The sequence below is a fragment of the Anaerocolumna jejuensis DSM 15929 genome (assembly GCF_900142215.1).
Taxonomy (GTDB): Bacteria; Bacillota; Clostridia; order Lachnospirales; family Lachnospiraceae; genus Anaerocolumna; species Anaerocolumna jejuensis.
Genome location: NZ_FRAC01000043.1, coordinates 1 through 40,975 on the forward strand (window position 1 = coordinate 1; position 40,975 = coordinate 40,975).

33 protein-coding genes are annotated in these 40,975 nt (G+C 37.0%); 28 read left to right on the plus strand and 5 right to left on the minus strand.

All coding sequences use genetic code 11. The features are described 5' to 3' along the window. Positions 1-237 precede the first annotated feature (237 nt). The 20 genes from BUB77_RS27095 to BUB77_RS27190 all read left to right on the plus strand — a co-directional run bounded on the left by BUB77_RS27095 (position 238) and on the right by BUB77_RS27190 (position 24,616). Positions 238-1,266: a LacI family DNA-binding transcriptional regulator gene (locus tag BUB77_RS27095; RefSeq protein ID WP_073280309.1), complete on the plus strand. Its 1,029-nt coding sequence runs from the start codon at positions 238-240 to the stop codon at positions 1,264-1,266. 138 nt (positions 1,267-1,404) lie between these two features. Then, complete coding sequence (locus BUB77_RS27100) at positions 1,405-3,735, plus strand: glycoside hydrolase family 65 protein (protein WP_073280310.1); 2,331 nt, start codon at positions 1,405-1,407, stop codon at positions 3,733-3,735. An 81-nt stretch (positions 3,736-3,816) separates the two neighbouring features. Next, positions 3,817-4,458, plus strand: a complete 642-nt coding sequence (gene pgmB, locus BUB77_RS27105) for a beta-phosphoglucomutase (protein WP_073280311.1) — start codon at positions 3,817-3,819, stop codon at positions 4,456-4,458. A 236-nt stretch (positions 4,459-4,694) separates the two neighbouring features. Beyond that, positions 4,695-7,154, plus strand: a complete 2,460-nt coding sequence (locus BUB77_RS27110) for an RICIN domain-containing protein (protein WP_073280312.1) — start codon at positions 4,695-4,697, stop codon at positions 7,152-7,154. A 169-nt stretch (positions 7,155-7,323) separates the two neighbouring features. Beyond that, positions 7,324-8,442: a hypothetical protein gene (locus BUB77_RS27115; protein ID WP_139241340.1), complete on the plus strand. Its 1,119-nt coding sequence runs from the start codon at positions 7,324-7,326 to the stop codon at positions 8,440-8,442. A 452-nt stretch (positions 8,443-8,894) separates the two neighbouring features. Beyond that, the gene (locus BUB77_RS27120) at positions 8,895-10,007 is read left to right on the plus strand and encodes an Ldh family oxidoreductase (RefSeq protein ID WP_073280314.1); all 1,113 of its coding nucleotides are present in this window, start codon (positions 8,895-8,897) and stop codon (positions 10,005-10,007) included. A gap of 321 nt (positions 10,008-10,328) precedes the next feature. After that, on the plus strand, positions 10,329-13,292 hold the full coding sequence (locus tag BUB77_RS27125; protein WP_073280336.1) for a DEAD/DEAH box helicase: 2,964 nt from the start codon (positions 10,329-10,331) through the stop codon (positions 13,290-13,292). A gap of 11 nt (positions 13,293-13,303) precedes the next feature. Next, positions 13,304-13,690 (plus strand): (deoxy)nucleoside triphosphate pyrophosphohydrolase, encoded by a 387-nt coding sequence (locus BUB77_RS27130; protein ID WP_073280315.1) that lies wholly within the window; start codon positions 13,304-13,306, stop codon positions 13,688-13,690. A gap of 651 nt (positions 13,691-14,341) precedes the next feature. After that, positions 14,342-16,672 carry a response regulator gene (locus tag BUB77_RS27140; protein ID WP_170866768.1) on the plus strand — a complete coding sequence of 777 codons (2,331 nt, stop codon included), beginning with the start codon at positions 14,342-14,344 and terminating at the stop codon, positions 16,670-16,672. Continuing rightward, complete coding sequence (locus BUB77_RS27145; RefSeq protein ID WP_073280318.1) at positions 16,665-17,036, plus strand: response regulator; 372 nt, start codon at positions 16,665-16,667, stop codon at positions 17,034-17,036. The genes BUB77_RS27140 and BUB77_RS27145 overlap by 8 nt, the downstream gene beginning before the upstream one ends. Continuing rightward, complete coding sequence (locus BUB77_RS27150; RefSeq protein ID WP_073280319.1) at positions 17,037-17,945, plus strand: diguanylate cyclase; 909 nt, start codon at positions 17,037-17,039, stop codon at positions 17,943-17,945. Positions 17,946-18,238: 293 nt separating this feature from the next. After that, positions 18,239-18,721, plus strand: coding sequence for a MarR family winged helix-turn-helix transcriptional regulator (locus BUB77_RS27155; protein WP_073280320.1), 483 nt, complete (start codon positions 18,239-18,241; stop codon positions 18,719-18,721). 184 nt (positions 18,722-18,905) lie between these two features. Further along, positions 18,906-19,196, plus strand: coding sequence for a hypothetical protein (locus BUB77_RS27160; protein ID WP_073280321.1), 291 nt, complete (start codon positions 18,906-18,908; stop codon positions 19,194-19,196). A 44-nt stretch (positions 19,197-19,240) separates the two neighbouring features. After that, positions 19,241-20,440 carry a hypothetical protein gene (locus BUB77_RS27165; protein WP_242962597.1) on the plus strand — a complete coding sequence of 400 codons (1,200 nt, stop codon included), beginning with the start codon at positions 19,241-19,243 and terminating at the stop codon, positions 20,438-20,440. Between the two features lie 464 nt (positions 20,441-20,904). Further along, complete coding sequence (locus BUB77_RS27170) at positions 20,905-21,369, plus strand: phage tail protein (RefSeq protein WP_073280322.1); 465 nt, start codon at positions 20,905-20,907, stop codon at positions 21,367-21,369. A 198-nt stretch (positions 21,370-21,567) separates the two neighbouring features. After that, positions 21,568-22,167, plus strand: coding sequence for a hypothetical protein (locus BUB77_RS27175; RefSeq protein ID WP_073280323.1), 600 nt, complete (start codon positions 21,568-21,570; stop codon positions 22,165-22,167). 208 nt (positions 22,168-22,375) lie between these two features. Further along, positions 22,376-22,936, plus strand: coding sequence for a TetR/AcrR family transcriptional regulator (locus BUB77_RS27180; RefSeq protein ID WP_084124800.1), 561 nt, complete (start codon positions 22,376-22,378; stop codon positions 22,934-22,936). A gap of 19 nt (positions 22,937-22,955) precedes the next feature. Next, positions 22,956-23,132 carry a hypothetical protein gene (locus BUB77_RS30190; protein WP_170866769.1) on the plus strand — a complete coding sequence of 59 codons (177 nt, stop codon included), beginning with the start codon at positions 22,956-22,958 and terminating at the stop codon, positions 23,130-23,132. 116 nt (positions 23,133-23,248) lie between these two features. Next, on the plus strand, positions 23,249-24,124 hold the full coding sequence (locus tag BUB77_RS27185; RefSeq protein ID WP_073280325.1) for an EFR1 family ferrodoxin: 876 nt from the start codon (positions 23,249-23,251) through the stop codon (positions 24,122-24,124). 162 nt (positions 24,125-24,286) lie between these two features. Then, positions 24,287-24,616, plus strand: a complete 330-nt coding sequence (locus tag BUB77_RS27190; protein ID WP_278277759.1) for a sensor histidine kinase — start codon at positions 24,287-24,289, stop codon at positions 24,614-24,616. A gap of 116 nt (positions 24,617-24,732) precedes the next feature. Here the strand turns inward: BUB77_RS27190 and BUB77_RS27195 are convergent, their stop codons facing one another. Further along, positions 24,733-25,983, minus strand: coding sequence for a diaminopimelate decarboxylase family protein (locus BUB77_RS27195; protein ID WP_073280327.1), 1,251 nt, complete (start codon positions 25,981-25,983; stop codon positions 24,733-24,735). A 205-nt stretch (positions 25,984-26,188) separates the two neighbouring features. On the opposite strand from BUB77_RS27195, the gene BUB77_RS27200 reads away from it, so the two are divergent. Beyond that, entirely contained in the window at positions 26,189-27,508 is a 1,320-nt protein-coding gene (locus BUB77_RS27200) for an aminotransferase-like domain-containing protein (protein WP_073280328.1), read from the plus strand. 287 nt (positions 27,509-27,795) lie between these two features. Here the strand turns inward: BUB77_RS27200 and BUB77_RS27205 are convergent, their stop codons facing one another. Beyond that, complete coding sequence (locus BUB77_RS27205; protein ID WP_073280329.1) at positions 27,796-28,329, minus strand: PadR family transcriptional regulator; 534 nt, start codon at positions 28,327-28,329, stop codon at positions 27,796-27,798. Between the two features lie 117 nt (positions 28,330-28,446). Here BUB77_RS27205 and BUB77_RS27210 point away from each other — a divergent pair, with 117 nt between their 5' ends. From BUB77_RS27210 to BUB77_RS27230, 5 genes are all read left to right on the plus strand, one after another. Continuing rightward, positions 28,447-28,992: a phenolic acid decarboxylase gene (locus BUB77_RS27210; protein ID WP_073280330.1), complete on the plus strand. Its 546-nt coding sequence runs from the start codon at positions 28,447-28,449 to the stop codon at positions 28,990-28,992. 243 nt (positions 28,993-29,235) lie between these two features. Next, positions 29,236-30,510, plus strand: coding sequence for a cytidylate kinase family protein (locus BUB77_RS27215; protein ID WP_073280331.1), 1,275 nt, complete (start codon positions 29,236-29,238; stop codon positions 30,508-30,510). A gap of 505 nt (positions 30,511-31,015) precedes the next feature. After that, the gene (locus BUB77_RS27220; protein WP_073280332.1) at positions 31,016-31,969 is read left to right on the plus strand and encodes an ABC transporter permease subunit; all 954 of its coding nucleotides are present in this window, start codon (positions 31,016-31,018) and stop codon (positions 31,967-31,969) included. 19 nt (positions 31,970-31,988) lie between these two features. Beyond that, positions 31,989-32,897 carry a carbohydrate ABC transporter permease gene (locus BUB77_RS27225; RefSeq protein ID WP_073280333.1) on the plus strand — a complete coding sequence of 303 codons (909 nt, stop codon included), beginning with the start codon at positions 31,989-31,991 and terminating at the stop codon, positions 32,895-32,897. 78 nt (positions 32,898-32,975) lie between these two features. Further along, positions 32,976-34,769: a type 2 periplasmic-binding domain-containing protein gene (locus tag BUB77_RS27230; RefSeq protein ID WP_084124804.1), complete on the plus strand. Its 1,794-nt coding sequence runs from the start codon at positions 32,976-32,978 to the stop codon at positions 34,767-34,769. Between the two features lie 71 nt (positions 34,770-34,840). On the opposite strand, the gene BUB77_RS27235 is transcribed toward BUB77_RS27230, so the two are convergent. From BUB77_RS27235 to BUB77_RS27245, 3 genes are all read right to left on the minus strand, one after another. Then, entirely contained in the window at positions 34,841-36,397 is a 1,557-nt protein-coding gene (locus tag BUB77_RS27235; protein WP_242962598.1) for a response regulator transcription factor, read from the minus strand. Further along, positions 36,398-37,960, minus strand: a complete 1,563-nt coding sequence (locus BUB77_RS27240; RefSeq protein WP_170866770.1) for a sensor histidine kinase — start codon at positions 37,958-37,960, stop codon at positions 36,398-36,400. It abuts the gene before it with no gap. A gap of 295 nt (positions 37,961-38,255) precedes the next feature. Then, positions 38,256-39,023 (minus strand): helix-turn-helix transcriptional regulator, encoded by a 768-nt coding sequence (locus BUB77_RS27245; protein WP_170866771.1) that lies wholly within the window; start codon positions 39,021-39,023, stop codon positions 38,256-38,258. A 306-nt stretch (positions 39,024-39,329) separates the two neighbouring features. Here BUB77_RS27245 and BUB77_RS27250 point away from each other — a divergent pair, with 306 nt between their 5' ends. Beyond that, the gene (locus tag BUB77_RS27250; RefSeq protein ID WP_084124806.1) at positions 39,330-40,658 is read left to right on the plus strand and encodes a glycoside hydrolase family 43 protein; all 1,329 of its coding nucleotides are present in this window, start codon (positions 39,330-39,332) and stop codon (positions 40,656-40,658) included. Between the two features lie 54 nt (positions 40,659-40,712). After that, positions 40,713-40,975, plus strand: a 263-nt coding sequence (locus tag BUB77_RS27255; protein WP_139241341.1) for a helix-turn-helix domain-containing protein, incomplete at its 3' end; no start/stop codon positions are given.

The following is a 40,975-nucleotide window of genomic DNA, read 5'->3' on the forward strand; positions in this document are numbered from 1 at the left end:
TGTGAATTATTGAAAAGCATAATTCACACAAGATTGTGCCTGCGAAATCCTCGGCGCAATCTTGCGGCGCGTTGGGAAGGCATGGCGGATAATGTAAATTATTGAAAAACATAATTCACACAAGATCGTACCTGCGAAATCCTCGGCCCCGGGCCCTTCCAAAACGGTTTAGAAACCTCTTGAACTTGAATTATAATAATGATAATATTATAAAAAATAGGAATATCAGGTGATTGTATGAAGAGGACGAATATCAAAGACGTTGCTAAGGCGGCGGGGGTATCAATAACAACTGTTTCAAGAGCGCTGAACGGATACTCTGATGTGAATAAAAAAACAAGAGATAGAATCATAAAAGTAGCGGAAGAATTAAATTATGCACCTGATGTAAATGCCAGATCATTAGGCGGCATGTCTGACATAACAATAGGTCTTTTGATGTCAAGTATGGAAGCAAATGACATGAGCGGCTTTGCATTTGGAATTATAAGTGGAATTTATAACGCTTGTATGAACAATGGATGTGAATTCGTAATCTTGGTAACAAATACAATGAGACAGGAAGAGATTAGCTATCTGCAATTCTGCAGAAAGAAAAATGTAGATGGAGTCGTTGTATTGGGACTTAAAACAGATGACCGCTATTACCATGAAGTACTGAAAAGCGAAATACCATGTGCAGTGATAGATATTAACGTTGAAGAGGAAAGTGAAATGGTCTGTTCTTTATCAGTTGATAATGTTGCAGCTTCCCAGCAAGCGGTAACCTATCTGATCGAACAAGGGCATACCAATATTGCCATGCTGAATGGAAGGAATGTGGCCAGCGTTTCAAGAGAAAGATTTTCCGGTTATGCGATGGCCTTGTTGAAGGCAGGAATTGTTCTTAATTTAGAGTATTTAAGATATTGCGATTTTGATGAAAAAATAGCTTATGAAGAAACGAAGAAATTATTGTCACAGTATAAAGGTATTACTGCAATTTTCTGTGCTAGTGACCTGGTGGCGGTAGGAGCGATACGAGGGGCAATAGATCTGGGTCTTAGAGTTCCGGAAGATATTTCAGTTATTGGTTTTGATGATATACCCATAGCTGAATATTATCACGGAGGTATTACAACCATCAGACAGCATCCCTACGATATGGGATTCATGGCCTGTGAGGCTGTGTATAATATGATGTCTGATAAAAAATCTTCATCAAAAATTATAGCTCCCTATGAATTTGTAATCCGAAATACTGTATCAAAGATGGATAAGCTTTAATATTGAGTATGCTTCATCAATGATTGTTATACTTGATAGTATAATTTTAAAATAATTGCTGCCTTACTGTGAGAGTAGGGAAGCATATTATTTTAACAGTGATACAAAACGTTTTGGTGGGGAAAACTGGAGGAAAAGATGGAATCTACTTTGAATTACAATAAAGCAAAAGACTGGATTATAGAAGAGAATGAGTTCGATCATTCTAATTTAGGAAAATGTGAAGCCATCATGTGCCTTGGAAACGGTTATTTAGGAATTCGGTCTTCGGCTGAAGAATCGTATACAGGGGAAACAAGAGGCTATTATATAGCTGGTACTTTTAATAAGCTTGATCAATATGAGGTTTCTGAACTGCCGAATATAGCTGATATCATTAATATAGAGCTGGAATTAAACGAGAATTCCTTTTCGCTGGAAAAGGGCAAGATTAAAGAATATTCAAAAAGTCTGAATCTAAAGACCGGTGAATTACATCGGCATGTATTATGGGAATCCATGCAGGGAGAACTATTTTTACTGGATTTTTATCGTACGGTTTCTTTAAAGGATATGCATCTGGTAGCCCAAAAGCTTGTGATAGTACCGGTTAATTGCGATGCAAAGATTAAAATAACCTCCGGAATTAATGGACGTATGACAAACAGCGGGTCCCAGCATATGACGGATGGTGAAAAGCGCTTTTATGATAGGAAGTACATGCAATTAGTACAAGCGACCTCAGAATCCGGAATTGATATCATACATAATACAACATTGTCCTTTAAGCTGAATCAGAAAAAAACGGAGCTTAATTCGAATATTGCTATTGACAGAAGAAGGATTTTCTGTGCATATGATGCAGTGCTTCCAAAGAATAATTCATTAACAATTGAAAAAATATCGAATGTATATACTTCACGGGATATACAGAATCAAGGAGTTCCTCTTAAAACTATCCAGGAAAGGTCGTTAGAGGCTTTAAAAGCAAGTGCTATGGCAGGCTATGACCAGATTGCCTCAGTATCTGCAAAGGAATGGGAAGATAAAGTTTGGGATACAAATCCAATTATAATAGATTCGGAAGATGAGTATGAGCAATTGGCAGTTCGATTTGCACAATATCATTTGACAGTCATGACTCCAATTCACGATAAGAGGATGGGAATAGGTGCAAAAGGTCTAAGCGGTGAAGGGTATAAAGGACATACCTTTTGGGATACTGAAATATTTATTCTTCCATACTTTATATTTACAGAGCCTGAAATTGCAAAAAATCTTCTGATATACCGATATCTCACATTGGAGGGCGCACATAAAAAAGCGAACTCAAATAATTATAAGGGAGCCCAGTTTCCCTGGGAGTCCGCATGGCTGGATGACGGGGAAGTAACACCGGTCTGGGGACCCGTTGATATCGTAACAGGTCTTCCAACGAAAATATGGTCAGGCTTTATTGAACAGCATGTTACAGCTGATATTGCTTACGCCGTATGGCAGTATTATATGATAACGGACGATCAGGAGTTTATGGACTGTTATGGCTATGAATTGATTTTTGATACCGCGAAATTCTGGTCTTCCAGATTAGAATATAGTCAGGAGGATAAGCTTTACCATATCAATGATGTGGTCGGACCGGATGAATATAAGGAGCATGTGGACGACAATGCTTTTACGAACTATCTGGCGTATTGGAATATAAAAAAGGCGATTGAATATTACGGGCAGCTCCAGGAAGAAAGAACGCGATTTAAAGACTTATTTACTAGATTAGACTTAAACAATACATATACGGAATGGATTGACAGGATAGATAAAGTCTATCTTCCCACCCCTGGAAAACAGGATTTCATCATAGCACAGGATAAGAGCTATTTAACCTTAAAGGATATTGATTTGACGAAGTATAAGAGGCAAAAGCAGGTTGGTACCATATTCAATGATTATAATTTGGAACAGGTAAATAATATCCAGGTATCAAAGCAGGCAGATGTTATGATTTTGTTTTTTCTTATGGAAGATTTATTTTCTCATGATGTTAAAAAAGCCAACTGGAATTATTATGAACCAAGAACCCTGCATGATTCCTCTTTATCCCTGTCGACCCATTGTGTTTTAGCAAATGATATGTGTGATTATGAATTAGCCTATGAGCTGTTTAAAAGAGCCTGTTCTATTGACCTGGGGCCCAATATGAAAAGCTCCAATGAGGGCATTCACTCGGCTTCCATGGGAGGCATATGGCAATCTGTTGTTTATGGCTTCGGAGGGGTACGTATGATGAACGGGCAGCTGCGGATAGAACCAAAACTGCCTGAAAGCTGGAATTCCCTGCAATTTTCAATCAAATGGAAAGGCCAGAGCTTACAGGTATTCGTTGATAAACGGAAGCTGCTGATTAAAAATTGTACCGCAACAAAAAAGGTTGAGGTATATGTAAACAATAAAGCATACAGTATTGATACTGAATTGAAAATGAAGCTATAGTTTAAGCAATACCCAAAACGTTTTATTAATTTTTGATCAGGAATTGTAACTAAATATATAATTGAGGGAAAGGAGAGGTAAATGAAAAAGTATGAAGCAGTAATTTTTGATCTGGACGGAGTTATTTGCCATACTGATAAGTATCATTTTGCTGCCTGGAAGTGTCTGGCGGATAAGTTAGGTGTTTATTTTGACGAGCAGATTAACAACAGACTCCGTGGCGTGAGCAGAATGGAAAGCCTGGAAATTGTTCTGGAGAATTTTTCTGGAAAATTGACAGAACAGCAGAAGCTGCAATATTCAAATCAAAAAAATGAAATCTATTGTGACTTATTGAAAAATATGGATAGCAGTGATTTGAGCATAGAGGTAAAGCAGACACTGGACCAGCTGCGCCGGAGAGGCTATTTATTAGCAATAGGCTCATCAAGTAAAAATGCCGGATTTATATTAAAACAGATAGGGTTGGAAAATTATTTTGATGCAATTTCTGATGGAAATAATATTACAAAGTCAAAGCCAGATCCGGAGGTCTTTCTAATGGCTGCCAAGTTTGTCAATAAAGCTGCCGAAATGTGTTTAGTCGTTGAAGATGCAAAAGCAGGTATTGAAGCAGCCCGTAAAGGAGGGATGGATTGTGCCGCTATAGGTGACGCAGTGAATTGTAATATGGCAGATTATAACTTATCCAAATTTTCAGATATTCTTGGGATATGTGAATAACCGGAGTAAAAAAGGCAGAGAAAAAAGCAGAGGAAGGGGGTGCCAGCGATGAAACATACTTAGCAAAATAACCGATGCGGCTGCAAATGAATTTAAATGATGTGAGGGAAAAGATAAGAATTTACACATATGAATATACAGATTATAGCAAAACCTTCCTTTCCGGCAAGGATAAGTCTGATGTTGTAAGTTATTAGAAACAAAAAAATATAAATTAATTTTAGGGGGTAATAGGTATGAGGAAAGCAAGTCGTTTTTTTGGTATGGTACTGATGATCGCACTGCTGTTGACAGCAGTGGCGGCAATTTATTTTCCGGAGGATGCATCTGCTTACACGATAAGCAAGATGGAGGGAGTTATTGGATGGGATGGTGATAAGGATTCCCCGATACCACGTATGAACGGGAGTATGTACATTCGTGACGGGAGAAACCTTGACCTGTGGTTCTCCATATACAATAATCCGACAACACAGAAATGGTACAATGAAGAAGGATACCTGCCATGTTTGGTAACCGAGTTTGAACGCGACAACTGTACTGTGAAAATAAAGCACTTTGGAGACAAGGTTACTTTAGGCGGGAATAACTTCGTAATAGCTTATTCCAGGGTTTCGGTCTATAATCACGGTACTTCTGCTGTAACACTGGCTCCCGGCCAAAACAGCAACTACACTGCCCTTACCAACAACAGCACCACTGTACAGCCAGGGCAGACTGTGAACCATGACTTTGCAATAGCGGCCGACAGATTCGGAGGCACCTATGCATGGCCTTCAAGCTCCAGTATTGCTGCCGCAGGCAGCTGGGATACACACTACACAAACATGAAGAATTTTTGGAACGGCAAGCTGGGGAATATCGTGAATATCACGCAGCTTCCGGATACAAGCCTCATAAATGCCTATAAAGCAGGATACTGCTATACGCGTATCATCAACGACGGATATGATATACATGTTGGGGAAAATGGATATGATATAGTTTTTGACCATGATTCCATAGGTATTATAACCAATCTCATCAACCTGGGGGACCTGGGAGACGCAAAGAATTTCATAGACAGGATACAGTCTGCACTTCAGTACAGCGATGCAAAATGGAAATTCAGCTGGCCATATGCATTGTATTTGTTGAAATCCGGAGATACGGCATATGTCAATGAAAATTTTGATGTAATCAAGTCAAATACACATACGATTGAATCAGAACGTACAGGTCCTGACGGAATAATGAAAATGACGAACGATTTGGATTCTGACGGATATTGGACAATGGATAACTGTTCAGCGCTGTTTGGATTAAGCACATACAAATATATCTGTGACAGATTAGGCAAAACCTCAGAATCAGCCTGGGCTTCCAATCTTTACGACAGCTTGCTCACAAGCGTAAACAACAAGCTTGACCAGACCAGGTCAGCCTATGGCCTGAACTACATACCGGCTTCCATTGTACAGCCAAATACAGCTAACAGATGTTCTGAACCGAGGGATGCAAACTGGGCATCGCAAATGCTGTTCGGACGTTGGAACTGGGATGGATATTTATTCGGTGCAGATCAGAGCGGCACACTTCTTGATGCGGTTGATGCTACTTATGACTATGGGTTCGGTAGATTGATCGGAAATTTACCGGCACATGATTTCGGAGGATATCCCCACGGCTTCTACAGCTCTGCATACAATGCAGGATACGGAAGCGGAGGCTTGAGGGGTAATGCATACCGTACAGAAGGTATATATGCATACAAATTTATGATAAACGATGCAATGACATCACCCTACGGATGGTGGGAAGGAATATGGTATCCCGACACTACAGTACCTTGGCAGGGTACTCATCCGGGAGACGGCGGCGGTTCATGCCCTCATATGTGGGGTCAGGCAACAGCTACAAAGGTACTCATTGATTCACTGATAGCTGAAAAGTCCGATGGTACTGTTTTAGTAGGTAACGGAATACCTAATGAATGGCTGATAAGCGGTAAGGTAACAGAACTTTCGAATTATCCTATTAAGGACAACGGAAGAATGGGTGTTAAGATTGAAGGACTTGCCAATAATCAGGTAAGGGTAATTTTAAGCGGAACACAGGCACGCAACAACGTAGTAGTAAGAATACCGGCATTTATAAACAATATTATAGCTACTACGGCAGGAACAATAGACAATGAAGAAGGAACAGTTACAATTCCGGCAGCAACCACTTCAGTAACGGTTACTTATGGCAGCAACCCGCAGTATGGAAAAGATATGGGCGGAACTCAAAATCCGCCGCCTGCGCAATTGCAATACAGGATTAAAAATGTATGGACAGGCAGCTACATGCATCTTGAAAATAAAAACGGCACGGTACAGTATGGAGATTTAAATACCGGCTGGGAAAGCATGAAGTGGATTGTTGAGGATGTAGGTGACGGTTCCGGAACAAAGAGAATAAAAAATGTATGGACAGGCGACTATCTTACCATTGAAAACGTAACAGGATATGTTCAATATGCTAAGCTGAATACTAACTGGTGGAGTATGATGTGGATTCTTGAGGATATCGGAGAAGGCAAAACCAGAATAAAGAGCCGCTGGCCTGAACATTCTGAATACATGCACACAGAGAATAAGACTGGTTATGTACAAAGCGGGTCAATACTGTCCGGCTGGTTAAGTGCACAATGGGTTTTAGAACCTATTAATTAAAAATTATTAGAATTGTATAGTCAATAATCCCTAAAATAGGTATGGCATATGCTATACCTATTTTTATTACAAGCATTATGATTGACAAAATTGACCAGGCTTCCTATACTTATAGTTATTAATACATAAATAGGAGAGACAAATGACATACATATGCGAATATTGTGGATTGGAATATGAAGGTAAGGAATGCCCTCATTGCGGTGCTTCACATCCGATTACATCCACTGCGAATAACGAAGCAACAGATAGGGATACCTCTGGCAGCAATAATAGTGAAAGTCAAACAACTAATAACTACACAACTAATATCTATACCACGAATAATTACACCTCTGATAATTATTCGGCTGCTTCTTATAATACTCCTGCACCTAAGTATAAAAAAAGAGTGACTGAGAGAAGATGGTTTATTATTTTCCTGCTTATCATTTTCTTTCCTGCGGGATTAGTTTTAATGTGGAAAAACAAAGTATTCAAATTCTTAACCAGGACAATAATAACTTTATTTTACGCTTTTGCAATATATAGTATGGCTAAATCAAGTAATTCGTATAAAACAACGGATACCACTGCATTAGGTAATGATAATACAGTTGAAGTGGCAGCAACCAATAATCCTGCTACAACCCCTGTTTCCACCCCTACCGCTACCTCCGCCCCAACTTCAACGTCAACACCTTCACCAACTCCGACTAAGAAACCATTGTCGAAGAAGGAAAAATTCATTAAAAAGGTAACGGCTAAAGCAGGAGTAAGTAAAAAAACGGCTGGTAATTTATATGATTTATTCTATAAAAAGATGGGATTTAAGAAGGTAGATATTATCCAGAAAAGTGATACCGGAAAATCAACTTTCGACTTTAGTGCGGACGATTATAGTTTAAAGGTAGCATTTAAGAATGATAGTATATCTTCTATAAAGTGGCAATTCTATATTTTGTATGATGGTAAAGAAATTAAGATTGATAAGAAAGGTGTACTTGATAGGGTATTAGTGGACAGGGTAAAGTATTATATGTATGCCGAGGATATTATTGAGGATAATATTAAGACACCAAGCACTGTTAAATATCCTGGATTAGATTCTACTGGTGTTGGGATGCAAAGAAAGGGTAAGATTGTGGGAGTCCAAGGCTATTTTGACGCTCAGAATACTTATGGGGCTTTCGTTCGCAGTAAGTATACAATAGAATTTTCTGTTACTAATCTTGATGCAAATATCTATAAAGCAGTCTATATTAAAATAGATGATGAAATAAAAGGAAAGTGGATTGAATTAGATTAATAGTACTACGGAGATATTGTTAGTATTCATGATTACCATACAAAGGGCGGTACAGAGCATTAAAAGAAATAAGGAGTCGACTATGATCGGCTCCTTATTTCGTCTATGATGATTAAAGCATTAGCAGCACTAAGACTATTCGGAGGTGCTTTTTATATCCCTTGAGTAAGTTCATATATCCCTTTATATAAATTTCAGCGAAGTTTCTTTAAAATTTACATATTATTTGTTCAAAGAAAGTTATTTTTACTTTCAGCAAAATACATTTAATGGTATAATTATTCCATATAGAATTATAATTGAGATTAAACATAATGAAAAGTGGATTGAGAGACTAAAATATTTGTTATTAAGTTTCCTTATGGGAGTATTACATAACAATAGGTTGCAGCAAGTGTTTTAAGAGTTAAGAATATCCATGAAAGTAGCTTATAAAAGAAGGAGGAGTAATTATGTCAATGAAATCGAATGTAGTTGACTGGAAAACAATCACAAGCTTTGTAACAGATGCATTCATAGGGTATGGTATCCCGGAAGAGGACGCAAAGGTCTGCGCGGATGTGCTGCTGGAATCGGATAAACGGGGAATAGAATCCCATGGAGTTAACCGTTTTAAACCAATCTATCTGGACCGCATCAAAGCAGGTATTCAAAATCCGGTTACAAATTTTGAGATCTTAAAGGAAACTCCGACAACAGCGGTTGTAGATGGACACGATGGTATGGGGCAGGTCATTGGTGTAAAATCTATGAATATGGCAATTGAAAAAGCTAAAAAATACGGAATGGGCATGGTTGTCGCTCGTAATTCGACTCATTATGGCATTGCAGGCTATTATGCAATCATGGCAACCAAAGCCGGATGCATTGGGATTACCGGGACAAATGCGAGACCTTCTATTGCCCCCACCTTTGGGGTGGAGAATAAGCTTGGCACCAACCCTCTTACTTTTGGCATGCCCACAGATGAAGATTTTCCCTTTGTGCTTGATTGTGCAACTTCAATAACACAGCGGGGGCGTATTGAATATTATTCACGTGTTGGTAAACCGACGCCTGCCGGTATGGTAATTGGGCGGGATGGTGAAACCAAGACCGATTCCGACCAGATATTATCTGATTTAAATACCGGACATGCGGCACTTGCACCGCTGGGAGGAATAGGAGAGGAACTTGCAGGTTATAAAGGCTATGGGTATGCAACGGTGGTGGAGATTCTTTCCGCAGCTTTACAGCAGGGCAACTTTCTTCAAAGGTTAACAGGTATCGATGAAAATGGCAAAAAAGGACCTTATCATCTGGGACATTTCTTTGTTGCAATTGATACGGAGGCGTTCTTAGGATTGGAAGCATTTAAAAAGACATGCGGGGATATCCTGCGTGAACTCCGAAGTTCCGCCAAAGCACCAGGGTGTGAACATATTTTTACGGCAGGCGAAAAAGAGTATCTTGTATGGCAGGAACGTAAGGACAGTGGTGTTCCGGTTAATGAAGCGGTGCAGCAGGAAATAATTAAGGTACGTGATGAACTCGGACTGGTACAATATAAATTCCCATTTGAATAAGTTTGAAAAACAGGAAGGCGGCGCTGCTAATGAAATATATGGCGGCGCCTTTGAAGGATATAGGATTAATATACTGCATGGAAAAACTTAAGGAATTGATGCTTTTAACAGAAATTATTGTAATTTTACATTTGTAATAAATGGTGTTTTTCTTTTGAAAATTATCTTTATATGGTTTATAATGGAATTATAACTGAATCAGAGTATGCAACTGCTTGGAGCTACACATATGACAGGTGGTTGAAACCCATTTTATGAAAAGATAGGTTATAAACCGATGATAACATGGAAATTTCAGAAAAAAGCTTTAAGGTGAATACGATGCAAAAGAAAATAGACAAAATGAAACAAGGCTTCGAAACTGCTTTTATTAATCAAAATAAAATATCAAATTTGGCATATAAACCTCAGTTTGTTTCGAATAATTATGATGAACGTAGAAAAGTATTATCTTCAATAGAAGATGAACTCCGCAATTGTGATAACTTTTTTATTTGCGTTGCTTTTATTACAATGAGTGGTTTAACACCTTTACTTCAAACTCTCAAAGACCTTGAAATAAAAGGCATCTCCGGCCAGATTCTTACAACAGATTATTTGAGCTTTAGTGAACCGAAAGCAATACGCAAATTAGCGGAACTTAAAAATATTAAACTTAAGATGTACTGTACAAAAGAGGCAGGTGAAGGCTTTCATACTAAAGGTTATATTTTTAAACAGGATGAGATATATCGGATTATTGTTGGTAGTTCTAATATTACCCTAGGAGCATTAACAAAAAATAAGGAATGGAATACAAGAATTATATCAACAGAGCAGGGTGAATATGCCAATGAGATTGTTCGTGAATTTAATGAATTATGGAATTCACGATTTTCAAAGGATTATAATGACTTTATTGAGCAATATTCAGTAAGTTATGATTTAATAAAAAAGCAGAAAGAGCTTGCGAAGAAGGCGGAAGTTTCTTCTATAGATCAATATAAATTACAGCCAAATGAAATGCAGGTAGCATTTGTATCAAGCGTAAGGAAGATACAAGAGGAAGGAAAGAATAAAGCACTTTTGATATCCTCTACAGGTACTGGTAAAACATATGCTTCTGCATTTGCAGTTAGTGATCGTAATCCAAAAAGAATCTTATTTTTAGTACATAGAGAACAAATATTAAAACAAGCAATGAAAAGCTATCAGAGAGTATTTGGTAACATGAAGAAGATGGAAATCTTAACAGGTAATGAAAAGGATTATGAGCAGATTACACAGGCAGATTTTGTCTTTGCCATGATGACAATGATGGCAAAAGATGATGTAAGGAATAGATTTTTGCGGGATGAATTTGAAATCATTATCATAGATGAAGTTCATCGCGCGGCATCAGATAGTTATCAAAAAATCATGGAATTTTTTACACCGAAGTTCTGGTTAGGTATGACAGCAAGCCCGGATCGACCGGATGGTTATGATATATACAAGTTATTTGATAATAATATCGCTTATGAGATACGCCTGCAACAGGCATTAGAATTTAATTTATTATGTTCCTTTCACTATTTTGGTATAACGGATTTGGAAATAGACGGAAAAACCGCTAATGACGATACAAGTAAATTAAAACAGTTCAGTTTACTTGCTTCGGACAAAAGAGTAGATTATATTATAGAGAAAATAGAGTATTTTGGTTATTCAGGAGATAGGGTTAAAGGGTTAATATTTTGCAGTTCCATAGAGGAAGGCAGATTACTATCAGAAAAATTCAATGAACGAGGTTATAAAACATGTGCATTATCAGGTGATGATAAACCTGATTTGAGAGATGAAGCTATCCAGAAGTTGACTACAAAAGATGCAGATAATAAATTAGATTATATTTTTACAGTAAATATATTTAACGAAGGCATTGATATTCCGGAAGTTAATCAGGTTGTTATGCTTAGACCAACGGAATCCTCCATTGTATTTATACAGCAGCTTGGGCGAGGCCTTCGTAAATTTGACGGAAAGGAATATGTTGTAATACTGGATTTTATCGGAAATTATACAAACAATTATTTGATCCCTATTGCACTTTCTGGTGATAGAAGAAGAAATAAAGATACTCTTCGAAGATATATTGCAGAAGGAACCAGAATGATACCGGGCAGTTCTAGTATTCATTTTGATGAGATTACTAGAGATAAAATATATAAGTCAATAGATTCATCCATTGTTAATAAAGTAAATGACATTGTATGTGAATATCGTTGTCTTCGTAACAAATTAGGACGCATTCCTACATATGAAGATTTTGAAAAATATAATACAATTGATATTACCTGTATTTTTGATAATAAGAGTCTTGGATCTTATCATTATTTTTTGAAAAAGTATGAGGAGGGATACCCTTATAAAACGGCATTAACAGATGCACAGGAGGAAATGTTAGCATTTATTTCTCAGAAAATAGCCAATGGAAAAAGAGCAGATGAGTTATTATTACTAAAGAGGTTAATAGCATATAAAACAGGGATAAGTAAACTATATCAATATGATTTACAACAGGAATGTGGAATTTATGCTGATACGAAGCGAATTTCAAACGTGATAAATGTATTATCAAATAACTTTGTTCCGGCAGAAACTCAGAAAAAGAAATTTTCGAAAAGTATATTTGTAGAAGAAGAAAATGGGGAAATTAAAAGTTCGAAGCAACTGCTTCGAGAAAAGGACAGTGAAATATTTGTAAAGCTTTTTATGGAATTGTTGGATTACGGCATTCTAAGATACAAGAAGTATTATAGTAACAGGTATAAGAATACTGATTTTGTTCTATATCAGAAATATACGAAAAGTGATATATGTCGCTTATTAAATTGGTCTAAAAATCAAAATCCGCAGAATGTGGGTGGATACTTTTATGATAAAGAGACAAAGACTCTTCCGGTCTTTATAACATATAGAAAAGATGAGGATGTTATAGACAGCCAAAATTATGAAGACTGTTTTATGTCTCCATCAGAATTAGTTTCGATTTCGAAATCGGGTAGAAATTATAAATCTCCTGAAATGGAATATTTTTTTAGTAATGATACAAGTATTTTTCTATTTATGCAAAAAAGCAGTAACGATAAAGGTGCCAGTGAATATTATTTCTTGGGACAACTTTATAATACCGGAGAAAAAGAAATGATATCGAGGCCGGACGTTGGGGATACCGTTTTGAAGTTTCATTATGTATTAGATGTGCCAGTAAGAGAAGATTTATATCAGTATTTTACTTATGACAATATCCCAACAAATGAATAAAGGAGTCGACAATGAAAACAATAGAGGTAGTAGCAGCAATAATTATAAAGGATGAAAAGGTATTTGCAACTCAGCGCGGTTATGGGGAGTTTGTAGATGGATGGGAGTTTCCTGGAGGAAAGGTGGAAGCAGGCGAAGCATTAGAAGCTGCGTTATTACGTGAAATTAGAGAGGAACTTGCAGCAGAAATTATTGTCAAAGATTTTTTGACTACAGTTGAATATGATTATCCCAACTTTCATTTGACCATGCATTGTTTTATTTGTGAAATGCAGAATAGTAACATGACGCTCCTTGAACATAAGGCAGCAAAATGGCTTAATAAGGGTGAGTTAGATACAGTTGACTGGCTTCCGGCAGATTTGTGGGTAGTAGAGAAATTGAAAGAGGCTGTTTAAAGAAAGCAAAAAATATGTTATACAAGGGCTTAGAGATTGTGGTTGAACTGCGAAAAATTGTTTGTGCAGCATTCAGAAATTAGGTAAGAAATCTCTCAAGCACTATGATATAAGCCATTTGGTAAGTTTCTCAAAAAGTACTAAGTGAAAATATCGTTTGGCAGGCAGTTATTACATGTTTTATTTCATCTGAAACAAATCCATGAATGGGTAAAATACTTCTGATGAGAATATGAAGTAGCAAGTACGGTACTGATTTAGCTAAATGACTAGCACGGAAAGTGCCTATAAAGAGAATAGTACAAAACCAGCGCCTTTTGGTTTTAATCAAACTGAAGGGTGCTTCTTTTATTTCAGAAAAGAGCTGCTTCAATATCCGAAAAAAATAGTGGTGACGCTTATTGGACCGGATTATAGGATACGCAGGGGGATACCGGGTACAAAAATACACCAGCAGTTATTGACCATCAATAAAGTATTTACTAAATATAATTTATATGATATATTTAGAGGTTATCCTGGAGAAGGAAGAGCCATTTTACCTTTGTTTACTGGGATAAATGTTATTTCAGTTAAGTTGAAGTCCTATTAAAGTAAAGGAAAAGGAGTGTATGATTCTTATCGTACAAAAGACAAATGGTTCTCAATAAAATGAATCTGGGTCATAAATTATTTATTGGCTTTGGAATAGTCATAGCCTTAATGGTGTTAATACTTGTTTATACTTATATTAATTACGATAACCAGACCAAGGCTGTGGATGATAATCTATCTTCAACAGAGATTATACAGGAGTCGAATTCCATATTAATAAGTCTTTTAAATATGGAAACAGGAGCCAGGGGCTATGCAATTTCCGGTACCTCAGAATTTTTAGAGCCTTTTTATGAGGGAAGGGAAGAGTATTTAGAACATTTTAGCCGCCTGCAGGAGCTGGCAAAGAATAAAGAATACATAGAGGGCAATTTAAAGACCTTAAATAAACGGTATGAAAAATGGTATGAGTGGGAAACTGCCCAGATAATTGCTAACAGGGAAAAGGTCAATGCAGGTCTCTTTTCCATGGAGGATATTGTAGCTATAGTTAACAGCCAGGTGGGCAAAAAAGAAATGGATGCCATCAGGAATATCATTAACAATGTAATTGATGCGGAACAAAATACCCTGAACAGCAGATATGATAATTTAAAGAAAGCAGAACGAAAAACGGGGTATGTCATGACCTTTGGCGGATTTCTTACGGCTTTGCTTTCCATTGGAATATCCTTATTTACAGCTTTGACAGTATCAAGGCCGGTTAAATTATTAATACAGGCAACAGAGAATATAAAAGACCAGAAGTATGAGGAACAAGTCAGGCTTGTAGGAGATAAGGAGCTGAATCTTTTAATAAATCGTTTTAATGAAATGCAGGCAATGATTAAGTACAGGGAAGAACAACTGAATATAAAAAATGAAGCCCTGAAGGCACAAATGGCGGAAGTAAATGAAGCCACGAAGCTGAAGAGCCAATTTTTAGCCAATATGTCCCATGAACTTAGGACACCCCTTAATTCCATAATCGGGTTTACCAACCGTGTAATCAAAAAAAGCGGGGAAAGCCTGCCACCGACCCAGCAGGAGAACTTGTTAATTGTAAGGGAAGAGGCAAACCATTTGCTGGAACTTATTAATAATCTGCTGGATTACTCTAAAATAGAGGCGGGCAAAATGGAAGTACATCCGGAATCCTTTAATTTACTAAAGGTTATTGATGAAGTTTATCAAATGACAAAAACGCTGGCAGAAGGTCAGAACCTAAATTATCGGCAGGATTCCTATACCAAAGAGGATATTCCAATTAAAAGTGACCGGATGAAAATTAAACAGATTTTAATTAATCTGCTCAGTAATGCCTTTAAATATTCGGAAAAGGGAACAGTTGCTTTATCTGTTGAAAAGAAGGAGAGTTTGTATTATATCCGGGTAAAAGATGAGGGAGTGGGAATATCAGAGGAGGACATTGGTCATATCTTTGATGAATTCCGCCAGGTGGACGGCTCCTATACCAGAAAAGTAGGCGGGACCGGACTTGGCTTATCCATCACGAAAAAGTTCGTAGAAATGCTAGGCGGAAAAATTGAGGTATGCAGTACCTTGGGAGAAGGGAGCTGCTTTACGGTAATTTTGCCGGATGATATAGAAAATAATGAAATTCAATCAGAGATGCAAAAAGATGAGAATTCTTCGTTGACTTACAAAAAGAAAATTGTATGTGTGGATGATGACCCTAACATACAGCGGTTATATAAGCAGTATTTAAGTGAATATGAATTTGAGACCATAGCCCTTACAGGCAGGGAAGATGTAATGGAAAGAATAAATGAGATATGCCCGGATGCCATATTATTAGATATTATGCTGCCCTATAAAGATGGCTGGGAGATTTTATCGGAATTAAAAAATAACAATCATACGAAAAATATACCTGTTATAATGGCGAGTGTTTTAAGTGAAAAGAATCTGGCATACCGTATGAAGGCGGATGAATATCTGATAAAGCCCGTTACCCAGGAAGAGCTGGTGGAAACGATTATGCGTACCATTCGTAAAAAGCAGGGAATAGATGTATTAGTAGGAGATGATGATGAAAATTTCCTCAATTTAATGGGACAGTTTTTAAAAGAAGAATCCATGCCCTATCGGTTGGCAAAAGATGGGGAAGCTGTTATACAGGAAATGCTGTTTAAAAAGCCGGATGTACTGATACTGGATATCATGATGCCAAAAAAAGATGGATTTACCGTTATTGAAGAAATAAGAAACAGGGAAAGTATCAAAGACACGCCGATTATTGTTGTGACTGCAAAGGATTTAACAAATAAGGAAAAAGAAGAATTACACGAGAGGACAAGTATAATTATACAAAAATCTGCCGTAATGATGGATACGGTAATGGAAACCCTGGTGAAGAGAATTAAGGAGAAATTTGAAAATGCATAATATTTTACTAGTTGAGGATAATCTCCACAATATAAGGCTAATGGAGCAGCTGCTGGAAGAAATTGATGATAGTATTCATCTGGTGGAGGCCAGAACAGGAACAGAAGCCTTGCAAAAAGCAACACAAGCACCTTATAAACTGGTTTTAATGGATATTTCCCTTCCGGATATGGATGGTGTCACTGCCATGAGGGAATTAAGAAAAATGCCGGAATTTGAACAGGTCCCAATAATTGCTGCGACTGCTCATGCTATGGCTGATGATAAGGAATTTTTCAGGAAAATATTTGATGATTACATTGTAAAGCCTATTGATGAAGATATTTTTACAGAAACAGTTAAGAAATGGCTGGGTGAAGAATAGATGTATGATAAAGTGCTTGTTGTAGATGATAATAATAATAATCTCAGGCTGCTTACGGATATTTTAGAGGATGAAGACTTTGAGGTCTTTACTTCAAACAGTGGAATGCCTGTTGTTGATATGGCCAGAAATCTTAAGCCGGATGTTGTTCTTTTAGATATTATGATGCCTGAGATGGATGGCTTTGAAGTATGTAAAGCCTTAAAAGAAGACAATGATTTAAGAGATATTCCAGTTATAATGGTAACTGCCAAGGCCGATAGTAAGGACTTAAAAAATGCCTTGGAAATAGGAGCGGTAGATTATATCAAAAAACCAATTGATGAAGTAGAAGTGATTGCCAGGGTACAGTCTGTCCTGAGGCAGAAACATGCAAAGGAAGACTTAAAGAACAAGGCATCCCGAGATGGGTTAACCGGGCTGTTTAACCATGCTTTACTTCTGGAATTATTTGAAAAAGAAATAAAAAACCAGGAAAGGAACCAATGGGGAATTTCCTTTGTGATGCTTGATATTGACTTTTTTAAGAAAATTAACGATACATATGGGCATACATCCGGGGATGCTGTTTTAAAAGAACTGTCAGAAATAATAGCCGCAAGTACCAGAAGCGGTGATTTCCCGGGAAGATACGGCGGAGAAGAATTTGGTATAATATTGCCTCACATCAGCAAGGAAGATACGTTTTTATTTTGTGAAAGATTAAGGAAAATAATTGAAAAACATGATTTTTTGATAGACTTCGCTGCCATAAAGGTTTCGGTCAGCATAGGATTTTACCACAAGACGCCTGAGGACTATATTAACAGTGAAGATATGGTTAAATGCGCCGATGAAGCTCTTTACAGAGCAAAACAGAGTGGCAGGAACCGGGTGGAAGGAAATCCGGTAAAGGAGCTTGAACAATAATGTATGTATACCTTTTGTTGCTTCGGTATGTAAATCCTTTGTAATCAGAACCTTGCGTTATTATGAACAGGTAGGGCTGCTCCAAAGTGTGCGCCCTCCCTTAGTAAAGTATCGTTTCTATGATGTAGCCAAAGTATTGACAATTTAAATTGATAAGAATTATAATAAATTATGTAAAATCCAATATTTGTTGTTTAATGCGTTAGGTGCTAATGTATTTATTGGTCATAGAAATTAAATACATACAGCATACAGTATTTACAAAACCCTAAAAATAAAAGGTAATGAGGATTATGGATAGAGAAAAACTGGTGCATCAATATTTTAATGAAAGAGAAAAAACAACAGTAGAATATTATCGTTATCTGACAAAACCTCGTGAATATATCCCGGGATTGACCCTGTATATGAGTGAGTTGGAGCTTTTAAATGCTATCCGGGATTCGGAAGTACCCGCTATATCGGATTTGGCACAAAAACTCAGCATTACTCATGGGGCGGTAAGTCAGACTGTGACACGGCTTATGAAGAAGGGGCTTGTAATTCGGGAGCAAAATGGCAATGATCGTAGATTTAATAATGTTTCACTGACAGAGTTAGGTGTGCAGGTTAGTGATATTGATAAACATATCAGGAACTTATTGAAACAAGAAGTTAGTAAGATCTCCGCGCATTTAACAGAGCAAGATATTTTGATGATTATGGATTCGGATAGGGCAATGAGAAAAGTGCTTTCTGTCTATGATGATATAATAAAAGATATACATAAAAAATAAATGAAAACGATTCCATATATTGAGCAATCAAATAAATAATACGCAATCTAAATTTTGAGGTTTAAATGGATAAAAAATTAGTCAATATAGTAGTATTAAGAACAGAATTTTGACATTGATTGTTTCTATATTTAAGTCTATAATGGGGCAATATGGAAAAAATATTAATGGGAGGTAAGCAAATTTGAAGCGATTTGTATTAGGTGCATTAATGTTTTCGTGGGGCATTATAGGAGTTATTATTTTTACAGTTTTAGTGGCACTGCATCCTTGTAATTACAATGGTATTGATGGTATGAAAGGGGCGCTGCTTGGCATGGGAATAAGAGGTCCCTATATAGTTTTTTGGTTACTAAGCATATTAGGTTTATTGATTTGTATATTTGATATTTGCTCGGATAAGTTAAAACATTTAATAGTGTCACAGTTTAGCCAAAATGATGATACCTCAGTTAATATATCTTCGGACAAGTAATGAAAATGTAGTAACCGGTTCTGCTGATATCTGCTGGGAAAGATGTGCTTGAAAATGATGCTGTTGATATACGAAAAAACAGGAAATACATAGAAAGCGAGGTTATGATGGCAACCACTTATGAAAAATACCTAAATCTGAATGTTGACAGCTCCTGCATTGGTTTGGGACGTGGCAAGAGTGAAAGCAGTTGCTTCTGTACTCCCAAAGGTGCGAAAGTGATTGGTTGGACAGATACGGACGGTATTCACTATTGCTTCGTGGACGGGTTTGATGAAATGGTGTTTGCTGTCAGCCCGATGAACACACCGGGATACTATGTGCATCCGGTGGCAAGGGATTTTCTGGACTTCCTGCGGCTCCTGCTGGCTTGCGGCAATGGGGCAGCACTGGAGCAAGTATACTGTTGGGATAAGGTGCAGTTTGAAGCCTTCCTGCAGGTCAATCCAGTTACTGCTGAACAGCGGGCAGTTTTGGATACCATTGGGGAGGGACTGCTGCTTTTGCCTATGGAGCAGCCCTTTGCTTATATCAAAGAGCTGCAGGCCGGATTTGATTACAGCCGCATCAAATATACGGAAGTTTACGATAAGGGGACTCCTGCCCAGCTGGAATTACCCCCATGGCAAGTTTATTTTGATGGAAACTTTTGGGGGCATCATGGACAGGAAGAAGCCGGTAAGGAAATTTCTCTTCATAAGCAGCTTGCCTGGGATGATGAGGCCTGGTATATTCCCGCATGTAACAGCTGCAGGAAAGGCTTGGTGATGGACTTTTGCCTGCAGGTTCCAACTGAAAACATCCGTTCTTTTATGGAACGGTGGAATCTTTCTATTGAAAATGACGGAACTGGTTTTACGGATGAACAGCAGATGCAGATTGACATAGAAAATCCGCTGGGTACCAATATAAATCCGAAGGTTGTATTGAATGGAACTCTTCTTTCAGAATCTCATAGCTGCTGTATAACATGGAATCCCTGTTTTCCGGAAGTTAATAGCTTTGAGGCCAGGAATGTGCTTCAACATTATGGCCTTGATCCTGCCTATGGCTGGGCAATCTGGCGTTCTGCTTTTATTTGGACGAAGGAACATGAGTCGCAAATTAAGACACTCAGCATAACACTGATGGAGAAGCCTGCCGCTGAGCCGGGACCGCACTTCCATGTATCGGCTCACGGTGAGAATATTGAGTTTACACACCCAATTACCAGCACAGCATACACTGACCGTGAAGGAATATGAGCAGCAGGAAATGTCCCATGAGTATTTTAGCAGCCAAAATCAAGATTTTCCGACCTACTATACTGTGATGGGCTATACACTCATGCCGGACCTGCCCGATGGTGCAATTACTATCACTGATTGCTTACGTTCCGACTTACCTCGGCAGAAGAGCACGGACCTCAATGAACTACAAGCCTTCAACTGCATTTTTACCACTGTCATTGGCAGTGCAGATTGCCCGGCTGGCATCATTTCCAGCGGCAGCGGCCAGGGGAAAATCCATACAGCCTGCTCTGCACGGCACTTTAGTCCTGTGGACGATGTGGAGTGGCGCATAGTTTTTTATCTGAAAAGACGCGAGGATGTTACAGTGAGGCTGATATAAATCTGCTGTTAATAGATTATGTGAATAATGGGAAAGCTCTAAATAGAAATGTGGATTCCTGCAGCCAGGATAGAAAGAGATAAAAGGAGGTATGGAAATGTCTTATACCGTTGATTTTAAAAATGTGTCCACGGTTGGTTTAGAGTCTTCCACTGTGGCAGAAGCACTTGCAGGCTTGCGTGCAAATGAAGCTCGTTACTTTATGAACAAGTACAAGCATGAATTTACCGTTGTGCCAGTAAGTGAAAGCCAGGAAACTCTTGATTATGTGAAACGGATTTTGAAAGAAGAACGTGATATTGAGTTTAGGGCCAAACCTTTAGAAACTTCCCGTTTTCAAGTGGAAAATATCAAAATGGCCTATGTTTTTTATGAGGATGGCCTTGAGGTCAATGTCATGTATACGGTGGATGACCCTAAGAAGCGGGCAGTAGGTTTAAAGCTTTCAGAGGGAATGGAGGTCCCAAAGGAGTTAGAAGAGAAGTTCAAATTTGCCAGGCAGAAGTCTAAACTGGCCGGAACAATACGGGGTTCGTTTTTTGTAATAAAGGGTGAATATTAAATAAATCTGAGTGAATAGATTACCATTTTACGGAACACAAAGTGGCATGGATTTTTTATAAAAATGCCAGTCTTTTTTGAAGTTAGTAAACTAGAATTATGTCAGGATATAATAATAATTCTCTTTGTAATTGGCTTTTTATTGCGCAAACCTGCATCAAATGTTATAATTTTAACAATCAACAGAGAGGAGAAAGCAATGTTTACGAAAGCGAAAGGTATGGATTCCAGTACTGTAAAAGAGGCAAAGCAGAGTTATAAAAGCAATGGAGGTATTATATCTGGAGGTAGAATGAAACGAATATTAACCTTATTGGTTTGTTTCATAGTTATGACTTTTGTGTCATGCGGGAAAAAGACAGCGACAGAACCGGGTACGATAATAGTTAATGGTCATGCGATAAAATACTCGGATACAAAGAGTGATATTGAAGATAAATTAGGGGAAGGAACATCTGCTAAAGTGGCGGTTTGGGAAGGTTATGATTACGATAATTTAGTCGATATCCTGTTTAATGAAGAAGAAAATTCGAGATGCATTAAAGTGATTAGCGATAAAGTTAAAACCTTTAACGATATGGCGGTAGGCGATAGTGCAGATAAAATAGAAAAAAATTTCAAGTATGAAACAGAATACTCCAGAACATATGTGGTAGCATTTGATGGTAAAAAAGAAGTCGATTCAAAAGAGGGAGATGCGGCAGGTAATCGGATGTGGCTCAGCTATTACTTAGATGATAATGATTGCATTGAATACATATTGATTTACGATCAGATATTCGCACAGAAATCTAAATAAGAATAAATAAAAGGGTGATTGGGGCATTGGACTAATCACCCTTTTTGTAACCCTTTTTAAGTAAATAGATTAGTTAATGCGTTTTAATTATAAATCTCATCAAAATATTATCAAAAAGATAAACAATAATTGACATGTAAGCTTTAATATAGTATATTATACATGTATTAAACGCGTTTAATAAAGAATAACAGGAGGTTCTTATATAATGCAAATCGAAAATGTCAAAGAGCTGCTGATTCAAGCTACTATGAAACTTTTGAAGGAAAGTGAAAATCCAGTAAAAATTACTGCCCGGCAAATTGCCAGAGAAGCGGACGCCAATCTGGCTATGATAAATTACTACTTTAGTTCAAAGGATGCACTGGTAAACACTGCTGTCAGTAAATTAATGGCGGACAGAGCCGATGAGCTGAAAGAAATTATAAATAGCGACATACCCCCCAAGCAAAGGTTAAAAGAATTTTTAGTCACGATGTCTGATATTACAAGTGACTATTCTGATATTACAAAACCCACTATTCCTTACCTGCTGTTAGAGGGTGAAATAGAATTACCATACTATATTCTCCCCATGATAAAAGAGTGCTGCATAGATAAAAGGTCTGAAGCCGAATGCAGAATTATTGCCTATCAGCTTATATCTTTCACACAATTAATCTTTTATCGTACCGATGACTTTTTGAAGTATACGGGGATTGATATTAACGATAAAAAACAAAGAGATACAATGTTTCAGGGTATTTTAGATATTTTTATAAATGATTAATTTTAAGGAGGAAAATCAAATGAAAATTTTAGGAATCATTTCTATTGTAGCGATTGCTTTTACTTTGCTTTGTGGGTTGTGGATGAAATTCGGGCCGGGGGAAAAGGACGTCAATTTTCATGCGGCACTTTCCATTGGAACAATGCTGCTATGCCTCGTTACGATTATCCTATATATGCTTAAGGTAAAAGGATAATATCGTATATCAGGCATTTTGAAAGCAGGCATTTCGAATAGCTAAGGAGACAGGAAGTTCAAAGTGCGAAGTGTTTTTTTATGCAAAAATCATTGCTGGGTGGAAGGAGCAAAAAAATGGCGACTATTATAAGAGAGGTTACATTAGCATATTTCTCCGGAACAGGTGGAACGAAAGCAGCTGTTGACTGTTTTGAAGAACAGTTTGACAAATTGGGAATAAAGGTGAAGGTCGTACCGGTGTCCTCGTATCATGCATATCAAGGTGAAAAATCAGACCTGCTGATAATTTGTTCTCCTGTATATGCTTTTCGATTGGCATCTATTGTAGAAGATTGGGTAAAAGGATTACCGGAAGTCCAAGACACTCCGGCCGCCATTATCTCAGTATCCGGCGGAGGGGAGGTTTCACCCAATACCGCTTGCCGTGTTCATTGCGGACGTCTGCTCAAAAGAAAAGGCTATCATGTGGTATACGAAAAAATGCTTGTTATGCCCTCCAATTTTGCCTCCAAAGCCGAAGAGCTGTTGAATTACAGCTTAATTAATATATTGCCCCGCAAAGTGGAACAGATAGTTTCGGACCTGTTGGCTGGAAAAAGAAATATTACATACCCCAAGTTTCAGGATAGAATTTTTGCTGGCATCGGAAAAGCAGAACACTTTGGCGCACGGGTTTTTGGGACATCGATTAAAATATCGAAGGAATGCAATCAATGCGGCTTGTGTATAAAGAATTGCCCCAAGCAAAATATTACAATGAAGCATGGCTCTCCGGCATTTGGCTTTCAATGCATATGGTGCCTGAAATGTATTTATGCGTGTCCCAGAAAAGCTCTTTCGCCTGGAATATTAAAGTTTTCTGTTTTGGATAATGGCTATGACTTGAGGGAAATGAGCGAAAAAACCCAGTTGCAGCGCCAGATCGAATACAGTGGTTCGCCCAATAGGCTTTGGCAAGGGGTAGTTGATTACTTGAATGAGGAGACTTAAGGATTGATTTTGCAAATTTAAATAAATAAGAAGGTACAGTGACAGCTTGATACTCTATTTTCCGCTATCTTTACGGAGCTTACACCTTTACTGGCAGACAAGCATATCGATACGGAAGTTAATTGCCAACTGCTTCCTGCGATAAAAGGAAACCGAAGCCTGCTGTATCAGGCATTTTTTAACCTGTTGGAAAATGCAGTAAAATATAATCGTGACAGTGGCAGGATTACGGTTATATCACTTTCGGAGAGTAATAATAACATTGGGGAAATTTTGATTTCTGATACTGGCAGCGGAATACCGTCTAATGAGCTTAATAAGATTTTTGAGCCATTTTATCGGGTAAATAAATCACGTTCCCGTAAAACAGGCGGTGCAGGACTGGGCTTGTCAGTGGTAAAGACTATTATTGAACGGCATGGCTGGAATATTTCAGTTGAAAGCATAGAAGGAAAGGGAACGACATTTATCATTCGTCTGTATTTAGCCTGATGGAAGCAGCCATCGCAAGCTTATACCAGCCTGCGGAAAGCTAATTCAGGAATAGCAGACAGGTACCAGTCTGCTATTCCTGAATCAGCCTCTCCGGGGATGGAATTATTCGTATTTTAGTACTTTATAGGAAAATCCAGCGTAGAAAAATAGTCTGCCGGCGTTTCTGCCTGCCGTATCTGCCGCAGGGAACCGTCCTGGCAGAGGAGCAGCTCAGCAGGCCGCAGCCTCCCGTTAAAATTACTGGCCTGAGAATAGGTATAGGCTCCAGCATCATGAAAAATCAGGATATCGCCCGGTTCTATAGAAGGCAGGCTCCTGCCTTCTGCAAAACGGTCTCTGTTTTCACATAAAGCCCCGGTAATGTCATAAGTGCAATTACATGCTTCGTTCTCTTTACCGGCAACGGTTATATAATGATAATCCGTATATCTGGAGGGACTCATAAAGCTGTTGGTGGAAGCATCCAGGCCAAGGAAGGTCTTATAATTTTCTTTGACGTGGAGGACGGAGGATACAAAATAACCATAAGGTCCGGTCATGAAAATACCAAATTCAATGTATAAAGGCATCGGAGTCAGACCAGCGGGCTCCAGGATATCCTCATAGGCCCTTTTGATAGCCTGGCTCACTGCTTCAATATCAGCCTGGCTGTCGCCGTCCTTATAGGGGATTCCCAAGCCTCCTGCCAGATTAATAAATTCAAATTTTAAACCGGTGCTATGATAAATATCAACCACTTTTTCAAACAGCAGCCGGGCATTTTCTTCGAAATAATCCGTTTCAGTCCTGTGGCATCCAAACTGGCTGTGTAAGCCAAAGCGTCTGACACCTTTCTTCTTTAAGCAATTTACACCTTCTATGAATTGCTCCTTAGTAAACCCGAACTTATAATCATTATAATTTAATATTGCTTTATCCCCGTATTCAATTGAGCCGCCGGGATTTAAGCGAAAGCAGATAAGCTCCGGAAGACCTGCGTGTTTTTCCAGATAATCTATATGGGAAATGTCGTCCAGATTAATAATGGCATTCAGGCTTTCAGCCTTTTTAAATTCACTGGCAGAAGTTACATTGGAGGTGAACATGATTTCTTCACCATGAAAGAGGCAGGAATCGGCTAAAATTAATTCTGTTACCGAAGCACATTCCACACCGCAATGTTCCTCCTTAAATAGCTGCATTATAAAAGGATTAGGCGTGGATTTCACAGCAAAATATTCCCGGAAGCCCGGATTCCAGGAAAAAGCTTTGTATAAACGGTGTATATTTTCCCGGATAGCTTTTTCGTCATAGAGATAGAAGGGGGTAGGATACTCGGCTATAAGTTCCTTTAAATCATGAAAGTCCAAGGGAAAAGTTTTCATAAGGGGATACACTCCTTTTCTAATTTGTGATATGGTAGTAATAAATATAAATTATACGTGAAATGGTAAATGCTGATGTTCAATCAGTATTTACCGTATTTCCAGAAGTATTGCAGTAATCTTACCGAAACCGCAGGGAAAATACAAGTATCAGAAAAGGCATCTGTACCGGTATAGAAAGAGCTGAAAACAGGAGGACAGATTCGTGTACAAATATAACAAGGTTGCCGATTCCATCAGGGAGGGAATAAACAGAGGTGAATTTAAGCCGGGTGAAAAGCTGCCTTCCATCCAGTCCTATGCTAAGGCATCGGGATATAATTCGGATACTGTTGTAAAAGCTTATAAGCTTTTGGAAGAGGAGCACCTTATTTATGCAGCTCCTAAAAGCGGATTTTATGTGGTGAAGTCTATAGACAGGGGGGGAAATGCCGGTGATGGAATTGACTTAGTTTCCGTCAGGCCTCCGGATTCAATTAACCCATATAAGGATTTTTATCACTGTATGGAGAAATCCATTTCCATCTATCGAAATAAGCTTATGGAATATGCACCATCTCAGGGAATGGTGGAATTAAGGACAGCTCTGGCCAAGCATTTAATGAATTTTCACATCTTTACAAGGCAGCAGGATATTTTCATTACCAACGGTGCCCAGCAGGCATTATATATTCTTGCCGCCATGCCCTTTCCCGGAGAACGTACGAAAGTAGTTGTGGAACAGCCGACTTATTCTGTCATGCTTCAGGTACTGAGTTGTAATAGGGTACCGGTCGTAGGGGTAAGAAGGACGAAGGAGGGTATTGATTTAAAGGAGCTGGAAGCACTTTTTAAAACAGGGGATATTAAATTCTTCTATACCATGCCAAGATTTCAGAATCCCACAGGCTTCAGCTATAACGAAAAACAAAAACGGGAAATACTACGGCTGGCCAGCCGGTATGATGTTTATATTGTAGAGGATGATTACCTGGCAGATTTAGAGCTGGAGGATAAGGCGGATTCCCTGTATGCAATGGGAGAGAAGGAGAGGGTTATATATATCCGCAGCTTTTCCAAAACATTATTACCGGGACTGCGCCTTGGAATGGCAATCATTCCGGAACCGCTGAAAAAGGAATTTCTGCTTTATAAGCAAAGCATGGATTTAAATACTCCGGTATTGACCCAGGGTGCCCTGGAAATATATCTGAAAAGCCGTATGTACAAAACCCATGTGGCAAGGACTAGAAAATTCTATAAAAATAAGATGGAAGTCTTGAAAGAGGCTTGTGAACTTGCCTTTCAAAAGGATATTGAATATCATATACCTCCCACGGGCATTTATGCCTATATTGAAACAAAGAAAGGCTTGGCAGAGAAAATAGTAAGCAGCCTGGAAAAATATAATGTGCTGGTAAACAGTATAAAAGGCTGCTGTCTGGAGGGATTTTCCGTACCGGAGGGAATACGTCTGTGTGTATGCAACTGTAGTGATGAAGAACTGGTAAAAGCAGTGAACTTAATAAAGGCAGAAATTGAGTAATCTCGCACAGGATATCATTATCCTGATAAGTTATTACAATATAAAAATGAATCTATAAATCGAAGTATAATATTTAAACCAAAGTAGGATATCAGGCTGCAAAAATCAGTGATATCTTATTTGTAGAACGCAGCAATCGAAGAAATAGGATGGTAACAGTTGATGGCAGTGAGATTATACTGGCCGTTTCTTTGAAACAGAGCTCATTTAGGCAACATTACCCTCTAAACTGAGTAAGCTTCTACATCAGATTAGAGGGGGACACAAACTTTGAGATACACCCGGTATCAGTATAAATATTGCTTTATCCATCCAATATATTCTTGCTCCCTCCGAATGGCAAGGTCGAGTATTAAAAAATGACCGTAGTTCTTAGTACGTGATATTTCATCCTTGAATAGCAGTTTCATTCGCTCCTGTAAATGGAATAATTTTGAAGCATGTAACCTATATTGCTCGGATAACATTTCTTTAATTCGTTTGTCATTTTTATTATGAATAAAATATAATTTAAGAATAAATTCATCCTTGTTTATTGGAAGTTCTCCGGTAGGCGTTTCCTCCCATTCATTTAGTACTCTTCTTCCTTTTTCTGTAACGGTATAATAAGTCTTTTCAATCTTATTTCCGAATAAACCGGTTTCGGATGCAATATATCCCTGCTCTTCCAAGCGCTTTAGTTCTAAATATATTTGACTATGTTTTGCGGACCAAAATTCACCGATTTCTGTTTCGAATAATTTTTTCAAATCATAACCCGTTTTTTTTTCGTTTTCTAGCAAGCCTATAAGAATATATTTTAATAAATTTTTTTGTGCCATATCACTCCTCCAAAAATCTGGTTGACATTTTATTTAATATAGTATAGCATAAATGTTGACAATATAATATGTAATTAATTACATGTATGTAATTTCATGATAATGGAGGAAAAGATAATGTCAGAAAAAATTTTTAAAGATTTATCAGATTTTATTGGAACACATTTTATTTACACTTATGATAATGGTTGGGAGTATGAATGGTATGCAAAGAACGATCATACTGTAGATTACAGAATCCATGGAGGAATGGTTGCCGGGCGTTGGGTTACCGATCAGGAAGCAAATATTGTGAAACTGACAGAAGGGGTATTTAAGATTACGTGGACAGAGCCTACTGGAACAGATGTAGCACTGGATTTTATGCCAAACGAAAGAAAACTGCATGGTGTGATTTTTTTCCCTAAATGGGTGCACGAACATCCGGAAATTACAGTTACATATCAGAATGAACATATAGACACTATGCTGGATGCAAGAGAGAAATACGCTACTTATCCGAAATATATTGTTCCAGAATTTGCTACAATTACGTATATTGGAGAAGCTGGTATTGATAATGCAGATGTTATTAATGAAGCACCTTATAAAGGAATGACTGATAGTATCAGAAATGGAAATTTTTATGATGAGAATTATAAACATATAAGATCTAATATATAATCGGCGTGCTGGTTCATTATATTGTGAAGTAATGCAGGTATAATAAATATACTTTAAGGCAGCTTTCAGATGCAGCGATCACTCCCATTTTAGTAAACAATTAAAATTAAGTTTACTGAAAGGGAGTATTTTCTTTGTTAAATAAGCTCTGATAGGGGATTAATAGAATTAAGAAAATTATGGAGGAATCTCTTACATAACAAAAGGTGTTATTAATTGAATGTGAAAGGATAATTACTGAAGATGGAAAAAATTAAACGTTATGTCATATTTATTATAGGAATTTTCATTAATTCGCTAGGGGTCAGCCTGATTACAAAAGCGAATTTGGGGACATCGCCGATTTCCTCCATACCTTATGTGCTAAGCTTGAATTTCCCTTTTTCACTTGGGAATTTTACTATATTCTTCAGTTTGCTATTGATTTTACTGCAGTTGCTGATATTAAGGATTAATTTTAAGCTGGAGTATATACTGCAGATTCCGGTATCAATTGTATTTGGATATTTTATTGACGTATGTATGGCTTTATTTAAATCTGTTCAACCGGAATGGTACGTAGCTAAAATTTTATGCCTCCTGGCAGGATGTATAATTCTTGGAATCGGCGTGTATATGGAAGTTCTTGCGGATGTTGTTATGCTGCCGGGAGAAGCCTTTGTAAGGGCTGTTGTATTTCAATGGAAAACAGAATTTGGTATTACAAAGGTTGCCTTTGACATTACAATGACAGTAGTAGCAGGGATATTATCATTTTGCTTTGTAAAACGCCTTTACGGTGTACGGGAAGGTACAATTGTGGCAGCAGTTCTGGTAGGGTTTATAGCAAGGTTTATAGGCAGACATTTATCATTTTTGAATCAAGTTTTATTTTCTTCTGCTGATGTTAAGCCAGAAAAGCAACAGCAAAATGCAATTTCTATTGTAATTGGCAGACAGTATGGCAGTGGTGGACATGAGATTGGAAGAGTACTAGCAGAAAGACTGTCCTTTGATTTCTATGATAAGGACATCATTCAAATGACAGCCGGTTCAACAGGTTATACGCCGAAGTACATATCCCAAAGAGAAGAAAAAATGACTAACAGTCTTATTTTTGATATGTTCAATCAAATGTATGTCTATTCCCAAGAGCATACAGCGCCGGAGGATGCTATTTTTGAAGCAGAAGCAAATGTAGTAAAAGAAGTATCACAAAAAAGTAACTGCGTTATTGTAGGCCGATGTGCTGATTATATCTTAAGAGAACACCGCGAATGCTTAAAGGTTTTTCTCTTCGCTCCTATAGAATTTCGTGTAAAAAGAATTATGAAGACAGAAGGCTTAAGTGAAAAAGAGGCAAGAAAAAAGATACAGCAGAATGATAGGCAGAGAGCAGAGCATTACCGCTATTATGCGCATCAAATTTGGGGGCTGGCTTCTAATTATCAGATATGCATTGATACCTCAGCCGGAATGGAACATACGGAAAAAATGATTTTAGAAATGCTGGAAAGCATTAAGAGAAAAGAAGGTTAGGAAAGGGCATTGTTTTTTTAGATATCGACTGCCGTGAAAATATATATTCATTTGCATTTTACTTCTTATAGATTATCATTTCTGCTCTTTCTCCACCAGTGGTTTAAGCTCTGGAAAATGTGGATTTCATGCACTTTCCGGGGCTTTTTTTCATGATTTTGACAAATAAAAAAGGTATTTCCAGTACTCATTTCTAGTGGTGCTCCAATGATAGGATTGGACAGTTTCATAAAATCACTAATAATTCTTGTATTATACACTAAATATGCATGTATTTTTTGTTAAGCTATCCTATAACAAATTTATGCTGTAAATTACATAGAGCCTCGTGGGTATTAACGAAATGATGATAATGATAGAATTTGTTATGCCAGTAAACAATATTATAGAAATTTATGTGCTATAGCTTATATTTACATATATTCCATGGATGAGCGCATTTATTGAATTTACTGCAATGAAATAATTACATTATAATGATAATGCCCATTTCAGGAGGTTAACGATGACTGATTCATTAGTAACACATGACAAAAACAATCGAAAATTAAAGAAAAATAAGAATTTGCAGGGAAAACTAATGTTTTTATACATATTACCGTTTTTGCTTATATCCTTTGCCTTTTCTTATTATCCTTTACATGGATGGATATATGCGTTCTATGATTATAGACCACCGTTGAAATTATCCCAAAGTGAATTTGTTGGGTTACAATGGTTTAAGATGCTTTTTTCTAATGCTACTCAAATGAAGCTGGTTGCTCAGGTTATGATTAATACCTTTGTTATGAGCGGATTAACACTTGCCACGGCTATTTTACCAGTATTTTTTGCTATTTTCCTAAGTGAAATTAAATGTAAATGGTTAAGAAAGTTTATTCAGACATTTACTACTGTGCCTAATTTTATAAGTTGGGTTATGGTGTATTCCGTAGCATACAGTTTGTTTTCCGGTACCGGTATGATCAATACTTTTTTAATGAAGCTTAATTTAATCTTTACACCAGTAAAATTTCTTGATAGTGATTCACACACATGGTTGGCGATGCTGTTGTGGTATACATGGAAGTCTCTTGGATGGGGGTCGATTATGTACTTGGCAGCTATTGCAGGCGTTGATCAGGAGCTTTATGAAGCAGCTAAAGTAGATGGAGCTAACCGATTTAAATTAATGAGACATATAACCTTTCCGGCGTTATTGCCAACTTTCTTTGTTATTTTAATGCTATCCGTAGCAAACTTTTTAAACAATGGTCTGGATCAGTATTATGTATTCCAAAATGCCTTTAATAAAGAACATATACAGGTTCTTGATTTATATGTCTACAATGTAGGAATGACCGGTGGAAGCCCTTCCCTTGCAACTGCAATCGGTATGTTGAAAAGTATTGTCAGTGTGACACTGCTCTTTGCGGTTAATCAGGTATCCAAAAAAGTTCGCGGCGAATCAATTATCTAGAAGGGAGTATGACAGAACTATGAAAAAGAAATCAAATTTAACAGCATCGGATATTCTTTTTAATATTGTAAACTACACTTTTTTTATAGTATTTACCTTGATATGTATCTATCCATTCTATTATTTAATCATAAATACAATCAGTGCAAATGATTTAAGTGTAAATGGAGCAATTAACTTTTGGCCTAAAAAGATACATTTTGAAAATTATATCAATGTTATGAAGATTAGAGGGCTGGGGCGAGCTGCATCGATATCTTTATTCCGAACGGTACTTGGCACGGCGGCAACTGTTTTGGCTTCTGCATTTTTAGGATTTATGTTTACCCAGCAAAGAATGTGGAAAAGGCGTCTATGGTATCGTTTTATAGTTATTACAATGTACTTTAATGCAGGTCTAATTCCTATGTATTTAACCATGAAAAGTCTTCATCTGACTGATAGTTTCTGGGTTTATATCATACCGGCAATTGTACAGCCATTTAATATCATTCTTGTAAAGACTTATGTTGAGTCCATACCGGCTTCTTTACAGGAAGCTGCTGAAATTGATGGTGCAGGAATCCTTACCATATTCAGAAGAATAATATTACCGACCAGTAAACCGATTCTGGCAACCATTGCTATTTTTTCAGCAGTGGGGCAATGGAATTCATTTTATGATACATTAATTTATATTACTAATCAGAAATTATATTCATTGCAATATTTATTATACACCTATATTAACCAAGCTAACTCGTTAAAGGCTTTAATTAATAATAATGCTGGTACTGGCGGTAATATTATGGCATTAGCTACACAGCAGACACCCACTTCCGTACGGATGACGGTTACGGTAATTGTATGTATTCCAATCCTGTGTGTTTATCCGGTATTCCAGAGATACTTTGTGAAAGGTATTATGATTGGATCGGTAAAAGGGTAACTTGCAGTTTTAGTGAGGGCAAAACAAAATAAATTTTTATTTTGCTAATATAATAAATCTTTATTAGGAGGAAAAGGTATGAAGAAAAAAATACTAAGTGTACTATTATGTATCGTATTGGTAACAAGTATGTTAACAGGCTGTAAAAAGGCCAATGATTCCGAAAAAAGCAGTGCACCGGGAGCTGCTCAAGCAAGTGGGGGAAATTCAAGTAATGCGGCTGCAACGGGAGCAGTAAAATATCCTAAGTTAATTACGGTTGATGTATTTGATGGACTGGCAAATTATCAGGGGATTCAGTCCGGTTGGTTTGCTAAGATTGTAAAGGATAAGTTCAATATGGAACTTAATTTAATTGCTCCAAATGTTGCAGGAGGCGGGGATACTTTATACCAGACCCGTTCAGCGGCCGGAAATCTTGGTGACTTAATTATCTATGGAGCTGACGGCGGTAGAATGCAGGATATGGTAACTGCCGGATTATTGACAGATATAAAGGATTTAATTGCAGACAAGAAAAATTTGAAAAAATATCAATCAGGTATTGATTCCTTGAATTCCCTGGTTGAAGGCGATGGTGTTTATGGCATTCCTTCCGCTGTATCGGAACAGCCGGCTACCAATCCCTCCGAAGGTCTGGATCCTACTTTTGGACCTTATATACGATGGGATGCTTATAAAGCAGTAGGGTATCCACAGATGAAAACAATAGAAGATATGCTTCCGGTATTAAAATCCATGTGTGATGCTGTTCCGACCAGCGATACCGGTAAGAAAACCTATGCGTTTTCCTTGTTTAAAGATTGGGATGGAAATATGATGGTGCTGGCAAAGCAACCTACTTGCTTTTATGGATATGACGAAATGGGGTTTGTTTTAGCAAAAGCCGACGGTTCTGATTATCAGAGCATCATAGACAGTGATTCCATGTATGTTAGAATGTTAAAATTATATTATGAAGCGAACAAAATGGGAATAATGGATCCTGAATCCACATCACAGAATTATGATACCTTATATACAAAATATCAGGACGGGCAAATTCTATTTTCTCCTTGGCCGTGGCTGGGTCAGGCTGCTTTTAATACTCCTAAAAATAAGGCAGCAGGCAAAGGGTTTATGCTTGCTTCAATCGATGATATGAAAGATCTGTCTGTTGGTTGTACGCCTAATGGCACAAGAGCAATGATTGCTATTGGAAGCGGTGCGAAAGACAAAGAAAGGCTTGCAGATTTTATCGATTGGTTATATTCACCGGAAGGAATTAAGAGTACTTCGGCACAGGGAAGTGCATCCAGCGGACCGGAAGGATTAACATGGGAAATGAAGGATGGCAAGCCGGAATTGACATATTTTGGTTATGAAGCATTCTATGGCGGCGGAAATACTCAAGTTCCTGAGGAATGGGGCGGAGGTATCTGGAAAGACGGCGTATCAGCTTTAAACTTTACAACCGTTATACCAAGCGATGTTAATCCGGAGACTGGCTTCCCTTATAATTATACTTTATGGGATTCTGTCATTAAAAGAAATACGACACCTCTGGATGAGGACTGGCAGGCAAAAATGGGAGCAAAAACAACAATTGAATATCTTCAGAAAAATAACCAATTAATAGTTGCACCGGGTGCTTCTTATATTACGCCTACGGAAGACTCTGAAATTACAACCCTTAGAGGTCAATGCAGATCTATAATTATTGAAAATTCCTGGAAGATGGTATTTGCTGAAAATGATACAGAATTTAACAGTTTATTGAAAGAAATGCAGGATACCGTAATTGGTCTTGGTTATGATAAGGTATTAGCTGTTGATAAGAAAAATGCAAAAGACCAAAATGATGCAAGGGTAGCAGCGGCTAAAGCAAAATAATCTCAATTACATAAGGATTGTTTAAAATAAACTTCCCATTTTAGGAATATTCCTAATTTGGGAAGTTTATTCTAATTACTATAAAAATTGCTTCTTTTGCGGAATTCTGCAGGAGTTTCACCCACATATTTCTTGAATTTTTTATGAAAATAATCAACGTTTTTATAACCAGATTTTTCTGCTACTTCATAAACCTTTAGATTTTCTTGGAGCAAAAGCTGTTTCGATTTCTCTATTCGGACATGGTCAAGATATGTATTGAAATTACAATCAAATTTTTTACTGAAAATTTTACCAAAATAAGAGCAATTGTAACCAAATAGTGGTGCAATGTTTTCTATTCTTAAGTTGTTATGACAATTAATGTGAATGTAATTAATGATATCATCCCAAATACGTCCATTTGAAGAATCACCAACAGAATTCAGTATCAGATCAAATTGTTCTGAGAAAAACTGAATAATTTCATATAAGTAATATCTGTTATTAATATAGTTAATAACTAATGAATTTGTTGGAAATGGTATATCTACTGTTCTGTATATACGTTGGATTGTCTGTTTGACCTGCAGATAGATATCCGCTAAAAATATTTTAATTTCAGAGATATCCGATTGGGTGTGGAATAAATTTTTTTCCAAGTCTGACAGGGCATCTACCAGAGCATTACGGTTATTACTTTGAAAGCAATAACAAAAGATATCACAATACTTTTTGGTCTCCTCAGGAGTAATCCTATAAATAGTGACATTAAAGTCAGGAGACTGTTCGAAACCAATAGTATGTTGGTTTGGCTCGCAGAAGAAACGGCGGTCCAGCAAATTTAAAGCATCTTTATAAGAAAAATGGATATCTTCCGGTTTATAAACTAAACGGCCATAAGAGATAAACAATGAGTCCAAAGGAGAGCCCTTCTGTGGTTTATCTTCATAATGCTTAAGGATATTTTTAAACCGTTTTAAAGCAAAATCTCCTTTTAGCAGAATTACATCCATTTGATGAACATTAGCATATTCAAATGAAGTATTTCCCTGATTCGATACTTTTAAGAGATCCGCGAAACTGTAGGTCAGTTTATGGGTTTCTTGACTGTAATTTTTATAGATAATAACCTGATAGACGGAGGCGGTCAGATTGATTTCATCCAGGTCAATATTATCCATTATACTGTTATTTAATAAAATGTCTCGTAATATGGTAAGTTTAGCTTTCTCACGATATTGGTTTATTCTATTAGAATTTAGCTGCTCAAGCAGTAGCGAATTTTTTACCTCATTTACTGCCTGATATAACTCATCTTCATCAATAGGCTTGATTAAGTAAGAATCAACACTATAGTGTATGGCTGTCTGAGCATATTTAAAATCTGAGTAACCGCTAAGTATGATGAAATGTCCGTTATAATTCTGCTCTCGTGTTAATTGAACTATCTCAGTACCCAAAAGATTTGGCATCCGTATGTCCAATAAAACCAAATCCGGTTTTATTTCTATAATTTTTTTCAGTGCTTCATCTCCATCACTTGCTTCCCCGCAAATGGAAAACCCCAACTTATTCCAATCCACGACGAATTTGAGACCCTCTCGTATTATTTCTTCATCGTCAGCTATAAGAACATTCAACATCATTTATTCCTCCATTGTAACGTGCAGGGGAAGAGTCAAAGTTACACATGTACCTTCCATGGGATGGCTTTTTATCTCTAACCCATAAGCTTCACCGTAAAATAATTTGATTCGCTGACTTATATTATAAAGGCCAATGCTCATATTGGGTTTATGTACAGGAATACGGATATATTCCTTTAACTCTTCAAGTTTTTCTTTTGTCATTCCAAAACCGTTATCCTTAATATTTATAATCAGAAGTTCATCATCCCGTGTTTGTACTTCGATATCAATATGACCTTCATATTTTGCTCGTTCAAGTCCGTGAAGGATAGAATTTTCTACTATTGGCTGTAAAAGTAGGGGTAATATCTCATATTCTTCCGGGTTCAGAAAATCAGGAACATGCAATTGATAATTAACCCTGTCTTTATAGCGTAGTTTTTGTATTGATAGATATATGGATATATAATCCAATTCCTTTTGCAAACTGGTGGAAGAGATTCCGGTATTTTCTAATACATAATGCATTGACTTACCCAATAATTTTATAGCTTTTGCAACATCGAGATTTCCCTCCATTAGAGCTTTCATCCGTATTGTTTCAAGGGTATTATATAGAAAATGTGGATTGATCTGGCTGGCAAGCATTTTAAACTCCATTTTTTGCTGCTGATTTTTTAGGACCTGTTTCTGGATTTTCTCTTCGTACATTTGGGAATCCATTAGCTTAATACTGTGTATCATTATTTTAAGGTCTGAAAAAACTTCTGTAAGTTCATCATTTCCGTTAAAATTATCAATAATATCATAATCTCCCTTACTCGCTTTATGCATCTCTCGTCGCAATGTAATGATGCGGGTGCTGAAGCGCTGATTGAATAAAGCGAACAATATGTACGGAATAATAGCTCCAAGCAGTATAATTAAAGCAATAGTGAATAAGATTCTTGCGGTATCAGGAAAGGCATTGAAATTTATTGTAAGAATATATATTTTATCTTTGGAGTGATAAGGAACCAGTGTAGAAATCTGTGCAATATTCTTTTTACTTTCATAACTTAACTGACCGGAGTACTTATACATCGGTTTACAGTAATCAATGGGTACAGGAAGAAGATTACCTGACTGCCTACGCTCGGTACTAAAGAATACCGGGTCTTGATTTACAGCTATAGTATTGGAGAGGGAATTGTTTTGAATTCTATTTTTTAAATATATATTACTAATTCTGATGACTAATACAGCGTATTCTCCGGTAGAAATAATGGGAATACGCCGTAACAAACACAGTTCCTGGGTTGCATTACCCCAAGAATCTTTTGAGGGCAGACTTCTCCATATTACGTCGGCATATTTGGTTGCGGCAATATACCAATCGGAAACCAAGATATCACTGGTTGTCGGTTTGATTGAAGCGTAGCTGACGATTGTAGGGTTGGTAGTATAAAGATCGATAGAAGAAATAAAGGTGTTTTTTGCAATGTAGTCACTTATATACTTATAATATGAGCTGCATTTTTTATAGGAATCATGCTCATCAGCATAACGGGTTTCCAAAAAAAACTGAAGCTTTTTATCCATAAAAATATCATCAGAAATATTGTTTACCGTAGTGGTAACATCGAACATAATTGATTTTACTCTGGTGTTATCGGATTCTACCAGTGTCTGATAATGCTCTATAAGAAGTTGTCTTGAACTGATAAGCAAAGTAATTCCAATTATCAGAATCGGAAGCAGGAGAGTAAGTAAATATATCAGATTTAATTGCTTTTTTACATTCATATAACGAAACAATCTTTTTATCGTTAGTAGAAACTTCATGATTTTTATACCTTTCAAAAAATATATATAAATAGTTGAACAGAGTATAAGCTTATCTTTTTTCAATTCGAAACTGGTAAGGAGACTGATGGCTGTTTTTCTTGAATATTTTACTGAAATAATTACCGCAGGAAAAACCACATTTTACAGCAATCTCATTTATGGATAAATTGGTATTTGTCAATAATTGCATTGCATTCTCCATTCTGATATTAGTGAGATACTTAATTGGATTCGTACCTGTTTCTTTTGTAAATTCTCTTGTAAAATGGCTCAATGAAATCCCCAATTTGTCCGCCAGATTTTTTATGCTATCAATATCAGCAAATTCGTTTTCCATAAATTCTATTGCAAATCTTGTTTTTAACGAATATGCATCTTGATTATAGGCCAGAGTTCTGCATAAAAGAGACAGAAAGTGAAAGACAATCTCGCTTCCGACAAAGGGAGGTATCTTCATACCATTAAGTAAATCATTGTGTAGTTTAAGAAGATATTGCAATACGTTACTATTCGGATCAAGTTTCAAGATTTTTCCTGTTTTTTGAATAATCTTATCAAAATAAGGCTTTACGGCTGTTCCTTCAAAATGAATATAGAGAAGCTGCCAGCCATCTTCATTCAAATTATCAGGACAGAAATATTTTTCATCATCAGGAATTTTTATAAAGAAGGCTTGACCAGGTTCAATCTGATAAACCTGATGGTTTATTTCAAACATTCCATGTCCTTTTAGGGTATATTGGAATAAGTAGCCTTGCATATTTCTATCGTTATTATCAAAATAGTAGTCAGACGTATTTCTGTATTCAATACCCATATCCTTCAGCTCAAAAGGTGGCTCGGTAAACTCATCAAAGGATGCAAAATAGAAAGTTTTAAATTGGTAAGACATCAAAAAAACACCTCTTTTATCAAATTAACATTCTTGAGTAAAATCTAATTCCTTAATATACTAGATATATGATACCACAGAAAGCAATATTTGTATAATCAAAATATTATTAAATATACTGTTATTACTCAAACGTGGTGTATGATATAGCTTTTAAGTATTAATAGAAAGGAGAAAGAATTTTTTAAATAAAAAAGAAAAAATAGCAGTTAAATATTAGGAGGTATAAAAATGAAATACAGTAATCCTGTGATAAAAGGATTTTATCCTGATCCCAGCGTATGTAAGGTTGGGGATACATATTATCTTGTGTGTAGTTCTTTTCAGTATTTTCCAGGTGTTCCTCTTTTTGAAAGTAAGGATCTTATTAACTGGAAACAAATCGGGCATTGTCTTACAAGAGAGAGTCAGATTCATCTTGAAGGTATCAATAGTTCAGGCGGAGTTTTTGCGCCTACGATACGGTATAATAACGGGAAGTTCTATATGACTACTACTAATGATACCACCCATCAGAATTTTTATGTATGGACGGATGATATTTATGGTGAATGGTCAGAGCCAATTTTTGTAGAGCAGGGCGGGATTGATCCTTCTTTCTATTTTGAATCTGACAAGGCATATTTTATGAGTAATGGTTCAGATGATAATGGAATTTCAGGTATTGTTCAATGTGAAATTGACATTGAAACCGGAAAAAAGCTTACCTTGAGCCAAACTATCTGGCAGGGCTCCGGTGGACGTTATCTTGAAAGTCCCCACTTGTATAAAATAAACGAAGAATATTATTTAATGGCAGCAGAAGGCGGCACTGAATATGGTCATATGGTAACATATGCTCGCGGTTTATCCCCTTATGGTACTTTTGAAGCATATCCTCATAACCCTGTTTTAACAAACCGGAATTTAGGAGGTTATGAAATACAAGGAGTAGGTCATGGTGATCTCATTCAGGACAACAAAGGAAATTGGTGGATGATTCATCTTGGATTCCGTCAAATAGGGCGCTGGGCTACATATCATCATCTTGGACGTGAAGTTTTCCTTACACCGGTAACATTTAATGAGAATGGCTGGTTTACAGCAGGTAATAATGGAACAACAGTAAAAAGTTTTAATATGGACTACACGAATGACAGTACTGTTCAGCAAGAGAAAAAGAGCTATACCTTTGGAAATACAGAATGGAAAAAGGAGTGGTGTTATTTACGTCACCCTAATATTGATAACTATGACTTAAAAAAAGATAAAGTAATACTGAAAGGAACTGAAGTTTCGCTTGATCAAACCGCCTCTCCGACCTTTATAGGAATTCGTCAAAAAGACTTCTATGGGTGCGTATCCTGTGATGTAAGTGTTAATGATTGTGAAGCGGGCATAACATTGTATATGGATGAAAATCATCATTACGATTTTGCAATACGCCAAACAGGTAATTTGTTTGAAGTAATTGAGCGCCTTAATATCGGAGATATAAAATCGATAGAGCAAATGTTGCCATTAAAAAATGAAAATAAAGCCACACTAGTATATCATAAATTAAATAAGTACCATATATAATAATGTTTTGATATGTGTTATAATATATTCGTCAAATTTAAAGGATTGGTGAATATGAAGCAGACCTTTTTACCTTTGTCTGATGAAGACAAAACATATCTTAAATCATTATCAAAAACAAGAACTATTCAAGCTCAGGTTGTCGACCGTGCAAGAATTTTATTATATAAAGCTGATGGTATTTCTTTTGATGAAATAGCCACCAGACTAAACATAAGTAAACGTACTGTGCGTCTCTGTATCTCAAAATACTATGACGGTGGAATTGATGCAGCACTATTTGATGCTGCTCGTTCTGGAAGACCTTCTGAAATATC

Bases quoted from the DNA above. Each gene is read 5' to 3' on its own strand.
- BUB77_RS27095 (WP_073280309.1), top strand. From the start codon at position 238: ATGAAGAGGACGAATATCAAAGACGTTGCTAAGGCGGCGGGGGTATCA.
- BUB77_RS27100 (WP_073280310.1), top strand. From the start codon at position 1,405: ATGGAATCTACTTTGAATTACAATAAAGCAAAAGACTGGATTATAGAA.
- pgmB (WP_073280311.1), top strand. From the start codon at position 3,817: ATGAAAAAGTATGAAGCAGTAATTTTTGATCTGGACGGAGTTATTTGC.
- BUB77_RS27110 (WP_073280312.1), top strand. From the start codon at position 4,695: ATGAGGAAAGCAAGTCGTTTTTTTGGTATGGTACTGATGATCGCACTG.
- BUB77_RS27120 (WP_073280314.1), top strand. From the start codon at position 8,895: ATGTCAATGAAATCGAATGTAGTTGACTGGAAAACAATCACAAGCTTT.
- BUB77_RS27125 (WP_073280336.1), top strand. From the start codon at position 10,329: ATGCAAAAGAAAATAGACAAAATGAAACAAGGCTTCGAAACTGCTTTT.
- BUB77_RS27130 (WP_073280315.1), top strand. From the start codon at position 13,304: ATGAAAACAATAGAGGTAGTAGCAGCAATAATTATAAAGGATGAAAAG.
- BUB77_RS27140 (WP_170866768.1), top strand. From the start codon at position 14,342: ATGAATCTGGGTCATAAATTATTTATTGGCTTTGGAATAGTCATAGCC.
- BUB77_RS27145 (WP_073280318.1), top strand. From the start codon at position 16,665: ATGCATAATATTTTACTAGTTGAGGATAATCTCCACAATATAAGGCTA.
- BUB77_RS27150 (WP_073280319.1), top strand. From the start codon at position 17,037: ATGTATGATAAAGTGCTTGTTGTAGATGATAATAATAATAATCTCAGG.
- BUB77_RS27155 (WP_073280320.1), top strand. From the start codon at position 18,239: ATGGATAGAGAAAAACTGGTGCATCAATATTTTAATGAAAGAGAAAAA.
- BUB77_RS27170 (WP_073280322.1), top strand. From the start codon at position 20,905: ATGTCTTATACCGTTGATTTTAAAAATGTGTCCACGGTTGGTTTAGAG.
- BUB77_RS27175 (WP_073280323.1), top strand. From the start codon at position 21,568: ATGTTTACGAAAGCGAAAGGTATGGATTCCAGTACTGTAAAAGAGGCA.
- BUB77_RS27180 (WP_084124800.1), top strand. From the start codon at position 22,376: ATGCAAATCGAAAATGTCAAAGAGCTGCTGATTCAAGCTACTATGAAA.
- BUB77_RS30190 (WP_170866769.1), top strand. From the start codon at position 22,956: ATGAAAATTTTAGGAATCATTTCTATTGTAGCGATTGCTTTTACTTTG.
- BUB77_RS27185 (WP_073280325.1), top strand. From the start codon at position 23,249: ATGGCGACTATTATAAGAGAGGTTACATTAGCATATTTCTCCGGAACA.
- BUB77_RS27195 (WP_073280327.1), bottom strand. From the start codon at position 25,983: ATGAAAACTTTTCCCTTGGACTTTCATGATTTAAAGGAACTTATAGCC.
- BUB77_RS27205 (WP_073280329.1), bottom strand. From the start codon at position 28,329: ATGGCACAAAAAAATTTATTAAAATATATTCTTATAGGCTTGCTAGAA.
- BUB77_RS27210 (WP_073280330.1), top strand. From the start codon at position 28,447: ATGTCAGAAAAAATTTTTAAAGATTTATCAGATTTTATTGGAACACAT.
- BUB77_RS27215 (WP_073280331.1), top strand. From the start codon at position 29,236: ATGGAAAAAATTAAACGTTATGTCATATTTATTATAGGAATTTTCATT.
- BUB77_RS27220 (WP_073280332.1), top strand. From the start codon at position 31,016: ATGACTGATTCATTAGTAACACATGACAAAAACAATCGAAAATTAAAG.
- BUB77_RS27225 (WP_073280333.1), top strand. From the start codon at position 31,989: ATGAAAAAGAAATCAAATTTAACAGCATCGGATATTCTTTTTAATATT.
- BUB77_RS27230 (WP_084124804.1), top strand. From the start codon at position 32,976: ATGAAGAAAAAAATACTAAGTGTACTATTATGTATCGTATTGGTAACA.
- BUB77_RS27235 (WP_242962598.1), bottom strand. From the start codon at position 36,397: ATGATGTTGAATGTTCTTATAGCTGACGATGAAGAAATAATACGAGAG.
- BUB77_RS27240 (WP_170866770.1), bottom strand. From the start codon at position 37,960: ATGGATAAAAAGCTTCAGTTTTTTTTGGAAACCCGTTATGCTGATGAG.
- BUB77_RS27245 (WP_170866771.1), bottom strand. From the start codon at position 39,023: ATGGGTATTGAATACAGAAATACGTCTGACTACTATTTTGATAATAAC.
- BUB77_RS27250 (WP_084124806.1), top strand. From the start codon at position 39,330: ATGAAATACAGTAATCCTGTGATAAAAGGATTTTATCCTGATCCCAGC.